We start from the raw sequence: 56,549 nt of genomic DNA, 5'->3' as shown, positions 1-56,549 counted from the left end.
TGCCGTCAGCGCGGCGCCCTGGGGCAGCGCGAGCATTTTGCCGATCAGCTGGATGTACATCGCGATGATGGGGCCGCAACTGGCGGACGCCAGCGAAGTGGCGATCCTCGCCGCGAATTACCTGGCGCGGCATTTGTCCGGTGCCTTCCCGGTGCTGTACACCGGGCGCAACGAGCGGGTGGCGCACGAATGCATCCTCGACCTGCGGCCGCTCAAGGCGTTGACCGGTATTACCGAGGAGGATGTAGCCAAGCGCCTGATGGACTACGGCTTCCATGCCCCGACGATGTCATTCCCGGTGCCGGGGACGCTGATGGTCGAACCGACCGAAAGTGAGTCGAAGGCGGAGCTGGATCGGTTCATCGGGGCGATGCTGAGCATCCGCGCGGAAATCAACGAGGTGCAGAACGGTAACTGGCCGGCGGAAGAAAACCCGTTGAAAGGTGCACCGCATACGCTGGCCGATATCACCGGCGTGTGGGAGCGGCCGTACAGCATCGTGCAAGCGGTCACGCCGGACGCGCACACCAAGGCTCACAAGTACTGGCCGACGGTGAACCGGGTGGACAATGTGTATGGGGACCGAAACCTGTTTTGCGCGTGTGTGCCGGTCGACGACTACCGCTGACCTCCCAGGCAACACATAAACAATGTGGGAGCGGGCTTGCTCGCGAAGGCGTCGTGTCAGCCAGATTTATGCTGAATGACACACCGCTTTCGCGAGCAAGCCCGCTCCCACAGGGGGGGATCAGTGAACATGAGGTTTGTGTTCGCAAGGTATAAAAATGCCGCTCAATTGAGCGGCATTTTTCATTCGCAACGCTTACTCCGAAGCCACGGCATTCTTCGCCAGGATCGCATTCGCCAGTTCCATGTCCGTGGCTTGCAGGCCCGGGTTGTCGGCGCGGACTTTCTGCATGGCCGCCTCCAGGTACGGACCGCGGATGCCGCCGTCACTGGCGACGAAGCTGCTGGCGTCGTCCTGGGCCGCGACGACCAGCTTGTGATCCTTGGACGTCAGATAGCTCGAACCGGTGGTTGCACCGGACGTAAGAATGTTACGCCAAAAAGTATCGGCCATCGCCGAACCGACAGGCAGGGACAACAGCGCGACGGTAGCGACAGCAAGTTTGAAACGCATGACAGGGTGACTCCACTGGGTTGACTACGCGGTTGGATTGCCAACCCCCAATCGAGTTCCGTGGGTGCCTATTCTGCCGTTTCGACCAGCAGTATCGCGCCTTGCTGGCCGACCACCCGCACGCGGCTGCCAATGGCAGCGTCCGGCCCGCGTGCCATCCACACGCCGTCGGCCACCTTGATTTTGCCGCGACCGTCGACAATCGCTTCATGCACCACGAAGGTTTTGCCGATCAGTTCCTGGCCGCGCAGATTCAGGTGCGGCTGGTCGCTCGGGCGCGTCGCCGTGCGCTGACGCCGCCACCAGTACAACGCGGTGGCGATCGACAGCAGGCCGAACAACAAAAACTGCCACTCCCAGGACATGCCCGGCAGGAGGAAGGTCAAGACGCCCACGGCGGCCGCAGCCATGCCGATCCACAACAGGTAGCCTCCAGCGCCGAACACCTCAAGAATCAACAGCACCGTGCCCAGCGCCAACCAGTCCCAGAACGAAAGATGCTGAAAGAATGCCCACATGGCGCGCCTCAGGCTTTCTTGTTATCGAAAGTGGCCTTGACGATTTCGCCAATGCCGCCCACCGCACCGATCATCGAACTGGCCTCAAGCGGCATCAGGATCACTTTGCTGTTGTTGGCCGAAGCCAGCTTGCCCAGTGCATCGATGTACTTCTGCGCGACGAAGTAGTTGACCGCTTGCACGTTGCCGCTGGCGATGGCTTCGGACACCACTTTGGTCGCCTGGGCTTCTGCCTCGGCTTGCCGCTCGCGGGCTTCGGACTCCAGGAAGGCGGCCTGGCGGCTGCCTTCGGCTTCGAGGATCTGTGCCTGCTTCTTGCCTTCGGCGGTCAGGATCGCTGCGGCGCGCAGGCCTTCGGCTTCCAGGATTTGCGCGCGCTTGATCCGCTCGGCTTTCATCTGCCCCGACATCGCCGCCATCAGGTCGGCGGGCGGGCTGATGTCCTTGATCTCGATCCGGGTGATCTTGATGCCCCACGGCGCGGTCGCTTCATCGACGGTGCGCAGGAGTTTTTCGTTGATCCCGTCACGCTGGCTGAGCATGGCATCGAGTTCCATCGAGCCGAGCACCGTACGGATGTTGGTTTGCAACAGGTTACGGATGGCGTGTTCGAGGTTGTTGACCTCGTAGGCAGCCTGGGCCGTGTTGACCACCTGGAAGAAGCACACGGCGTCGATTTGCACAGTGGCGTTGTCGGAAGTGATGACTTCCTGTGGCGGAATATCCAGCACGCTTTCCATCACGTTCATCTTGCGCCCGATGCGGTCCATGATCGGAACGATGACGTTCAGCCCAGGCTTGAGCGTGTTGGTGTAGCGCCCGAAACGCTCGACTGTCCATTCAAAACCCTGGGGCACGACCTTGAAACCCATGAACAGAATGGCGACCACCAGGCCGACAAAAAGCAAAAGCACACTACCGATCTGCATAACGATTCCTTGTTGATGTGTGGATCTGTGGAGTTGCAATCGCTGGAGTGTAGCGGCGCCGATGGCGGATAAGAACAACCGGGCTCAGTTCTGCTCGCTTTGGGGTGTCACTCGCAGGACCTCCTCGATGGTCGTCAGCCCGGCGGCGACCTTTTGCGCCCCTGACAGCCGCAGGCTGCGCATGCCTTCCTTGAATGCCTGGCGGCGCACGGCCAGCAGATCGGTGTCGGGGCTTATCAACGCCTTGATGCCATCGCTGAGCTGCATGATTTCGTAGACCCCGGCGCGACCGTGATAGCCCGTGTCGCGGCATTCCGGGCAACCGACGGCTCGCTGGGCATTGCCCGGCAACGGTGCCTGCCAGGGACGGGTCAGGGTTTGCCAGTCGTCTTCGCCCAGCGCCAGTGGCGCCTTGCAGTGCGGGCACAGGGTTCGCACCAGTCGCTGGGCCATGACGCCAAGCACCGTGGCCTTGATCAGGTAGTGCGGCACGCCGAGCTCCAGCAGGCGGCTGATGGCACTGGGCGCGTCGTTGGTGTGCAGGGTCGACAGCACCAGGTGCCCGGTGAGCGCAGCCTGGATCGCCATTTCCGCGGTTTCGAGGTCACGGATCTCGCCGATCATGATGATGTCCGGGTCTTGCCGCATCAGCGCGCGTACGCCGGCGGCGAAGGTCAGGTCGATATTGTGCTGGACTTGCATCTGGTTGAAGGCCGGCTCGACCATTTCGATCGGGTCTTCGATGGTGCAGAGGTTGACCTCCGGCGTCGCCAGTTTTTTCAGGGTGGTGTAGAGGGTAGTGGTCTTGCCCGAACCCGTCGGCCCGGTGACGAGGATGATGCCGTGGGGCTGGCGAGTCATGTCCTGCCAGCGACGCAGGTCGTCGACGGAAAACCCGAGCTGGTCGAAGTCCTTGAGCAGCACTTCCGGGTCGAAGATCCGCATGACCATTTTTTCGCCGAAGGCGGTGGGCAGTGTCGACAGGCGCAGTTCGACTTCACCGCCTTCCGGGGTCTTGGTCTTCACCCGGCCGTCCTGGGGTTTGCGTTTCTCCGCAACGTTCATGCGCCCCAGGGTTTTCAGGCGACTGACGATGGCCATGGTGACCTGGGGCGGGAATTGATAGACGTTGTGCAGCACCCCGTCGATGCGAAAGCGCACAGTGCCTTGCTCGCGCCGGGGCTCGATGTGGATGTCGCTGGCGCGTTGCTGGAATGCGTACTGGAACAGCCAGTCGACGATGTTGACGATGTGCGCGTCGTTGGCGTCCGGCTCCTGGTCGCTGGCGCCGAGGTTGAGCAGCTGTTCGAAATTGCCGAGGGTGCTGACGTGCGGGTCGGCGCTGTTCGCCCCGGTGACCGATTTGGCCAGACGGAAAAACTCGACGCTCAAGCGCTGGATGTCCACCGGGTTGGCCACCACGCGCTTGATCGGCAATTTGAGCACGTGGGTCAAGTCAGACTCCCAGCCGCTGACATAAGGCTGGGCGCTGGCCACTGTGACCGCATCGCGGTCGATCGCTACCGCGAGAATCTTGTGGCGCTGGGCGAAGGCATAGGACATCAGCGGGGTCACGGCCGCAACGTTGATTTTCAACGGGTCGATGCGCAGGTAAGGCTGGCCGGCCTGGCGGGACAGCCACGAGGTCAGGCTTTCGAGGTCCAGCAGTTTGCCGGGGCGGCTGAGATCCGCCAGCTGTTGGCTGGCGATGAACTCCAGTGGATGCGTCTGGCCATGTGTGGCGTTGCGGCGGCGGGCATTGAGTGCGTGTTCGGCCGAATCCTGGCTGATAAAGCCCTGGGCGACCAGCTCGCGCAGCACATCATTGAGATCCAGCCAGCGGTCCTGAGAGGCGAGTTGTACGGACATGCGGGCTCCTTTGAACGACAGTGCGCAAAGGATAGCCGTGGCCCGGCTGACTGCTGGGCCACTACCTGACGAAGCCGTTTCGGAGTTTTTCAGCCCGCCGCTTGAACCGCTTCGGTCCATGCGGACTCAGCTTCTTGCAGCTCCACCGAGCAGACGCTGATCAAGTTACGAAGTTTTTCCGCAATCACTTGCGCACGGTGCCAGCTCAACCCGTCGATGACGATTTCGATATCCAGCCAGTCGTCCTGGCGCTGCACGTTGACCTGTTCCGGAGTGAGCATTTGCAAGGCGAACAGATTGAGCGCGCGACACAGCAGGTCCGGTTCTGCTTCGGCCAGCATTTGATAGCGAACACGGCAATGGGCGTTGCCGACGTTCCAGACATCGGCGCGGGCGGGAGGGGTGTTCACGGCTTCGAGATACGGCATGGTCAGGCTCCAAAATCATTGGAGAAATGTTTACATCCTGTGCCGGGTATTTCTTCTCTATGATTGGCTGTATTGCAGAAATGAAGAATCAATCAATTCACTTGTTACTCGGTTAAGGGTTTATTTATGCAAAGCGAGCTGGACAGCTACGACCGCAAGATCCTCGCCTTGCTGCAAGAGGACGCTTCGCTTTCCAGCGCGCAAATCGCCGAGCAGGTGGGGCTCTCGCAATCGCCGTGCTGGCGGCGGATTCAGCGGATGAAAGAGGAGGGCATCATTCGCGGCCAGGTGACCTTGCTCGACCGCAAGAAAATCGGCCTGAACACGCAGATCTTCGCGGAGGTGAAACTCAATGCCCACGGGCGTTCGAACTTCACCGAATTCACCGAGGCGATTCGCGGCTTTCCGGAAGTGCTGGAGTGTTACGTACTGATGGGGGCAGTGGACTTCCTGCTGCGGATTGTCACGGCGGACATCGAGGCCTACGAGCGCTTCTTCTTCGAGAAGCTGTCGATGGTGCCGGGGATTCAGGAGGTCAATTCGATCGTGGCGTTGTCGGAGATCAAGTCGACTACCAGTTTGCCGGTATTGCGCTGATGATGCTTGAGGGCCTTTGTGGCGAGGGGGCTTGCCCCCGTTGGACTGCACAGCAGGCCCATTTTTTGGGGTCGCTGCGCAACCCAACGGGGGCAAGCCCCCTCGCCACAAGGTATTACAGACGCAGCAACATTTTCCAGGCACGGTTCTGATACACCGCAATCGCCTGCTGCTTGCGCGCATCCAGGACTTCATCGGTGATCGATTCGTTGGCCAGTTGCGCCAGTTTGTTCAGCTCGCCGTACAGGCGATCCATTTCCGGGATCTCCAGCACGTTGCGCGCATGATGCAGCCAGACCTGGATGCGCTCGATGCGCGGCAGTTGCTCGGCCAGGTCTTCCGGCTGTTGCTGGTAGCGCTGCAGTTGCAACGAAGTGGCTTCTTCGCCCAGCAGGCGCGGCAACCAGCTACCCAGTTGCGCAGCGCCTTGGCGATTGCCACGGGTGTTGCGGTCGGCGGTCCAGGTGCGGGCCAGCAACCAGCGCGAGGTGGTCAGGGAGAACAGACCCCAGCGCGGGTCTTCGAGTTCTTCGAGGAACTGTTCAGGCGCGGCTTTGCGCACGTCTTCATCGTCCAGGCCGGCCTGGACCAGCGGACGCCAGTCTTCCAGCAAGGCATCAAGGGCGATACGCAGGTCGTGGGTCGACTGACGCGGAGCGGCCTGGCCCAGGCTGCTGATCAACGCGCGCATTTCCGCGAGGCATTCGACCCAATCCTGCAACAGGCGCCAGTGACCGTTGAAGCGATACTGCTCGGCCAGGCGTTGGCTGCTGCCCAGCAAATGCCAGCTCAGCGCGGCGAACGCGTCGTCCAGCGGCGTTTCGGCGGTGATCTGCGGCGCCGGCAGGCTCAGCGAATAGCTGTGGGCGTCGTACAGGCGATAACCGCGCTCGGCCTTGCTGATGTCGCACGGCATCAGGGCCAGTTTCTCGGCCAGCTCGGCGGCCAGTTCCAGCAGGGCTGCCGGCTCGCCTTCGCGCAGCTCCAGCTCCAGCTCGCAGATTTCTTCTTTCTGCTTGCCGACTACGACGTGACCCAGGTCCAGCGCGGCTTCGATGACCACTTTGGTCTTGCCACGGCCCCAGGCGATTTCCGCGCGTTCGCGGACGAAGTCGGTGGTGAAGATCGGCTTCAGGGTCTTCTTGTCCAGTTCGGCCAGTTCCTCGGGCCAGCATTCGCCGTCGAGTTTCTTCAGGTCGAGCTTGGCTTTGGGCAGGTTCCAGTCGTACTCGTTACGCACCGACAAGCCGGCGACACTCTGGCCGCGGGTCTTGAGGGTCTGAATCACTTCTTCGCCATCCTTGCGCAGGCGCAGGGCGACTTTGGCCTGCGCCAGGTCGCGCTCGGGCGTGTCGAAGTACTGGTTCATCAACTCACGGCGTTCCCAGCCACTTTTGTTGCGTTTTTTCAGTAGCGGGTGCTCGCGCAGGGCGGCGAGGGTTTCGCGGCTGACGCGGAGTTTGATTTCGGTTTCTTTCTGCATGGCCGGAAAATCCAGGATCGGGAGCGCAGCCGGGGGAATGTGTGGCTGCCAAGGTCGTGCAGTGTACAGGACTCAAGGTTAGTACGCGCCGCGACGGTTTATTCCTATCATCGGTTGGTTCTATGATGGACCTCAATTCGGGTGCCGGGAGTCAGCGATGCCATTGCCGTCGATGAAAGAACAATTCGCTGCGTTGATCGCCGCACCGTCAGTCAGTTGCACCCAGCCCAGTCTCGATCAAACCAACCGCCCGGTGATCGATCTGCTGGCGACGTGGCTCGGTGAGCTGGGTTTTGCCTGCGAGATCCAGCAGGTCAGCCCCGGCAAGTTCAATCTGCTGGCCAGTTTCGGTTCCGGTCCCGGCGGCCTGGTGCTGGCCGGGCACAGCGACACCGTGCCGTTTGACGGTGCGCTCTGGCAGACCGACCCGCTGAAGCTGACTGAAGTCGATGGTCGTTGGGTCGGCCTGGGCAGTTGCGACATGAAGGGCTTTTTCGCCCTGGCCATCGAGGCGGTCAAACCACTGCTCGATCAGCCGTTCAAGCAGCCGTTGCTGATTCTCGCCACCTGCGATGAAGAAAGCTCGATGTCCGGCGCCCGTGCGCTGGCCGAAGCGGGGCGACCGCTGGGGCGGGCGGCGGTGATTGGCGAACCGACCGGGCTCAAGCCGATCCGCATGCACAAAGGCATCATGATGGAGCGTATCGACATCCTCGGCCAGAGCGGTCACTCCTCCGATCCGCGCCTGGGCCACAGCGCCCTGGAAGCCATGCACGATGCCATCGGCGAACTGCGTGGCCTGCGCTTGTTATGGCAGCGCGAATTCCGCAATCCACAGTTTGGCGTGCCGACGCCTACGATGAACTTCGGCTGCATCCACGGTGGCGACAACCCCAACCGCATCTGCGGCCAGTGTTCGCTGGAGTTCGATTTGCGACCGTTGCCCGGTATGGACCCCAAGGTCCTGCGCGCCGAGATCCTGCAAAAGCTCAATCCGATTGCCGAACGGCATCAGGTCAAGATCGATTACGCACCGCTGTTCCCTGAAGTGCCGCCCTTCGAGCAAGCCGAGGACGCCGAATTGGTGCGCCTTGCTGAAAAGCTCACCGGTCATAGCGCCGAAGCAGTGGCGTTCGGCACCGAAGCACCTTATCTTCAGCGCCTTGGCTGTGAAACGCTGGTGCTTGGCCCGGGTGATATCGCCTGCGCCCATCAGCCGGGGGAATACCTGGAAATGTCACGTTTGCAGCCTACGGTGCATCTATTAAGGCAACTGATCGAACATTACTGCCTGACGCCGGCCTGAACGCAACACAATCTGTAGGAGCCGGCTTGCTGGCGATGAACGATGACGCGGTTCATCCAATGGACCGCAGTGCTTGCATCGCCAGCAAGCCGGCTCCTACAGGTTTAATGTATAAATTGCCGGTACCCAAACCCGTATTCATGAGGAGAGCGCGCGTGTCGCCAAGCCTGTTCCGACGATAACCATCAGCCCGCTGTGCGTTTTCAGTTTCGCCCTTTTTTCGGCTGCTATTTATTACAGGCCCAGGTTCATGCCCGAATACGTCAATTGGCTTCGTCACGCTTCGCCCTACATCAACGCCCACCGCGATTGCACCTTTGTCGTCATGCTGCCCGGCGACGGCGTTGAACACCCGAACTTCGGCAATATCGTCCACGACTTGGTGCTGTTGCACAGCCTGGGCGTGCGTCTGGTGCTGGTCCACGGTTCCCGGCCGCAAATCGAAACGCGCCTGGCGGCCCGTGGCCTGACCCCGCATTACCATCACGGCATGCGCATCACCGATGCCGCGACCCTGGAGTGCGTGATCGACGCAGTCGGCCAGTTGCGCATTGCCATTGAGGCTCGCCTGTCGATGGACATGGCTTCGTCGCCGATGCAGGGCTCGCGCCTGCGGGTGGCCAGCGGCAACCTGGTGACGGCACGGCCGATCGGCGTGCTTGAAGGCGTCGACTATCACCACACCGGCGAAGTGCGCCGGGTCGACCGCAAGGGTATCAACCGTCTACTGGACGAGCGCTCCATCGTGCTGCTGTCGCCGTTGGGCTATTCGCCTACGGGGGAGATTTTCAACCTCGCCTGTGAAGACGTCGCCACCCGCGCCGCCATCGACCTGGGCGCGGACAAGTTGCTGCTGTTTGGCGCCGACCTGGGCCTGATCGACGAACACGGGCGCCTGGTGCGAGAGTTGCGTCCGCAGCAAGTGCCGGCGCATCTGCAACGGCTGGGCAGTAACTATCAGGCGGAATTGCTGGATGCCGCAGCCGAAGCATGCCGTGGCGGCGTGGCCCGTAGCCATATCGTCAGTTACGCCGAAGACGGTGCACTACTGACCGAGCTGTTCACCCGCGACGGTGGCGGTACGCTGGTAGCCCAGGAACAGTTCGAAGTGGTGCGCGAAGCGGCCATTGAAGACGTCGGTGGTTTGCTGGACCTGATCAGCCCGCTGGAAGAGCAGGGCATCCTGGTGCGCCGTTCCCGCGAGGTGCTGGAACGCGAAATCGAGCAGTTCAGTGTGGTTGAACGCGAAGGCATGATCATCGCCTGTGCGGCGCTGTATCAGATCGCCGATTCGGATGCGGGCGAGCTGGCGTGCCTGGCGGTGAATCCGGAGTACCGCCATGGTGGTCGCGGCGATGAGTTGCTGGAGCGTATTGAAACCCGCGCCCGGGCGCAGGGCTTGAAAACCTTGTTCGTCCTCACCACCCGCACCGCGCACTGGTTCCGCGAGCGTGGCTTCGAACCGAGCAGCGTCGACCGCCTACCGTCGGCGCGGGCGTCGCTGTACAACTATCAGCGTAATTCGAAGATCTTCGAAAAAGCCCTCTAATGTTGTAGCAGTAGAGCTCCCTGTGGCGAGGGGGCTTGCCCCCGTTGGGCTGCGGAGCAGCCCCAAAACCTGCCCGACCAAGTCGCATGGTTTTGCGGCCGCTTCGCGACCGAACGGGGGCAAGCCCCCTCGCCACAAGGTTTTGCATTCACTCCTGCACAAACTTCGCACTGACATACGGGGAATAATCCGGCAGCACCGTCTCGACCTTCCCTTGCTCCTTCAAGAACTTCGCTGTCTCGCCAATGGCCTTGGCCGTGCCGCCGTCCAGCAGCGCGGTGCTCTGTTGCGCCTTGGCATCCGGGAAGGCGGAACCGGCCAGTAACTCCGGAACATCGGCGGCGTTGGCACCGGTCAATTTGGCGATTTTCTGGACGGGCACCGAGTCAACGGTCCATTGGTCCTTATGCGCGGCATAGTCGGCGAACGAATCCAGGGTCACCCGGGCGAACTTTGCCACGACCTCCGGATGTTTCTCGGCGTAATCCTTGCGCGCCACCCAAACCTCAAAGGTTGGCGCACCCCATTGGCCCACCTGCGCCGCGTCAGTCAGGGTCTTGCCGGTCTTGCGGATTTCCCCCAGGGCGGGCGACCAGACAAACGCGCCATCAATATCACCACGCTTCCAGGCTGCGGCGATTTCCGCTGGCTGCAGGTTCACCACTTTGACTTTCGAGCCGTCCAGGCCCCAGTGCTTCAGCGCACCCAGCAGGCTGTAGTGGGAAGTTGATACGAAAGGCGTGGCGATGGTCTTTCCGATCAAATCTTGCGGTTTCTCGATGCCGCTGCCGTTGCGCACCACCAGCGCTTCGGCGGCATTGATCTGGGCCGAGACGATGAACGCGACAATCGGCAGATTGCGCGAGGCGGCGGCGGCCAGCGGACTGGAGCCGAGATTGCCGATTTGCACATCGCCCGAGGCAATCGCCGTGACCACTTCCGGGCCGCTGTTGAAGCGTCGCCAGTCGATGGGCTGGCCGATGGTCTTTTCATAAAGGCCATCGGCCTGGGGGACTTTGCTGGGATCGATTCCGGTTTGGTAACCGACGGTGAGATTCGCCGCCTGAGCCGAGAAAGAAAATGCCAGGAATACACAAACTGTAACAATTGGTCCGGATAGTGCGCGTTTGGTCGTCATGGGGCCGCCTTTCGGTAAAGGATTTGTTTCCGAATTGCGACTGAAACTAATCGATCTAAAAAAGCAAAAATAAATACCGTTTAGGAATTAGCTTATGAGCCGAACCTTGCATTCCGGGGCGATCGTGCGATGGGTAGCTAAATTCCTAAACGGTATTAGAAAAGAATCGGGTAATTCTTTTCAGGTTCATGACGAAATCATGACCCTGCAGGGACCAAAAAAACGGGGATTAGACTATGGTCGTAGACACACATAGTTACGATTGACTTGTGGGTCACGGTCTGGCGCTAATCGCGCATCTTAGGATTTCGGGCGACGACTCGAGACCAGGAATACAAGAATTAGAATCGAGAGGAGCTACACAATGAACAAGTCCACCTTGGCTTTGGCCGTGGCCGTAGGGGTTTTGGCGCAGCAGGCAGGCGCCGCAGGTTTCCTGGAAGACAGCAAGGCATCCATCAGCTCTCGCACCATGTATTACGACGCTGATATGCGCGAAGGTGCAGGCACTGCTGCTAACCGTCAGCGCGAAACCGCTGAGGGTCTGAAGTTCGACTACCTGTCGGGCTTCACCCAGGGCGTCGTAGGCTTTGGTATCGATGCCCAGGCGCTGGTGGGTATCCACCTCGATGGCGGCAAGGGGCATCACCCGGTCGGTAACGCCAACTCGTTCTTCCCGAGCGATGGCAAAGAAGCGGCTGACGAGTGGAGCCGTCTGGATGGCAACGTCAAAGCGCGTTTCTCGAAGACCGAAGCCCACCTGGGCGGCGCCCTGGCGCCTAACTTGCCGATCCTGATCGCGAACGACAGCCGTGTGCTGCCGCAGACCTTTGACGGTGGCACCATCACCTCCAAAGAAATCGACAATGTGACCTTCAACCTGGGTCAACTGGAGCACGCGTCGGGTCGCGCCTCTTCAAACTCCACTGGCCTGTCCGTGGCGGGCGCTACCCAAGACAGCAACAAGTTCCAGTACGCCGGTGCTGACTGGAAGGTCACCAAAGACCTGACCCTGCAGTACTACTACGCGAACCTGGAAGACTTCTACAAACAGAACTTCCTCGGCCTGGTGCACGTCTACCCGATCGCGGCCAATCAGTCGTTCAAGACTGATATCCGTTATTTCGACAGCAGCTCCGACGGCAAGAACGGCGATGTGGGCTACCGTTTCAACAACAACAACGGTTTCGCCAAGAACCCGGGTGAGGTCGATAACAAGACCTGGAGCGCCATGTTCACCTACACCCTGGGTGGCCACGCGTTCCTGCTCGGGCATCAGCGTGTCAACGATGACGGCGGCTTCGTATTCTTGAACCAGGGCAGCCTTATCGATGATAAGGGTCGTCAGGAAGGGGCCGGCGGCGCGAGCTTCTACTCGTTTACCGATGCGACCGTTGGCAGCTTTATCCGTGCCGGTGAAAACACCACCTTCGGTCAGTACTCCTATGACTTCGCCTCCCTGGGTGTTCCAGGCCTGAAGGCGTCGATCGGTTACTTGAATGGCCAGGACATCAAGGCCACCAACGGTGTGGGTAAAGACCTGAGCGAGCACGAGACTGACGCACGTGTGGATTACGTGATCCAGACGGGCGCACTGAAAGGCTTTGGTACCACGCTGCGTCACGGCACCTACCGTGGCAACACCAGCACCCTGGACCAGGACCAGACTCGTCTGATCTTCAACTACACCTACAGCTTCATGTAATCACCTCACGAAAAAGCCCCGCCTGCTGGCGGGGCTTTTTTTCGAGCCGAGGTTTATATTCCATAAATGCAGATGCTATTTCTTTTTTATTCTTTTTAGTTTTTATCCATCCCGCTTAAAGTGCGTCCGTCCGACACTCATCCCTGAACTCGGATTTGGCAATTTCGTCCCTCGACAAATGATCAGGTTAAGGAATCGGCCTTGCCGCCGATACCTCGGTTCTGCCGTGGGAAGCCATATTCCACAGTGATATTAAAAAAACTTAAGAAATTCTTTTTGGCTTTAAGGCCATGTATCCTGCCGCCCGCCAAACGACCGGCTTAGACGGTTTACCGCGAATTTATGCATTCAGGATCCCGGGCAATCGATTCGGGACCAGGAACATCAGAATTAGAAACTAGAGGAGCGAAACATGAACAAATCCACCTTGGCCATGGCTGTGGCCGTCGGGGTATTGGCCCAGCAGGCAAGCGCCGCGGGTTTTATCGAAGACAGCAAGGCAACACTGGGGCTGCGTAACTTCTACATCAACACCGACAACCGCGACGGTGCCGGTGCCAACAAAAACGAAGAGTGGGGTCAAGGCTTCGATCTGCGTTTCATCTCCGGCTACACCCAGGGCACCGTCGGTTTCGGTATCGATGCGATCGGCCTGTTGGGCGTCAAGCTGGATTCGGGCGGCGGTACCAACGGCGCCACCGCGACCTCTTACGGCGGCACGGTTTTCCCGAGCAAATCCAACGGCGAGGCGGTTGATGATTTCTCCAGCCTGGGCCTGACTGCCAAAGCCAAGGTTTCCCAGACCGAACTGAAGCTGGGCACCTTGCAGCCGAAAAATCCGGTGATCGTGACCAACGATGGTCGTCTGTTGCCGCAAACCTGGCAGGGTGGCCAGATCACTTCCGCCGAGATCAAGGACCTGTCGCTGGTTGGTGGCCAGATCGAAGCCGTCAAAGGCCGTAACTCCAGCAACAATGAGCAGATGTCGATCTCGGGCGCGAACACTCGTGGCACCAAGTTCCGCGACAGCAACAAGTTCATCTATGCCGGTGGCGACTACAAGATCACCAAGGACCTGACTGCCCAGTACTACTACGGCAATCTGGAAGAGTTCTACAAGCAACACTTCCTGGGTCTGGTTCACAACTGGGCCATCGGCCCGGGCGTGTTGAAGTCGGATTTCCGTTATTTCAACAGCTCTGATGATGGTGCCAACGGTCACGACCCGCTGTACTACACCACTGGCAACTACAACGCGCCAAACGGTAAAGGCAAGGTCGACAACAACCTGTACAGCGGCCTGTTCCTGTATTCGGTTGCCGGTCATACCTTCGGTGGCGGTTACCAGGTCAGCAACGGCAGTAGCGACTTTCCTTGGCTGAACCAGGGTGACGGTTCGTCGAACTACACCATCACCGATTCGCAAATCCAGAAGTTCGGCCGTGCTGGCGAGCGTACCTGGCAGGCACGTTACGCGTATGACTTCGCCAAGGTCGGCGTACCTGGCCTGACGGCGGGTCTGGTGTACCTGCATGGCGACAACATCGACACCGTTAACGCCAAGGGTGGCCAAGCGGCCAATGGTGCTTCGGAGTGGGAGCGCGATCTGAGCGTGGCCTACGTCGTTCAGGAAGGTCCGTTGAAGAACCTGGGCCTGGCGTGGAAAAACGCCACCTGGCGCACCGACCTGCCGAACACACGTTCGCAGGACGAAAACCGCCTGATCCTCAGCTACTCGATCCCGCTGTTGTAATAGCGTTCGCGTAACCGAGACAAAAAAAGCCCCGCCCGGTCTTGCACCGGGCGGGGCTTTTACATGTTCAAGACGGGTTCACCCCCGTAATCCCGCCCTGAAGTTCCCTCTTTGCAGCAACTCAAGGCCTTCTCGAACCTCGTGGCCGATGTTCGGCGGGTTGCGCGTGCGCGTCCAGTGAACAGATCTTTAATATTTCCTAATGATCTAAATAAATCGATATTTATTCTTTTTAATAGATAAAAAACACAGGCACAGTTGAACCCATCAAGCACTCACAAGGAGCAGCACCATGGGTCTCAGACTTGGCGATATCGCCCCCGATTTCGAACAGAACTCCAGCGCCGGCATCATCCGTTTCCATCAGTGGCTGGGCGATAGCTGGGGCGTGCTGTTTTCCCATCCGGCGGATTTCACGCCGGTATGCACCACCGAACTGGGTTTCACCGCCAGGCTCAAGGATGAATTTGCAGCGCGCGGCGTCAAGGCTATCGCACTGTCCGTGGACCCTGTCGAGTCGCACCACAGGTGGATCGAGGACATCAACGAAACCCAGGCCACCGTGGTCAACTTTCCGATCCTGGACGACGCCGACCGCAAGGTCTCGGACCTCTATGACCTGATCCACCCCAACGCCAACGACACCTTGACCGTGCGCTCGCTGTTTGTGATCGACCCGAACAAAAAGGTCCGGTTGACGATTACCTACCCGGCGAGCACCGGGCGCAACTTCAATGAAATCCTGCGGGTGATCGACTCGCTGCAACTCACCGACAACTACAAGGTGGCCACGCCGGCCAACTGGCAGGACGGTGATGAGGTGGTGATCGTGCCGTCGCTCAAGGATGAGGATGAAATCAAACAGCGTTTTCCCAAGGGCTATCGGGCGGTCAAGCCTTACTTGCGCCTGACGCCGCAGCCCAATCGGTGAGTCATCAATATTTACGGTGTGGCTGATGCCGCCTTCGCGAGCAAGCCCCCACAGGAGGTACGCGGTCAACTGTGGGAGCGGGCTTGCTCGCGAAGGCGCCAGATCAGGCACCACAGCATTTACAAAGCAGGGGATTTCGGGCCGTTTCGACGGCCTGTTTTTTTGCCTGGAGAATATGGATTTATATATCTCTAAAACGAATAACCAAATGAATAAATATGATTTATGGATATATAAATCAGCTGTTAAGGTCACTCCATTGAAGCGAGATCGCAAACCGCGAATCGCCAACGTCGAGCAAGGAATCGTCTGAATGTTGGTTGTCTCTCTCGGTGGCAGTCCCAGTCAGCGCTCTCGTTCAGGGGTGCTGCTGGATCGCTCCCGGCAATGGTTACAAGAGCAGGGCGTGGAAGTGGTGAGTTATCAGGTACGGGACTTCCCGGCCGAAGACCTGCTGCACGCACGCTTCGACAGCCCCAGGGTGATCGACCTGCTGCAACAGATTGAAAACGCCGATGGCCTGCTGATCGCCACACCGGTTTACAAGGCATCGTTTTCCGGAGCACTGAAGGTCGTGCTGGATCTGCTGCCCGAACGCGCGTTGAGCCACAAGGTGGTTCTGCCGATGGCCACCGGCGGCAGCATCGCCCACATGCTAGTGGTGGATTACGCGCTCAAGCCGGTGCTGTCGGCATTGAAGGCCCAGGAAATGCTGCAAGGGATATTCGCCGTCGACAGCCAGATCGCTTACGGCGAAGGCAGCGCCCAGGCGCAATTGGCGCCGGAGCTGGAGCAACGTTTGTATGAAGCGCTGGAGCAGTTCTCCGGTGCCATGGCGCGACGGCCCAGGCCGCTCGATCCGAACCTGTTGAATGAACGTTTGTTGAGTGCTCGCTGGAGCATTTGAGCCTCACCGAAAAATTGAAGTACTGGCCTTACTCGCCCGTCAACGGGCAAGCAGGTGCAGCCAAAACCCAACTGCAAAAAGGAGAGCGCCATGCGCCCTGTCATTTTGCGTCGTGGTCTGGTCGCTCTGTTTGCTGCGGCTGTCACCTTCGGCGCCATTACTCAAGCTCAGGCCGAGACATTACGAATCGGTTATCAGAAGTACGGCACCCTGGTGCTGCTCAAAGCCAAGGGCACCCTGGAAAAACGCCTCGCCGCCCAAGGCGTGGACGTGCAATGGACGGAATTCCCCGGTGGCCCACAACTGCTTGAAGGCCTGAACGTCGGCTCCATCGACTTCGGCGTTACCGGTGAGACTCCACCTGTGTTCGCTCAAGCGGCCGGCGCAGATTTGCTCTACGTCGCCTACGAACCGCCAGCGCCGCACAGTGAGGCGATCCTGGTGCCGAAGGACTCGGCGATCAAGTCGGTGGCCGAGCTCAAGGGTAAGAAAGTCGTGCTCAACAAGGGTTCCAACGTGCACTACCTGCTGGTGCGCGCACTGGAAGACGCCGGCCTCAAATACACCGACATCCAGACCGTATTCCTGCCGCCAGCTGATGCCCGCGCCGCGTTCGAGCGTGGCAGCGTCGACGCCTGGGTCATCTGGGACCCGTACCAGGCCGCCGCCGAACAACAGCTGCAAGCGCGCACTCTGCGCGATGGCCAGGGCATCGTCGACAACCATCAGTTCTACCTGGCGACCAAGCCTTATGCGCAGAAAAATCCTGAGGTGATCAAGACCCTGGTGGAAGAAGTGCGCGCGGTCGGTGAATGGTCCAAGGCTAACCCGCAAGACGTGACCCAACAGGTTTCGCCGCTGCTCGGCCTGCCGGCAGACATCACCTTGACCTCGGTGAAACGCCAGGGTTACGGCGCGCTGTTCCTTACCCCGGAAGTGGTCGCCGCGCAGCAGAAAATCGCCGACAGCTTCTACCAGCTCAAGCTGATTCCAAAGCAGTTGAGCATCAAGGATGTGATCTGGACGCCGCCGGCCGCCGTTGCCCAAAGCTCAGTAACCAAAGCCCAGTAAATCGATTCCCCAAGGAGACCACTCCAATGAGCCTCAATATCTTCTGGTTCCTGCCTACCCACGGCGACGGCCATTACCTTGGCACCGCCGAAGGCGCCCGCGCCGTCGATCACGGTTATCTGCAACAAGTCGCACAGGCAGCGGATCGCCTGGGATTCGGTGGGGTACTGATCCCTACCGGGCGTTCCTGCGAAGACTCGTGGCTGGTGGCGGCATCACTGATTCCGGTGACCCAGCGCTTGAAGTTCCTTGTCGCCCTGCGCCCCGGGATCATTTCCCCGACGGTGGCGGCGCGTCAGGCCGCGACCCTGGATCGACTGTCCGGCGGGCGTGCGTTGTTCAACCTGGTGACCGGCGGTGATCCGGAAGAATTGGCGGGTGATGGTCTGTTTCTCAGTCACGAAGAGCGCTATCAGGCCTCGGTGGAATTCACCCGCATCTGGCGCCGCGTACTGGAAGGCGAAACCGTAGATTACGACGGCCAGCACATCAGTGTGAAAGGCGCGAAATTGCTCTATCCGCCGGTCCAGCAGCCACGTCCACCGCTGTATTTCGGTGGTTCGTCGGAAGCGGCACAAGACCTCGCGGCAGAGCAGGTGGAAATGGTTCTGACCTGGGGTGAACCACCGGCAGCGGTGGCAGAGAAGATCGAACAGGTTCGGGCCAAAGCCGCCAAGCTCGGTCGTACCGTGCGCTTCGGCATTCGCCTGCATGTGATCGTGCGCGAAACCAACGAAGAGGCCTGGAAAGCCGCGGATCGGCTGATCTCGCATCTGGACAACGACACCATCGCTCGCGCCCAGGCTTCGCTGGCGCGCTTCGATTCGGTCGGTCAGCAACGCATGGCCGCCTTGCATGGTGGCAACCGCGACAACCTGGAAGTCAGCCCGAACCTGTGGGCCGGTGTCGGCTTGGTGCGCGGGGGTGCCGGTACGGCGCTGGTGGGCGATGGTCCGACCGTAGCCGCTCGTGTGAAGGAGTACGCGGAGCTGGGCATCGACACGTTCATTTTCTCCGGTTATCCACACCTGGAAGAGTCGTATCGCGTCGCTGAACTACTGTTCCCGCACCTTGATGTCGAGCGTCCCGAGCTGCCGAAAGGTGCCGGTTACGTCAGCCCGTTCGGCGAGATGGTCGCCAACGACATCCTGCCCAAAGCCGCGTCCCAGAGCTGAGGCGCGGTCATGAAGAAAATCATCCACAGCCTGGCGCCCTGGGCGTTGCCGGTGTTGCTGCTGGCGGTGTGGCAGTTGAGTGTGTCGGCGGGCTGGTTGTCGACACGGATCCTGCCGGCACCTGTCGCCGTGATCGAAGCCGGCGTGAGCCTGGTGCGCAGCCGCGAAATCTGGACGCACCTGGCCATCAGCGGCTGGCGTGCCGCGCTGGGTTTCACCATTGGTGGCGGCATCGGTTTGACCCTGGGCTTTATCACCGGCCTGTCGAAGTGGGGTGAGCGCCTGCTCGACAGTTCAGTGCAGATGATCCGTAACGTGCCGCACCTGGCGCTGATTCCACTGGTGATCCTGTGGTTCGGCATCGACGAGTCGGCGAAGATTTTCCTGGTAGCACTGGGCACCTTGTTCCCGATCTACCTCAACACTTATCACGGTATCCGCAACGTCGATCCGGCGCTGGTGGAGATGTCGCGCAGCTATGGCCTGACTGGTTTCAGCCTGTTCTGGCAGGTGATTTTGCCGGGGGCGCTGCCTTCGATTCTGGTCGGTGTGCGCTTCGCCCTGGGCTTCATGTGGTTGACGCTGATCGTCGCGGAAACCATTTCCGCGAGTTCAGGCATCGGCTATCTGGCCATGAATGCCCGGGAGTTTTTGCAGACTGACGTGGTGGTGCTGGCGATTCTGTTGTACGCGGTGCTCGGCAAACTGGCCGACCTCGCGGCCCGTGGGCTTGAGCGTGTGTGGCTGCGCTGGCACCCGGCGTATCAGGTTGCCAAGGGAGGTGCGGCATGATCGCAGAACAACCTCCACGCCTGCTGCGCGGCATTCCGCTGGCGGTGCGCAAGCTGCAAAAAACCTTTGGCTCGCGGCAGGTGCTGCGCGAGATCGACCTGCACATTCCGGCTGGCCAGTTTGTCGCCGTGGTGGGTCGCAGTGGTTGCGGCAAAAGTACCTTGCTGCGATTGCTCGCCGGCCTCGACCAGCCCACGGGCGGTGAATTGCTCGCCGGTGCCGCGCCACTGAGTGAGGCGCGGGAAGACACGCGGCTGATGTTCCAGGAAGCGCGTTTGCTGCCCTGGAAAAAGATCATCGACAACGTCGGCCTGGGCCTCAAGGGCAACTGGCGGCCGCAAGCGCTTGAAGCGTTGGAAGCGGTGGGCTTGGCCGATCGCGCCAACGAGTGGCCGGCAGCGCTATCCGGTGGACAGAAGCAACGCGTGGCTTTGGCCCGTGCGTTGATTCACCAGCCGCGCCTGCTGTTGCTCGACGAACCCTTGGGTGCGCTGGATGCCCTGACCCGAATTGAAATGCAGCAACTGATCGAACGACTCTGGCAACAGCACGGCTTCACGGTGTTGCTGGTGACCCACGACGTCAGCGAAGCAGTAGCGATTGCCGATCGGGTGATCCTGATCGAAGACGGCGAAGTCGGCCTCGACCTGCACGTGGAACTGCCGCGCCCTCGGGTGCGTGGTTCCCATCGGCTGGCGGCGCTGGAAACCGAAGTGCTCAATCGCGTGTTGGCGCTGCCCGGCCAGCCGCCGGAACCGGAACCTGTTTCACCCTTGCCCACGCAATTGCGTTGGGCTCAATAACTCAAGTCTTATCCCACGACAGGAATCAACATCATGACTATCAAGGCCATCAACGTTCGCAACCAGTTCAAAGGCTCCATCAAGGAAATCGTCCTCGGCGACGTGCTGTCGGAAATCGACGTACAGACCGCGTCCGGCATCGTCACTTCGGTGATCACCACGCGCTCGGTGAAAGAGCTGGAACTGGCGGTCGGCAGTGAAGTGATCGCGTTTGTGAAGTCCACCGAGGTGTCGATCGCCAAGTTGTAAGGCTCATGCGTAAACAACAACCCCGAAGGGTGTGAGCCCTTCGGGGTTTTTTGTGGGTGTGTATCAGCGAGATTCGCGGCGCGGCCTTCGCGAGCAAGCCCGCTCCCACAAGGGAATGCATTCAAAATGTGGGAGCGGGCTTGCTCGCGAAGAGGCCGGAGAGGCCAACAAACATCTCAGGCTGGAAGGCTGCGCTTGGGCAAATACGGTGGCAAATACAACCCCACATAAGCATCAAACACCCGCATCCCTTCCTCGGCCATGCGCGGCGTAATCTGCCCGTGTTGTTGCACTGAGCGTGCGTAGACGCGGTCGCCGAGTTCCATGGCCAGGGCAAACACGTCGACATCACTCGGTAATGTCGGCAGTTCGAAGTGATGGTCGAACAGCTTGTGCATCAAGTCGCCCAGTTCGATGTCGTGCTGGCGGTCGGCCTGGGTGACTTCGGTCAGGCCGTGCTGGGCCAGGATGAGTTGGCGGGCGGCGGCGTCCTCTGCATAGATGTCCAGCATGCGTTGTTCCACCAACCGCGACAGATCGCGCCAGCCGTTCAAGGCATGGTGATCGATGGGGGCTTGCAGGCAGGCGCGGAAGGCGGCGTGGATGTCGGCGGTCAACGCCTCCAGTAACGCCGGCACGCTGGCGAAGAAATGGTAGACCGAGGAGGGCGGAATCTCCGCGCGCTCGGCGACGCTGTAGATCGACAGGCTGGCCACGCCCTCGGCCGCCAGCAATGTGCGGGCCGCATCGAGTATCGAATCGATCCGTGCCTGGCTGCGGGCGCGGGGTTTGCGGGGGCTGGCAACGCGTGTCATGGAAGTCTCCTGCGGGGCAGCGGGCATTGTACGAGGCAGGTGGCACCTTGTCTGTATGGGCTCCGCTGCCCAGCCTGGCGATCAAGACCGCTTAGCCACCAACGTGCACACTCCGCTCGTTCAAGGGTTGAACCGGGCGTGCATTCATTGGATACAGCGCCTGGAACGCCTCCAGTTGCGCTCGCGACAGTTGCACTGCAGTGGTCAGCACATTCCAGCGCACGCCTTCGGTGCAAGGCGGGGTTGTCAGGGAGCCCATATAGAAATAGGCGTTGAGGTTCGCAGGTAGCAGTTGCGCAATGTCTACCGTGTCCAGCTGCGCACTGCCGCCCGCGTGCTTGGGCATGGCTGCCAGGATTGGCTCCAGGGTCGGATTGTGTGCACCCTCCTCAAACAGCAGGGCGACCACGGCCAGTTCGCCTGCAGGGTTGCGGTGAACCAGATGCGCGTCCAGAGGATAGGTACGTCCCTGGATCATTTCTTCACTCGGCGTATGAAAATGCATTTGCACGAACGAGTAGTGACCGGATTCCAGGGTGATGCCTCCGGCGTCGACCGGCGTTACCTGAATGGTATGGCCGTTGTTCGACACTTTGGCTGTGCTTGGCTGATAAGCAACGTTCAGCGTCTGAGCGTCAGTCTTGATCACGTCCCGAATATCGATAGGCGACTGTGTCTTGCCCGATGAGCAGAGGCTGTACTCGCTTTTCAGTTCACCCCAGTTTTGCGGACCGGTGGGGGCAGAATAGCTCCATGCAGCCGTGTCACCGGCTGTTGCCCAGGCAGTCGAGCACATACCGGCGATGACCAGAGTGATGGTTGCGCCCAATAACTGTTTTTTCATTGTCGTACTCACACACGGGTAGGAAAACGGGAAGAATCCCGGCGTCCGGAGTGTGAGGTTGTGGTCAGGGGGGCAGATGTAGTTGGTGTCTGACGAATCTGTAGGAGATTTCTTTGGTTCTGCTAATCAGCATTCCGTAACAAATGGCGAGCAAAAAAAACGCCGCAGGCTGTGAGGCCGGCGGCGTTTGTTCACTACTGCAACCGCTTAAACGGTATGCAGGTACCAGTTGTACTCGAGGTCGGAGATGGAGTGTTCGAACTCCTCCAGCTCGCTCTCTTTACAGGCCACGAAGATATCGATGTATTTCGGATCGATGTACTTGGCCATGACTTCGCTGTCGTCCAGCTCACGCAGTGCATCGCGCAGGTTGTTCGGCAGGCTCTGCTCGTTTTGTTCGTAGCTGTTGCCTTCGACCGGAGCGCCAGGCTCGATCTTGTTGGTCAGCCCGTGGTGCACGCCGGCCAATACCGAAGCCATCAGCAGGTACGGGTTGGCATCGGCGCCGGCCACGCGGTGTTCGATGCGCACGGCATCGGCAGAGCCGGTAGGCACGCGAATCGCTACGGTACGGTTGTCCAGGCCCCAGCACGGCGAGTTCGGCACGTAGAACTGTGCGCCGAAACGACGGTAGGAGTTGACGTTCGGGCAGAGGAACGCCATCTGCGCCGGTAGGGTCTCGAGCACACCGCCGATCGCGTGACGCAGTGCGGCGTTCTGCTCGGGATCCTCACTGGCAAAAATGTTTTTGCCATCTTTATCGAGAATCGAGATATGGACATGCAGACCATTGCCCGCCTGGCCTGGATAAGGCTTGGCCATGAAGGTGGTGTCCATTTCATGGTCGTAGGCGATGTTCTTGATCAGGCGCTTGAGCAGGACCGCATAGTCGCAGGCCTTGATCGGGTCAGCCACGTGGTGCAGGTTCACTTCGAACTGCGCCGGGGCACTTTCCTTGACGATGGCGTCGGCCGGAATGCCTTGCTCTTTGGCACCTTCCAGAATGTCCTGGAGGCAGTCGACGTATTCGTCGAGGTCGTCGATCAGGTAGACCTGAGTCGAGTGCGGACGTTTGCCGGAAACCGGCGAGCGAGGTGGTTGCGGACGACCGTTCACGTTCTCCTGGTCGATCAGGTAGAACTCCAGTTCGAACGCGGCGCAGATAGTCAGGCCCATTTCGTCGAACTTGCGTACCACGTTGGCCAGCACTTCACGCGGGTCGGCGAAGAATGGCTCGCCTTCGAGTTCGTGCATGGTCATCAACAGTTGCGCGGTCGGGCGCTTCTGCCATGGCTCGTTGCATAGGGTATCGGGAATTGGATAGCAGATTCGGTCAGCATCACCGATGTCCAGGCCCAGGCCGGTGCTTTCCACCGTCGAGCCGTTGATATCCAGAGCAAATAGAGAGGCCGGCAGGTTGATGCCTTTCTCGTAAACCTTGTGGAGGCTGGTGCGTTCGATGCGCTTGCCGCGCACCACACCATTCATATCCGCAATCAGAAGGTCAACGTACAGAACCTCAGGATGTTCCTTAAGGAACGCGTTCGCTTCGTTAAGCTGAACGGCACGCGGGGGTACCGACATGATGCAACACCTTTGTTGTTAAAAATATCAATCATTGATCTTTTCTGGTTTCAGTCAACCCGAACGGCATGCCGAAGTCAAGCGAGGCCTTTTTTGCCCTAAAAAAGCGCCCGTGTGGCTTTTTTGAGGCACTTTGGGGCGTTTTTATGCCCTTTGCCTCTATGGCGCCCGCAGGCTTGAGCGGGCCGTGTTGTATTTTTTACGGGGGTGTTGTGTAAAAAAATGAACAAGGCTAAGCTCGAATCAAACCCATAACAGCAATAATACCGGGGTGCTTCATGTCTCGCCTGCCGATAATCGGCATCATCGACTGCTCAAGACAGGTCGGTCGGCATGTTTATCACATCAGTGATGACACGTCCGTCCGCTCCGTGGCCTCAGCGGCGTCGGTGATCCTTCCGTCCCTGACGGTTCGACCGTCCCCGTCCGATATTCTGGACGGTCGCGATGGCACCCCCATTACGGTTACTCCATTCAATATAGAACCGATTCACAATAGCGGCCTGACCTTTGTTCAGGGCACCGCTCGCGATTCTGCACGCCCGGCGTCTGCAGCCGTGTCGGCAAACACGCTAACCTGCTGCTGAAACGCTCTACAACGCGACGCCGACGCGTCAAACAACGCCTGACCTTAAAAGGGTCAGACAACTCAAGCCTAGAGGCATTTATGAGTAACAACCTCGACCAGCTCACCGATTGGTTGAAAAACCACAAGATCACAGAAGTCGAATGCATGATCGCCGACTTGACCGGGATTACCCGGGGCAAGATTTCGCCGACCAACAAATTCATCGCCGAAAAAGGCATGCGCCTGCCAGAAAGCGTGCTGTTGCAGACGGTGACCGGCGATTACGTCGAAGACGACATCTATTACGAACTGCTCGACCCGGCCGACATCGACATGATCTGCCGCCCCGACCAGAGCGCGGTGTACCTGGTGCCGTGGGCCATCGAGCCGACCGCCATCGTCATCCACGATTCCTACGACAAGCAAGGCAACCCGATCGAGTTGTCGCCGCGTAACGTGCTCAAGAAAGTCCTGAAACTCTATTCCGACAAAGGCTGGCAGCCGATCGTGGCGCCGGAAATGGAGTTTTACCTGACCAAACGCAGTGACGACCCTGACTACCCGTTGCAGCCGCCGATCGGCCGCTCCGGTCGCCCGGAAACCGGTCGCCAGTCGTTCTCCATCGAAGCGGCGAACGAATTCGATCCGCTGTTCGAAGACGTCTACGACTGGTGTGAACTGCAGGACCTTGACCTCGATACGCTGATCCACGAGGACGGCACCGCGCAGATGGAAATCAACTTCCGTCACGGCGATGCCCTGTCCCTGGCCGACCAGATCCTGGTGTTCAAGCGCACCATGCGCGAGGCCGCGCTCAAGCACAACGTCGCTGCGACCTTCATGGCCAAGCCGATGACCGGCGAGCCGGGCAGTGCCATGCACTTGCACCAGAGCATCATCGACATCGAGACCGGCAGGAACATCTTCTCCAATGAAGACGGGACCATGAGCCAGTTGTTCCTGCACCACATCGGTGGCCTGCAGAAACTCATTCCCGAGCTGTTGCCGCTGTTCGCTCCGAACGTGAACTCGTTCCGCCGCTTCCTGCCGGACACTTCGGCGCCGGTGAACGTGGAGTGGGGCGAAGAGAACCGCACCGTGGGCCTGCGGGTACCCGATGCGGGGCCGCAGAACCGTCGGGTGGAAAACCGCCTGCCGGGCGCAGACGCCAACCCGTACCTGGCGATTGCCGCGAGCCTGCTCTGCGGTTACATCGGCATGGTCGAAGGCCTGAACCCGAGTGCGCCGGTGGTGGGGCGTGGTTATGAACGCCGCAACCTGCGCCTGCCGCTGACCATCGAGGACGCGCTGGAACGCATGGAAAACAGCGCGACCATCGAGCGTTACCTCGGCAAAAATTTCATCACTGGCTACGTCGCGGTCAAGCGGGCCGAGCATGAAAACTTCAAGCGCGTCATCAGTTCGTGGGAAAGGGAATTCCTGCTCTTTGCCGTCTGATGCGCCGGGCACCGCCGCTGCCTGGCGGTGCTTTCACCTGATTTTTTTAGGAGATTCGTATGACCAGCAACAATCCGCAAACCCGTGAATGGCAAACCTTGAGCAATGATCACCACCTGGCTCCGTTCAGCGACTTCAAACAGCTGAAAGAGAAAGGCCCGCGGATCATCACCAGCGCCAAGGGCGTTTACCTCTGGGACAGCGAAGGCAACAAGATCCTCGACGGTATGGCCGGCCTGTGGTGTGTCGCGATTGGTTATGGTCGCGATGAACTGGCCGATGCCGCCAGCAAACAGATGCGCGAGCTGCCTTACTACAACCTGTTCTTCCAGACCGCGCATCCACCGGTACTGGAGTTGGCCAAGGCCATCGCCGACATCGCACCTGAAGGCATGAACCACGTGTTCTTCACCGGTTCCGGTTCCGAAGGCAACGACACCATGCTGCGCATGGTTCGTCACTACTGGGCGATCAAGGGCCAGCCGAACAAGAAAGTCATCATCAGCCGCAAGAACGGCTATCACGGTTCCACCGTGGCCGGCGCGAGCCTGGGCGGCATGACCTACATGCACGAACAGGGCGACTTGCCGATCCCGGGTATCGTCCACATTGCCCAGCCGTACTGGTTCGCCGAAGGCGGCGACATGACCCCGGAAGAGTTCGGTATCTGGGCGGCCAACCAGCTGGAAGAAAAGATTCTGGAAGTCGGCGTCGACAACGTCGGTGCCTTTATTGCCGAGCCGATCCAGGGTGCTGGCGGCGTGATCATTCCGCCAGACACCTACTGGCCGCGCATCAAGGAAATCCTTGCCAAGTACGACATCCTGTTCGTGGCTGACGAAGTGATTTGCGGTTTCGGTCGTACCGGCGAGTGGTTCGGTGCCGATTTCTACGACCTCAAGCCCGACATGATGACTATCGCCAAGGGCCTGACCTCGGGCTACATCCCGATGGGTGGCCTGATCGTGCGTGACGAAGTGGTGGATGTGCTCAACGAGGGCGGCGACTTCAACCACGGCTTTACCTACTCCGGTCACCCGGTCGCCGCTGCGGTGGCGCTGGAAAACATCCGCATCATGCGCGACGAGAAGATTATCGAACGCGTTCATGCAGAAACGGCACCGTATTTGCAAAAGCGTCTGCGGGAACTGAACGATCACCCGCTGGTGGGTGAAGTTCGTGGGGTGGGTCTGTTGGGGGCCATCGAACTGGTTCAGGACAAGGCCACGCGCAAGCGTTACGAAGGCAAGGGCGTCGGCATGATCTGCCGTCAGTTCTGCTTCGACAACGGCCTGATCATGCGCGCGGTCGGCGACACCATGATCATCGCTCCGCCACTGGTGATCACACCGGCGGAAATCGATGAGCTGGTAACCAAAGCTCGCAAGTGTCTTGACCTGACCCTGAGTGCACTGCAGGGCTAAGTGCTAGGCTCTGAGCGTGAGTTGCTGGGGTTTGTATCAAAACAGCTACTTTCGCTCAGCGCTGTCAGAAAGCGTGGCCGTTCCTTGAAAGACCGATGTGGATCTTGCCAGACTAGCCGCGGTTCCAGTTGCCCGGGTTCGGTCGCTGAACAAGTGGTTCAAAAAAGAAAAATTTGGAGCATTACGCATGAAGGCACTAGGTAAAAAGCTCGCTGGCAAGACTCTCCTTGCCATGTCGCTGATGGGGTTGATGGCGGGCGCGGTTCAGGCCGATGACAAAGTACTGCACGTGTACAACTGGTCCGACTACATTGCACCGGACACCATCAAGAAGTTTGAAGACGAGTCGGGCATCAAGGTTGTCTACGACGTCTTCGACAGCAACGAAACCCTGGAAGCCAAACTGCTGGCAGGCAAGTCCGGTTACGACATCGTTGTACCGTCGAACAACTTCCTGGCCAAGCAGATCAAGGCCGGCGTTTACCAGAAGCTGGACAAGTCCAAGCTGCCTAACTGGAAAAACCTGAACACCGACCTGCTCAAGGCCGTTTCGGTGAGCGACCCGGGTAACGAACACGCCTTCCCGTACATGTGGGGTTCGATCGGTATCGGCTTCAACGCCGAGAAGGTCAAGGCAGCACTGGGTGCCGACGCACCGGTCGATTCCTGGGACCTGATCTTCAAGCCGGAAAACGCCGCCAAGTTGAAATCGTGCGGTATCAGCCTGCTGGACTCGCCAACCGAGATGATTCCGGTGGCGCTGCACTACCTGGGCCTGCCAACCGACAGCCAGAAGAAAGAAGACATCGACAAGGCTGAAGCGCTGATCATGAAGGTCCGGCCTTCGATCGCCTACTTCCACTCGTCCAAGTACATCTCCGACCTCGCCAACGGCAACATCTGCGTGGCCGTGGGTTACTCGGGTGACATCTACCAGGCCAAGTCCCGCGCCGCCGAAGCCGGTGACAAGGTGAAAGTCAGCTACAACATTCCGAAAGAAGGTGCAGGCAGCTTCTACGACATGGTCGCCATCCCTAAAGATGCCGAAAACGTCGAAGGCGCCTACAAGTTCATGACCTTCCTGCAGAAGCCGGAAATCATGGCTGAAATCACCAACGCCGTGCGTTTCCCGAACGGTAACGCGGCTGCCACGCCACTGGTGGACAAAGACATCACCAGCGATCCGGGCGTTTACCCGCCGGCGGACGTGCTGGCCAAGCTGTACGCGATTGCCGATTTGCCGGCCGCGACCCAGCGGATCATGACCCGCAGCTGGACCAAGATCAAATCGGGTAAATAAGTAATTAACCTGTAGGAGCGAGCCTGCTCGCGATGAACCTGAGAGCGCCGCGGGGTGTCAGGCACCCATCGTTATCGTTGACGACCATCGCGAGCAGGCTCGCTCCCACAGGTGTAACTGTATAAAAGTTTTGCTGGAACGGTTTTTCGAGGGTAAGTTGCGCGCCGGTTTTGTTACTGGGCAACCACGGTTGTCATGTAACGCGGGGCAACTTTGGCCCAACTAATTTTAGAGGACCTCCACGTGCCTATTTTTTCTTTGTTGCGCAATGCCATGCTGGTTGGCGCCGGGCTGACGATTGCTGTCAGTGTCCAGGCAGCCGGTACCGTGCATATTTATAACTGGTCGGACTACATCGGCGAGACCACTCTGGCCGACTTCCAGAAAGAGACCGGAATCAAGCCGGTTTATGATGTTTTCGACTCCAACGAAACCCTGGAAGGCAAGCTGCTGGCCGGGCGTACCGGCTACGACGTGGTCGTGCCGTCGAACCACTTCCTTGGCAAACAGATCAAGGCCGGGGCATTCCAGAAGCTCGACAAATCGCAGTTGCCGAACTATTCGAACCTCGACCCGGTGCTGCTCAAGCGCCTGGAGCAGAACGATCCGGGCAACCTGTACGCCGTGCCGTACCTGTGGGGCACCAACGGCATCGGTTACAACGTCGACAAGGTCAAGGCCGTACTGGGCATCGACAAGATCGACTCCTGGGGTGTGTTGTTCGAGCCGGAAAACATCAAGAAGCTGCATAGCTGTGGCGTCGCGTTCCTCGACTCCGCCGATGAAATGATGCCGACCGTGCTCAATTACATGGGCCTGAATGCCAACAGCACCAACCCTGACGATTACAAAAAGGCCACTGACAAGTTACTCGCTGTGCGCCCTTACGTGACTTACTTCCATTCTTCCAAGTACATCGCGGATCTGGCCAACGGCGATATCTGCGTGGCGATCGGTTTCTCCGGCGACATCTTCCAGGCCAAGCACCGTGCTGAAGAAGCCAAGAAGGGCGTGAACATCGCCTACTCGATTCCAAAAGAGGGCGGCGCGCTCTGGTTCGACATGCTGGCGATTCCAAAGGACTCGAAAAACGTCAAAGAGGCCCATGCCTTCATCAACTATTTGCTGAAGCCTGAGGTGATTGCCCAGGTCAGTGATTACGTCGGCTATGCCAACCCTAACCCGGGGTCGGACAAACTGATGGAACAGTCCATTCGCACCGACGAAGCGGTTTATCCACCGCAAGAGGTTCTCGACAAGACCTATGTGTCCATCGAGCTACCGCCGAATGTTCAACGCTTGATGACCCGCAGCTGGACCACGGTCAAGACGGGTAAATAGTTTCAAGGCTCAAATTATCCAGGTTGGCTCACCTTGAGCGAACTGCACTCTTTTTTCTGGGAGTTTCGTAAATGGCAGTTGCCTCCGGCGCCTATAAGAAAGCCCTCGAGGGCGACCAGCAACCTAAACAGGTGCTGGTCAAAATCGACCGGGTCACGAAGAAGTTCGACGAGACGATTGCGGTGGACGATGTGTCCCTGGAAATCAAGAAAGGCGAGATCTTCGCCCTGCTCGGCGGTTCGGGATCGGGCAAGTCCACTTTGCTGCGCATGCTCGCAGGTTTCGAACGGCCTACGGAGGGGCGGATCTTCCTCGATGGCGTAGACATCACCGACATGCCGCCCTACGAGCGGCCGATCAACATGATGTTCCAGTCCTACGCTTTGTTCCCGCACATGACCGTGGCGCAGAACATCGCCTTCGGTCTCAAGCAGGACAAGATCCCGGCCGCTGAAGTCGACGCCCGCGTGGCCGAAATGCTCAAGCTGGTACAGATGAGCCAGTACGCCAAGCGCAAGCCGCATCAATTGTCCGGTGGTCAGCGTCAGCGTGTGGCCCTGGCCCGTTCGCTGGCCAAGCGTCCGAAACTGCTGCTGCTCGACGAACCGATGGGCGCACTGGACAAGAAGCTGCGTTCGCAAATGCAGCTGGAGCTGGTCGAGATCATCGAGCGCGTCGGCGTGACTTGCGTCATGGTGACCCACGACCAGGAAGAGGCCATGACCATGGCCGAGCGCATCGCGATCATGCACCTGGGCTGGATCGCCCAGATCGGTAGCCCGATCGACATCTACGAAACCCCGACCAGCCGCCTGGTCTGCGAATTCATCGGTAACGTGAACATCTTCGAAGGCGAAGTGATCGACGACGCCGAAGGCCACGCAACCATCACCTGCAAAGACCTGGACCGCCAGATCTACGTCGGTCACGGCATCAGCACTTCGGTGCAGGACAAGTCGGTCACCTACGCGATCCGTCCGGAAAAACTGCTGGTCACCGCCGACATGCCGACCTGCCAGTACAACTGGTCCAGCGGCAAGGTGCATGACATCGCCTACCTCGGCGGCCACTCGGTGTTCTACGTCGAACTGCCAAGCGGCAAGCTGGTGCAGTCGTTCGTGGCCAACGCCGAGCGTCGCGGGCAGCGTCCGACCTGGGGTGATCAGGTCTACGTGTACTGGGAAGACGACAGCGGCGTGGTACTTCGCTCATGAACATGCGCAAATTCAAACGCCGTCTCAATCGAATAATTCCCGGTGGCCGTCAGGTGGTCATCGGCATTCCATTCATCTGGCTGTTCCTGTTCTTCATGCTGCCGTTCTTCATCGTTCTGAAGATCAGCTTCGCCGAAGCAGACGTGGCCATTCCGCCGTACACCGAAATCTACAGCTACGCCGAACAGAAGCTGCAGCTGCTGCTTAACCTGGGCAACTACGTGATGCTCGGCGGTGATGAGCTGTACATCGCCGCTTACCTCGGCTCGTTGAAGATGGCGTTGTTCAGCACCATACTCTGCCTGCTGATCGGCTACCCGATGGCCTACGGCATCTCCGTTGCACGCAAGGAAATGCAAACGGTGCTGGTGCTGCTGATCATGATGCCGACCTGGACCGCGATCCTGATCCGCGTTTATGCGTGGATGGGCATCCTCAGCAACAACGGCCTGCTCAACGGTTTCCTGATGAGCATGGGCTGGATCAACGAACCGCTGCAGATCCTCAACACCAACCTGGCGGTCTACATCGGCGTGGTCTATTCCTACCTGCCGTTCATGATCCTGCCGCTGTACGCCAACTTGGTGAAGCATGACCAGAGCCTGCTGGAAGCTGCATCGGACCTGGGTTCGAGCACCTTCAACAGCTTCTGGAAAATCACCGTGCCGCTGTCGAAAAACGGCATCATCGCCGGCTGCATGCTGGTGTTCATCCCGGTGGTGGGCGAGTTCGTGATCCCGGAACTGCTCGGCGGTCCGGAAACCCTGATGATCGGTAAAGTGCTCTGGCAAGAGTTCTTCAACAACCGTGACTGGCCGGTGGCGTCTGCCCTGGCGGTGGTGATGCTGGCGATCCTGATTGTGCCGATCATTCTGTTCAACCGCAGTCAGGCCAAGGAAATGGAGGGTAAAGAATGAAGCGCTTCCGTTTCTCCAGCCTGATGCTGGTACTGGGTCTGTTGTTCATCTACCTGCCGATGCTGATCCTGGTGATCTACTCGTTCAACGCCTCCAAGCTGGTAACGGTGTGGGGTGGCTGGTCGATCAAGTGGTACGTCGGCCTGCTCGACAACTCGCAACTGATGGGCTCGGTGGTGCGCTCGCTGGAAATCGCCTGCTACACGGCGGTGGCGGCGGTGGCATTGGGTACGCTGGCGGCATTCGTGCTGACCCGTATTACCCGCTTCAAGGGCCGTACGCTGTTCGGTGGCCTGGTCACCGCGCCGCTGGTAATGCCTGAGGTGATCACCGGTCTGTCGCTGTTGCTGCTGTTCGTGGCCATGGCGCAGATGATTGGCTGGCCGCAGGAACGCGGTATCGTCACCATCTGGATCGCCCACACCACGTTCTGTGCGGCCTATGTGGCGGTGGTGGTGTCGGCGCGCTTGCGTGAGCTGGACCTGTCCATCGAAGAAGCGGCCATGGACCTCGGCGCGAAACCGTGGAAGGTGTTCTTCCTGATCACCATCCCGATGATCGCGCCGTCGCTGGCAGCGGGCGGCATGATGTCCTTCGCGCTCTCCCTCGATGACCTGGTGCTGGCGAGCTTCGTGTCCGGCCCGGGTTCCACGACCTTGCCGATGGAAGTGTTCTCGGCGGTTCGCCTGGGGGTTAAACCCGAGATCAACGCCGTGGCCAGCCTGATCCTGCTGGCGGTGTCTATCGTGACCTTCCTGGTCTGGTTCTTCAGCCGTCGCGCCGAAGAAAGCCGCAAGCGTGCGATCCAGCAAGCGATCGAAGAAGCGGCAGCCGATTCGTGGAAGCAACCGGACGTGCGTCGCGCCCAGGCACCGGAAGCGGCATAAGCCTGAAATCGGGTTGACCACGATCTTGTGATCAACCCGAATCCACTGTAGGAGCCAGCTTGCTGGCGATGGTGTGTCAGTCACATTGATTTCGACTGACACACCATCGCCAGCAAGCCGGCTCCTACAGGGGGCTTATGCGACCCAAGGGGATTTGCGAATGACCTCGACAAAGTTCATCGGCTTGAACCCCGGCTCCTGATCCATCAGCACATCGGTCTTCACATTGCCGAACGTGGTCTGCGGGCGATGACGCAAGCCATCGGCAAACGCACAGATGATGCACTCCTTGAACCCCTCGCCCCGTGGATGCGCATGCACCACCGCTTCACGCTGCACGGTGGAAAACGCTGCGTAGTCCATGCCCAGTACGTCCATCTCGACCCCTGCCGTGACCAGCGCCACGGTGGGTCGCAAGTGCCGGGGCACGCCCGGTGTGGTGTGCAGGGCAATCGATAGCCAGACCTGTTCGATATCGTCGTCGCTCAGCCCGTAAGGCTTGAGAAACGCCGCTGCCGCATTGGCGCCATCGACTTCGAAGCGCTCGTTGTCGCTGCGATGACCTTGCACCAGGCCGACATCATGGAACATCGCGCCGATGTACAGCAGCTCGGGGTTGTAGGCCAGTTGCTTGCGTTCGCCGCTCAATGCACCGAACAGGAATACCCGGCGCGAGTGGTGGTAAAGCAGGTCGGATTCGATGTCGCGGATGTAGTCGGTGGCGGCCCGCGCCAAGGTGCTGTCGGGGATCTTGATACCGGCGATGGTGGTGCTCATGGGCGTTTCCTCAGGGAGAGCGCCGCGGCGGCGCTGAGGGTTCAAGTCTGTTCCGACCCCCGAAACCGGACAATCGATCCATGGCTGCGATCCCGGCCAATGAGCGTGCATATCGCGCCAACCTCGCTTGTTGGATGCCGATTGGCTAGGGTGCATGCAGACCCTGTAGGAGCGAGCCTGCTCGCGATGAACCTGAGAGCGCCGCGGGGTGTCAGGCCCCCATCGTTATCGTTGACGACCATCGCGAGCAAGCTCGCTCCTACAGGTATGCATTGCAATTCAATGCCATCAGAGGCGTTCCGAACCATGAGTAAAACCGTAGCCATCGTGGTGTTCGCCGGCGTCCAGTCACTGGACGTCACCGGCCCCATGGATGTGTTTGCCGAGGCCAATCGCTTTCTTGCCCCACAGGACCACTATCGTCTGGAGGTGATCGGCGTCGAACGCGGGATGATGGCGTGCTCCAACGGCCTTTCACTCAACGCCCATCGACATTTCAGCGAAGCGCTGGAGGCGTACGACTTGCTACTGGTGGCCGGCGGGCCGCAGTTGCCGTTCATGAGTTTCGGTGTGGCATTCGACACCTGGCTGCGCGATGCCTGCGGGCGGGCGCAGCGCTTTGGCTCGATTTGCAATGGCGCCTTCGTGCTCGCCCGGGCCGGGTTGCTGGAGGGGCGCACGGTCACCACGCATTGGCAGGACGCAGCGGATCTGGCGGCGCTGTGTCCCTCGTCCCGGGTGGAAGCGGATCGACTGTATGTTGAGGACGGCGAGCTGTTCACCTCGGCGGGGGTCACTGCGGGTATCGATCTGTCCTTGTATCTATTGGGCCGGGATCACGGGCCGGAAGTGGCGCTGAATGTCGCCAAGCGGCTGGTGGTGTTCACCCAGCGTTCGGGCGGGCAATCGCAGTTCAGCCCGTTCCTCACGCCGCACGCCGAAGCGACTTCGGCGGTGGCGATGGTCCAGCATTATGTGCTGGCCAACCTGACCGGTGACTTGGCCATTGCCGACCTGGCCAACGCGGCCAACATGAGTGCGCGCAATTTTTCCCGGGTGTTTGCCAAGGAAGCGAAAATCACCCCGGCCGAGTTCGTCGAGCGTGCACGGGTCGATGCAGCGCGGGTGATGCTCGAAAGCACGCGTGCGCCGCTCAAGACCGTGGCCTATCAATGCGGTTTTCGCGATGCCCAGCACATGCGCAGTGTGTTCAATCGCAGGCTGGGGGTGACGCCGCAGCAGTTCAGGTTGAATTTTGCGGCGATGGTTTGAAGCCTTGTGTCGTTCTTTCGGGCCTCTTCGCGAGCAAGCCCGCTCCCACAGGGGAATGCATTTCAACTGTGGGAGCGGGCTTGCTCGCGAAGGGGCCGGCCCAGCCAGCAACAAATCTAGGGTGCAGCCCGCGCCGGCAATAGCTTCAACGTACTGCGGGTATTGGCCGTGACTTCCTCATCATTGAGGTGCGCCTGGAAATACATCCCCTCGATGTAAGCCTCGGCCTGATCATCATAGTGACTGTCGAACAGTACGCCGCTCTGGCCCACCGGGTTGACGGTCAGGCTGTGGGCCGGGTCGGCGAAGTCGATCAGGCGTCGGGTCGAAGGGCCGTAGGTGACAGGCCAGGGAGCCGGGCCGATCTTCGCCGAGAGGTTGTTCGGCACTTCGTGGGTGCCGGGTGCGGCGAAGGGGCCGACATTGAAGACCAGGTCCAGCGGCTTCTGTTGCCCCAACGGATGGCCATGGGTCAGGGTGTGCGCCTTGCCCCACTGCCATTGCGTAAAGTCCGGACCGAGGGTGGTCTTGAGGTGCGCGAGGCTGGCTTGCCAGGCGGCCTTCACTGTATCGGCACGGGTTTCCTTGTCGAGGGTGTTGCGGTTGTCCCACCACGGCGAATCGGCAGTGGCGGCCAGGCGGGGTAGCGCGGCGTCGATCACCCGGGTCGACAGCAGTGTTTCAAAGAAGTCGTTACCCAGTTCGTCGCGCATCGTCGCGTCAGCCAGGTTGAACAGGAACTGGTTGAACAGCGTCGCGCTGGTGGAGTCGAGCGGGTAATCGCCTTTCCACTGGGCCAGTTGCTCCACCATTTCGAGTTCGGCGGGATCGCTCACCACTTCGCGCAACACTGGCAGCAGCGGTGCCAACAGGCGCGGGCCGTAGGCTGTGGTGGTACCCAGTTGCAGCTTCTGGCTGTTTTCCAGGTCCCATTTGACCGCTTTGTCGCTGAGCTGGCGATTGAGCTGCTGGCCACGATCGGCGAGGTTGTAATAGCCGGGAATCTCCATGCCGGTCGGCGACACCGGCTGGAAGTTGGCCGAGACGATGTAGCCCCGCGCCGGGTTTTCTTCCTGGGGGTTGGCACTGAACGGGTAGAAACCATCCTTGTCCGACTCGGCAGTACTGCCGTCGAGGATGAACCACGGGCGTACCCCCGCCGGACGTTTAGGCAATTGCGCCGCCGCCCACCAGCCGATGTCACCCTTGGCATTGGCCCAGACAACGTTCAGGCCCGGGGCCTGGATCTTTGCCGCGGCGCCCCGGGCCTTGGCCAGGGTATCGGCGCGATTGAGCTGGTAGAAGCCTTCCAGGATCGGGTTCTGGCTTTCGAGAAACGCCCACCACATGGCAATCGGTGTTTTCCCAACGCCGCTGCCCAAGGCATCGTTGACGATCGGGCCGTGGGGCGACTGGCGCAGCACCAGCGTTACCGGTGCCTGGCCCTTGACCGCGATCTGTTGCTCGCTGGTCGTCATGTCTACCCACTTGCCGCGATACCAGACCTGATTGGGGTTGTCCGGGTTGACCTTCTCGGCGATCAGATCGAGGTCGTCGTTCTGGAACATGGTGATGCTCCAGCCGAAGTCGCGGTTCACGCCCAGGGAGGCGAACGGCATCAGGGCCTGATAGTGGCCGTAGAGTTCGAATCCCGGCGCCGAGAGGTGCGCTTCGTACCACACCGACGGCGCGGAAAAACGGATATGCGGATCGCCCGCCAGCAACGGCTTGCCGCTTTGTGTCCGGCTGCCCGCGACGGCCCAGGCGTTGCTGCCCTCGAACTGTGGCAGGCCGTTGTCGGCCAAGGCCTGTTCGCTCAGGCGGGCGAGGGCATTGAGGTCTTTCCAATCGGCGCTGGCCAAGGGGGTAGCGGTCCCGTTGAGCACGCCCTTGGGCTGCCAGTCGAGATCGAAGATGTTCAGGTATTCGGCGCCCAGTTGATCGCGCACGAATGTCAGCAAGGGTTCGGTACGAAAGGCCGCGGCAAAACTGTAGGCCATGTAGCCGGCGATGCTGATGGTGTCCTGGGCGGTGAACGGGCGTTTTGGAATGCCCAGCACATCGAACTCCACAGGTTTGGCGTGGCTGTCCTGATACTGGTTGATTCCGTCCAGATAGGCCTGCATGGCGATGAAGGAGGGCGACTGTTTGTCGAGGTTCGCGAAATAGGTTTCGGCGCGTTCGCGAATGCGCAGGCTGCGCATCAGTTTGTCGGTGTCGAGCAGTTTTGGCCCGAGTACTTCAGCCAGTTCGCCACGGGCCAGGCGACGCAGGACTTCCATCTGGAAAAGGCGGTCCTGGGCATGCACATAGCCGAGGGCGCGGTACAGGTCGGTTTCGTTGTCGGCGCGGATGTGCGGGACACCGCGCTCGTCGTAGCGCACGCTGACGGAGCCTTGCAAGTGTTGCAGTTCCACCATGCCCTGGCGTGACGGCTGCTTGCTGTAGAGGTATCCGCCGGCACCGGCGGCCAGCACGACGATCAACAGAGCGAGAGCGGTCAGGCTGCGTTTCATAAGAGTCCGTTCCATGTTGTTAGAATTATTGGGAGGAAAGTTTATGGTTTTGATCTTGTCGATAGTAGTGCTTTGAGAATTAATCGTGCAATATTTTTAATTAGGAATTTTCCTTCGGGCTTCTAGGAGTTTTACTACAGGATGTGATGTTGCAATATTTTACAGCGGATCTTAGTCTTTAAGTTGGGGTGTATTGGTAGTCACATATTTTTCGTTGATAACGATAAATACAATCTGATGGTCAAAGAAAGGGCGGCATGTTGCCCTCTAATTTGTCAGTGCTATCTGCCAAAAATCGCCAATGAACAATAAGGTACGCACTCAAGACGTTATTTGAATATGGATAAACTGACATGGATAAGTCATATGAATGATGCTGAAAAATATTTAGGGTTTCATAGGAAGTTAGGACCAGGCTCTTTTGAGATTGGCCCAGTATATATCAGCGAAAAGGAACCATCGCGGCAGGATATCGGTGGTTATTTCAAAGGGGCCTGGGGGCCGTATGAAGGCCCCCATAGAGGTACCGGTGCTGGCTCTGGGAAGCTCCGTCCGATTACTCCTTTCATATGGGATGATCTGATGTTGGAGCAGAAAGTAAATAAGGAATACATAGATAGTGAATACGTAGAAATTTTTAATAGGCTTGCAGAGACAACTAAAAGAGAAATAGAGCATGAAAAGCAAGCAGCCAAAATGGGGCGCGCTCTCTCGTTAGCGGAAACGGCCAAAATAGATCAGGAAGTAACTATTAAGGCAATCCAATCAAAAGCAACAGAATACCGAGCCCATAACGAAGTCGCACACTCGCTTTACGGTCATAATCCATTTTTTTTGATGAAGGAGTTGTCCTTCAAGAAGCTCCATGAAAGCCTGGACTTGAATCAGCCAAGTTTCGTGGGTGCCTATGATGCAATAGACAAGGCGCATCGTGCTGCGTTAGAGCTTAAACGTCTTTCGTTGGGGATGCATGTTCTGGCCAATCAGCTCCCAGAACTGTCTATGAAAAAAGACCAGGCAAATGCCGGGGTTTCGAATGATAGAGACGGTCAGAGGCGTCTTGCGGCAGAAAGACTTTCAGTTGTCAATTTGGAAACAAACATTCGCTTTCAACTGTTGCCTGTATTTCTCGCTGAAAGAATTGTTGCAGTAGCAGGTTCGATAGGAGGGCGTAGCCTATCTCAATCGCTCATTCATTATAAAGCGGCGACAGATCAGATATTTAATTCGGAGTGGGCTGCTGTCCGCCCTTACGTAAAGGCAAACCCAAATATAAATGCACCATTAAGCAAGCCTGAGCACGAGGCTCTTAATAATCTGGTGGACTTTCAGGCCAATACGAATATTGGAAAGCGCTGGCAAGATTACCATGTAGCGCTTCTTCACTCAGAAAACCTTCGATATTTATGGGAAACAACAGTTGCCTTTTCTGGGTTGATTGCTCGCGCCCAAGAAGCGGAGAGTTTGGAAGAGCAGTTACGTATTGCAGCGGAGCAGGAAGCTCGTTATCTACAAGAACAAGCTCGTATTGCGGCAGAGGCTGAAGCAATGCGTGTAGCTGCTGAACAAACTCGTATTGCGGCAGAGGCTGAAGCAATGCGTGTAGCTGCTGAACAAGCTCGTATTGCGGCAGAGGCTGAAGCAATGCGTGTAGCTGCTGAACAAGCTCGTATTGCGGCAGAAGCTGAAGCCAAGCGTATTGCTGATGAGCAGGCACGTGCAGCAACAGAGGCTATTCGAAGCGCCAACACGTTCCGTGCCTCAGGTGCTGCGTCAGCGGCAGGACCGTTGTTTATGACCTCGGCGGGAACCGTTGCTGTTATTGAGGCAGCTTCGGTAACTCTGCAAGCGGGTATCCGTGCGGCAATTTCAAATTTGGGAGGTGTTGTCGCAGGTGTTGGGGCCGGGGTTGTTGTAGGTGTTTCAGCACTGTTCTACTCATCGAAGTTGGGTAATGGCGAATTACCTAAACGTTATGCTTTCAGTACACCTCTCTCGGACCTTGCACCTGACATTGGGCAAAATTTAAACGCCGTCGCTGCTGCTGGCGGAACTGTTGATTTACCTTATCGGGTTAGCTCGAAGACTGCTGCGGATGGGAAGTCAGAGCTTTTTGTCGTCAAGACGGATGGTCTGACTGTTCCTTCGAAAGTCAGCGTAGTTGCTGCTACTTATAACGCTAAACAGAGCGTCTATACCGTCACCACAGAGGATGTACCACCACGAACCTTTACATGGACCCCTGTCGTCAATCCAGGGAATAGTTCGACGATTTCACCTGCTGAACAGCCAGTGCCACCGGTCTACACTGGGGCAACGGTGACTCCGGTTGAGGGACGGCTCGATACATTCCCTTCGGTTTCCGAAGCCAGTTTTGATGATTTTATTACGGTTTTTCCGGTGGATTCTGGCCTGCCACCGGTCTATACGATGTTTCGGGACCGGCGAGAAGATCCGGGTGTTGCGACAGGTTTTGGTCAGCCTGTATCGGGGATCTGGCTTGGGGCTGCGTCGCTGGGTGAGGGTGCACCTGTTCCGTCGCAGATTGCCGATCAACTGAGAGGCAGGGAGTTTAAAAATTTCAGGGCGTTTCGAGAGACTTTTTGGAAAGCAGTCTCTAATGATCCTGAGTTAGCTAAACATTTTGATGTTGGTGTTTTGGCTACAATGAAGAAGGGTCGAGCACCTATTGCAAAAGAGAGTGAGCAGGTGGGTAGGCGAGTGAGGTTTGAACTGCATCATAAGAAGTATATCTCCGAAGGTGGTGGTGTATACGATATTGACAATATTAATGCAGTTACTCCGAAAAATCATATTGAAACTCATAAGGGGTCAAAAAATGAGTAAGTTAATAAGTGAGATGTCAGAGGGCGAGTTTTTGAGGTTTGTTACGAAAGTATATAATGATGAATATGATACGGAAGAGGAACACACTGACGCGATTTTAGAGTTTAAGGCCCTGACCGAACACCCATCTGGGTCCGATTTGTTGTTTTATCCAGAGGCCGGGAAGAGTGGGCCGGTGGCAGTAGTGGCAGAGGTGAAAGCATGGCGGGCAGCGAACGGAAAGCCAGGATTTAAAACGGTTTAAGCTCTTGATTCAAAAAAAATGGTCTTGCCGTTAACTGACGGCAAGACCATTTCTTTTATCGGCTGACTAGCGATTGGCTCTCTCATTGCCAATCCACGGGCAGTAACACCCCACCGCCAGCGTATGCGTGGCACTCACCGCACGCCCCTCATCCAGCGCTTGCAGGATCGGTTCGATAAAGCTGTTGCTGGAGTTGCAGGTCAAGCCTTCGCTGTAGGGGCCGAAGTACGCCAGTTTGCCGCTGCGATCCCAGATCGCCACGGCCGGGCTGGCGGGGATCTGTTCGGAGCCGGGCAGGATGTCGATGGACTTGAGGCTGCTCAAGGTGCCCGGCAACTGGCCGTGACTGCCGGGTTTTTGCACGGCATAGAATTCCACGCCATGGGGGACGTAGCGCTCGACCAGTTCGGTCAGGTGTTGTTGATTGCCGACATTGCACGGGCAGGCCGGGTCCCAGAAATGCACCAGGCGGATGGCGCCAGGGCCGGCGAGAGCTTCGGGAAGGCGCAGCGGATCGCCGGAAAACATCGCCGTGTGCTCGCTGAACGCCCGCAGGTAACGCCCCTGGAACCAGTCGTACGCCGCCCACAAGACGCCGGCACACACCACGGCGAGCAGGCTGGCAAACAATGTGGCGCGAAAGGGCGGGCGCATCGGTTCGATCCTCGAAGGTCGGCTAGCTTGCCATGCTTGCCGCGACAGAAGAATATCGCAGGCCTATAAAGTCTGTTTCACGTTCTGGAATCGTCCATGCCGGCTACTTTCGACCCTGATCTTCTACGTGCAAGTCTGCTGCCATTGGCGGCCGGGCAGCCGTTGTCGGCGCAGGCGCAGGCCTACCAGCGATTCTACGGGCTGGATTTCGCGCCGCGTCAGGTGCGCAGTGGCCTTGGGCGATTCGAGGTCGATGGATATGAACTGGTCAGCCAGTTCTGGTGGCCCGAGCGAGCCAAGGCGACGCTATTTGTCATCCACGGTTTCTACGACCACACCGGGCTCTACCGGCATGTGATCGAGTGGGCGCTGGACCAGGGCTTCGCGGTGATTGCCTGCGACTTGCCGGGGCATGGGCTGTCCAGTGGCGAGCGGGCCAGCATCAAGGATTTCGCCGAGTACCAGGACACCTTGCAAGGCTTGTTCAGTGAGGCGCAATCCCTTGACCTGCCGCAACCGTGGCACCTGTGTGGGCAGAGTACCGGTGGGGCAATCGTGATCGATCATGTGTTGAATGCGGGGGCGAGCAGCCCGGCCCAGGGGCAGGTGATTCTGTTGTCGCCGCTGGTGCGGCCGCGGGCGTGGGGTTGGTCGCAGCTGAGTTACTACGTGCTCAAGCCTTTCGTCAAAGCCATCGCCCGGCGCTTCAGCGAGAACTCCAACGACCCGGCATTTTTGCCGTTCCTGCAAGCCGATCCGTTGCAGCCGCTGCGTCTGCCGACCGCCTGGGTGGGGGCGTTGGCGCGCTGGATCAAACGCATCGAGGCAGCGCCCATGAGTAGCCGTCGGCCGCTGATCGTGCAGGGGCAGGCCGACATGACGGTGGATTGGGAGCACAACCTGGAGGTGTTGCGGAGCAAGTTTGATCGGCCGCAAGTGTTGATGCTGCCCGAGGCGCGGCATCATCTGGCGAATGAGACGTTGGTGATGCGAACGGAGTATTTCGGGTTTTTGACCAAGCGGATCAAGGGGCGGAATCTCTAGCGCCTGTTCCGGCCCTTTCGCGGGCAAGCTCGCTCCCACAATGGGCCGGCGTACTCAGATCCACTGTGGGAGCGGGCTTGCTCGCGAAGGCGATCTATCTGACAGCGAAGTTCACTGGGTCAGGTTTGAATTGCTCTGCCCTACCGCCAACCCCGCCCGAATCGCCGCCAGCGCCGCTTGATAATAAGCCTGGCCTTGCGTCGATTCGGCAAAGGTCGCGAACTCCTCCAGCTCTTCATCCGACAGCTCGCGATAGACATACAGCAGCGTGTTGTTCAGGTCGCTGCCGATCTGGTCCATCAGGCGCTGGCGCTGGCCGTTGAGCATGCCCTGGGCCTGACCGGCACCCAGCAACCCCGGGATCATCGAACTCAAACTGTCGGCGGCAACGCCGGCAATCGCCAGGCTGACTTCCGCGCCAGCCTCGCGTGCGGGCAGCGCTTGTGCCAAATGGCCGATGATCAGCAGGCGGCTGTCGCTGGCCTGCATCTTCGGCAGACCCTTGGCGTTTTTCGCCAGTTGGTCGCGGCGGGTCGCCAGCAGCTCGGCGGCGACAATTTTCTTGCCCAGGGGCGACTGGAAAAACGTCAGCGCGGGTTTGGGATCGGCGAGATTTTTGCGCAATTGCGCTTCGGCGCGCTGGTCCACGGCCTGGGCGGCAAAACGCTGATTGCTGTTGCTGACCAGTGCCTGAAACACCGCCGGAGGCAGGCTGCCCTGGTAGCGTTGTTGAGCAGCCGAGAGGGCGTCGCTGAAATGCGCGCGTTGTTCCGGCCAGCCGGCGACCTTGTACAACTGGTCGTGGCCGTCTGCCCAGGCGGGCAAAACGCAGAACATCAGCAGTGATAAAAGCAAACGGCGCATAGGGACTCCACTCAGCAGGCGACTATTCTCCGTGGGGTATCGGTACTTGTCGAGAATTCGTATCAACCCGCTGCGCGGCTCTGTCGGATTTCCGGGCACAGGAATACTATGCGCGCCATGCAAATATCCTCTGATCACCCGCTGCTGTTACGAATCGTCGACGACCTGGCCGAACACGGCTGGTCGCAGCAGAATATTTTCCTGCCGCTGGATCTGACCCGGGCGCTGGCGGCCGAGTGTCGCAAACGTGCTGCCGAGGGTGAACTGGCTCCGGCCGCCGTGGGCCGTGGGCCGTCATCGGAGATCCGCGAAGGGATTCGTGGCGACCATATCCAGTGGATCGACCCCGGCCAGGCCGAGGCGTGCGACAGCTACCTGAATCTGATGGACAGCCTGCGCGAGGCAATCAATCGCGGTCTGTTTCTCGGCCTCGAGGATTTCGAAAGCCATTTTGCGATGTACCCGCCAGGGGCGTTCTACCTGAGGCATGTCGACCGCTTTCGCGATGACGACCGACGCATGGTTTCGGCGGTGGTTTATCTCAATGACGGCTGGCTTCCCGAACACGGTGGTCAGTTGCGCATGTACCTCGATAACGATCGTGTCCACGACGTGCAGCCTACCGGCGGCTGCCTGGTGGTGTTTCTCTCCGGCGAAGTCCCCCACGAAGTTTTGCCCGCGACCCGCGATCGCCTGTCGCTGACCGGCTGGTTTCGTCGGCGCGGCAACGAGCCGTTCTGATCATGCGGAAAATTCTCGTCAGCCGTTGCCTGTTGGGCCACCGGGTTCGTTACGACGGCGGGGCCAGCGGGCCGTTCGATCAGCTTCAGCAGTGGCTTGATGAGGGCCGGATCGTGCCGTTGTGCCCGGAGGTCGCCGGTGGATTGCCGACGCCTCGGGCGGCAGCGGAGATTCCAGGTGGGCAGGGCGCGCAAGTCCTCGATGGCCAGGCGTTGGTGATCACTACCGAAGGCGAGGACGTCAGTGCGCAGTTTCTGTCGGGGGCGTATCAGGCACTGGAACTGGTGCAAAAACATGGCATCCGCATCGCCATCCTCAAGGCCAATAGCCCGTCGTGCGGCAATCTGCTGACCTATGACGGGACGTTCAGCGGCGTGAAGGTCCGCGGCGAGGGCGTGACGGCGGCGCTGCTCAAGCGCCATGGGGTGCAGGTGTTCAGTGAGTTGGAGTTGGCGCAAGCGGCGCAGGCATTGGCTGCGCTGGTCTAGCCACCAACCTGTAACCCATGTGGGAGCGGGCTTGCTCGCGAAGGGGCCCTGTCAGTTGCAACATATGTTGACTGACACAACGCTTTCGCGAGCAAGCCCGCTCCCACAGGTTTTGCTTTCACTTCAGGTCCGCTTCCTTCCCCAACCACTTCTGCTCCAGCGCGTGCAATCTCCCGTCATCCTTGATCCGCTGCAGGGCGTTTTCCAGGCTGGCATGGAACGCCGGATTACCTTTCTGAAACGGAATCGCCAGGCTCACGGCCGGGTTGGTTTTGGGCTTCTCTTCTGTCAGCGACTGCACCAGCAGAATGGAGCGTGGCTCTTCTTTCTGCGCGATCAATTGCGCATGGGTTTGAACGTAAGGTTCGCTGAAGTCGAAACGATCCCTGAGATCCGGGGTCACTGCTATGTGGTTGATGGCGATGTCGTATTTGCCGCTTTCGACGCCGGTCAGCAGGTCGCTGCCGTCGGTGACGACAAAGTCGGCCCGGACATCGAGCTCACTTGCCAGCAGTTGGCCCAGTTCGACTTCGAAGCCGGTGAGCTTGTCGTCATCCTTGAAGTTGAACGGGGGGGTATTGGCTTCAACGGCAATGCGCAATTCACCCCGGTCGTTGATGTCATCAATCAGTTCGGCGTGAGCCAACGGGCTCAAAAGGGGTAGCAGGCAGATCAGGCCAGGCAGAAAGCGCATGGTCACTCCTTTGAATTTATTATCGCGACCCTCTGATTCAGGCTCGCTTTGCTATGGTTGTCGAGTGCCTTCGACAACAATTGGCCATGAAGTTGTCATGGTCACGCGGATTTTACGGAAAAACTGGAGAAGAGAATGAAAACCTTTATGTCACGTGCTGCTTTGGCTGGCCTGTTGATGGGTGTTTCAGTGCTGGCCAGTGCAGCAACGCCGGCTCCGAAAGGCGCCGAAGTGTCCATTGTTTCTCCCGAGGACGGTGCGACGATTCCACAGACTGTCGTCGTCAAGTTCGCGGTCGAGAACATTGCCCTGGCTCCGGCGGGCGATCCCACCAAGAACACCGGTCATCACCACGTGCTGATTGACGTCGATGAACTGCCAGCCGCCGGTGCGCCGATCCCCAAGGATGCCAACCACCTGCATTTCGGCGGTGCGCAGACCCAGGCTGAAATAACGCTCACGCCGGGCAAGCACACCTTGCAGCTCGAACTGGGCGATAGCAACCACATGCCGTTCGATCCGCCGATCGTTTCCAAGAAGATCACCGTCAACGTCAAGTAACGTTGTGGCGTGAATGAAAAAGGGAGCCCGTAGGCTCCCTTTTTAGTCGCTCAGGTCGTGATCAGAACAACACACGGCTACGGATGGTGCCGTTGACGTGTTGCAGCTTCTCTTGCGCCAGGTCCGAGTACTCGGCGTCGACGTCGATTACCACGTAGCCGACCTTCTCGTTGGTCTGCAGGAACTGACCGGAGATGTTGATGCCGTTTTCGGCGAAGACCTTGTTGATCTCGCTGAGCACGCCCGGAATGTTTTCGTGGATGTGCAGCAGGCGGTGCTTGCCAGGGTGAGCCGGCAGGGCCACTTCCGGGAAGTTCACGGACGATACCGAAGTACCGTTGTCGCTGTACTTGACCAGTTTTTCCGCGACTTCCAGACCGATGTTGGCCTGGGCTTCAGCGGTAGAACCACCGATGTGCGGGGTCAGGATCACGTTGTCCAGGCCACGCAGCGGGCTTTCGAACTCTTCGTCGTTGGAGCGTGGCTCCACCGGGAATACGTCGATGGCCGCGCCGATCAGGTGCTTGTCCTTGATGGCTGCAGCCAGGTGGTCCAGTTCGACCACGGTGCCGCGGGCGGCGTTGATCAGGATGCCGCCTTTCTTGATAGCGCGGATCTCCTTCTCGCCCATCATCCACTGGGTGGCGGCGGTTTCCGGAACGTGCAGCGAAACGATGTCGGACATCGCCAGCAGCTCGTGCAGGTTGCCTACCTGGGTGGCGTTGCCCAATGGCAGCTTGGTGATGGTGTCGTAGAAGTACACCTGCATCCCTAAGCCTTCCGCCAGGACCGACAGTTGAGTACCGATCGAGCCGTAACCGACGATGCCCAGCTTCTTGCCACGGATCTCGAAGGAGTTGGCCGCGCTCTTGATCCAGCCGCCACGGTGGCAGGAAGCGTTCTTCTCAGGGATGCCACGCAGCAGCAGGATCGCTTCGGCCAGCACCAGTTCCGCTACGGAGCGGGTGTTGGAGTACGGCGCGTTGAACACGGCGATACCGCGCTCGCGAGCAGCACTCAGGTCGACCTGGTTGGTGCCGATGCAGAAACAGCCGACCGCGACCAGCTTCTTCGCGTGATCGAAGATCTCTTCGGTCAGTTGAGTGCGGGAGCGAATGCCGATGAAGTGAGCATCAGCGATCTTTTCCTTGAGCTGGGCTTCCGGCAGAGAACCTGTCAGGTACTCGATGCTGGTGTAGCCCGCCGCCTTGAGGACGTCGACAGCCGATTGGTGGACGCCTTCGAGAAGAAGGAACTTGATCTTGCTCTTATCGAGAGAAGTCTTGCTCATCTGCGTAAACCTGTATCCCGGAGAAAAATGGCAGGAAAGGGAGCAGCCCGGAGCTGACCCGCACGGCAAGAAAGCCGTCACCGCAGAACAGCCCTTGGGCACTATCCTGCGGGGTCGGTATGCTAGCATATGCACCCCGCTAAACACTCATTCCTGCGACGTGAAGCGTTCTCAGGATGACCATGAATTGTTCGAGAGTTCTGTCGATGACCAATCCTGCCCTGATTGATGAGCTGAAGACCCTGGTTGAGCCTGGCAAGGTGCTGACCGATGCCGACTCCCTGAATGCTTACGGAAAGGATTGGACCAAGCATTTCGCCCCGGCCCCGACCGCCATCGTGTTCCCCAAGACCACCGAGCAGGTCCAGGCCATTGTCCTGTGGGCCAATAAACACAAGGTGGCGCTGGTGCCGTCCGGCGGTCGCACCGGTTTGTCCGCCGCTGCCGTGGCCGCCAATGGCGAAGTGGTCGTGTCGTTCGACTACATGAACCAGATCCTCGACGTGAACCTCACCGACCGTACTGCCGTTTGTCAGCCGGGCGTGGTCACCAAGCAATTGCAGAACGTCGCTGAAGAAAAAGGCTTGTACTACCCGGTGGACTTCGCATCCTCCGGTTCGAGCCAGATTGGCGGCAATATCGGCACCAATGCCGGCGGGATCAAAGTCATTCGCTACGGCATGACCCGTAACTGGGTGGCCGGCATGAAAGTCGTCACCGGCAAGGGCGACGTGCTGGAGCTGAACCGCGACCTGATCAAGAACGCCACCGGCTACGACATGCGCCAGCTGTTCATCGGCGCCGAAGGCACCCTCGGTTTCGTGGTCGAAGCGACCATGCGCCTGGACCGCGCGCCGAAAAACCTCACCGCAATGGTACTCGGCACCGCTGATTTCGACTCGATCATGCCGGTACTGCACGCCTTCCAGAGCAAGCTTGATCTGACCGCCTTCGAATTCTTCTCCGACAAGGCCCTGGCCAAAGTCATGGCTCGTGGCGATGTGCCGGCGCCATTCGAATCCGACTGCCCGTTCTACGCACTGCTGGAATTCGAAGCGACGACCGAAGAGGTGGCCAATCACGCCCTGGAAACCTTCGAGCACTGCGTCGAGCAGGGCTGGGTGCTGGACGGCGTGATGAGCCAGAGCGAAACCCAGCTGCAGAACCTGTGGAAACTGCGCGAATACATCTCCGAAACCATCTCCCACTGGACGCCGTACAAGAACGACATTTCGGTCACTGTGTCGAAAGTCCCGGCGTTCCTGAAGGAAATCGATGCGATCGTCGGCGAACACTACCCGGATTTCGAAATCGTCTGGTTCGGCCACATCGGCGACGGCAACCTGCACTTGAACATCCTCAAGCCGGATAACCTGAGCAAGGACGAGTTCTTCGCCAAGTGCGCCACCGTCAACAAGTGGGTGTTCGAAACCGTCGAGAAGTACAACGGCTCGATCTCCGCCGAACACGGCGTGGGCATGACCAAGCGTGATTACTTGACCTACAGCCGTTCCCCGGTCGAGATCGAGTACATGAAGGCGGTCAAGGCGGTGTTCGACCCGAACGGGATCATGAACCCGGGCAAGATTTTCGCTGTTTGATTTTCGAACTTTAAGAGCCAACGAAGCAGGAGTCGGTAATGAGCTATCAGCACCAGTATGTCGACGGTACGCGCATTCACTTCCCGCTGGGGAAAGTGGTGTGCATCGGCCGCAACTACGCCGAACACGCCAAGGAACTGGATAATCCGGTGCCGACCGAGCCGCTGCTGTTCATCAAGCCGGGCAGTTGCGTAGTGCCGCTGGAAGGTGGTTTCAGCATTCCGACCGAGCGCGGTTCGGTGCATTACGAAGCGGAAATCGCGGTGTTGATCGGCAAACCGTTGTCGACCAAGCCGAGCGTTGAAGAAGTGCTCGACGCCATTTCCGGTTTTGCCCCAGCCCTGGACCTGACCCTGCGCGACAAACAGGCCGAGCTGAAATCCAAGGGCCTGCCGTGGGAAATCGCCAAGTCCTTCGACGGTGCGGCGGTGATTGCTCCGTTCGTGTCCGGCAGCACCTTTGCCGACCTGACCGACATCGGCATCCGCCTGACCATCAACGGCGAAGTTCGCCAGGACGGCAACAGCAGCGCGATGCTCAACCCGATCGTGCCGATGATCCAGCACATGGCCGGCTGCTTCTCGCTGCAGGCCGGTGATGTGATCCTCACCGGTACGCCAGTGGGCGTTGGTCCGCTGAATGTCGGTGACGAGATCGTCCTGGAACTGCCGGGCGCCAGCAGCTTCACCAGCAGCGTTCGCTAGTCCAGACATCGCTAAACCCTGTGGGAGCGGGCTTGCTCGCGAAGAGGGTGTGACAGTCGACATAAGTGTTGCCTGACACACCGCTTTCGCGAGCAAGCCCGCTCCCACAAACGCCGATCCTGTCATTTCCCGTTTTTTTCACATCCGGTCTGGATAATTTCAGGCTTTCGGCCTCTGAGCCGGCCCAAAATTGTGCTATTACCCCTAGCCTGAATTTCTGGAACGCATTCCCCAATGGCCACTGCTCCGCTTTCCACGCTTGACCCTGCCCGCCGCTCACGCTTCGCCCTGCGTTGGTACATCTGGCTACTGCTGGTGGCCGCTGTCGCCTACGGCGTTGCATTTGCCATGCACTGGGATGCGCGGGCCGTGCTCTGGGTGAAAGAGCAATTCAAAAGCCCGGCCGAGCGCCAGGCGAGCATCTGGCTTCCGGACTATCGGGCGGTGATCGATGCCAAGCCGTTGCCGGGCATGGAGAAGGACGAAGCGTCGGACGTGGCCTATGACCCTCAGACCAAAACCCTGTTTTCGGTCATGGGCAAGAACCCGTTCCTGGTCGAATTGAGCTTGCAGGGCGATGTGCTGCGCAAAATGCCGCTGGTGGGTTGGAGCAACCCTGAAGGCGTCACCGTGCTAGGCGACGGCCGACTGGCCATTGTCGATGAGCGCGAGCATCTGATCGTTATCGTCAAGGTCGATGCCGATACCCGCGAACTGAACATCGTCGATTTCCCGAAATACGACCTCGGCCCTTCCAAAGACCAGAACAAGGCCTTCGAAGGTGTCACCTGGGATCCGAACAATCAGCAACTGGTGCTGGGCGAAGAGCGCCCGCCGGCATTGTTTACCTGGAGCGGTGACGGCAAGGTCCTTACCGGCGACAAGCTGAAACTGGCCAGTCATGCGCTGGACATGCGCAACCTGTCTGCCCTGGCCATCGACCCGCGCACCGGCCACATGCTGGTGTTGTCCGCCGACTCGCACCTGTTGCTGGAGCTGGACAAGAAGGGCGAGCAAGTCAGTTTCATCGCCCTGCTGCGCGGCTTCAACGGCCTGAAAAACACCATTCCCCGCGCCGAGGGCGTGACCATGGACGAAGCGGGGACGCTGTACATGGTGAGTGAGCCGAACCTGTTCTATCGCTTCGAAAAACAGCGCTGACGTTTACGGCTTGTAGGACTTCTTGCGCTCGGTTGTAGGAACGGGCCAGTGGCCATTAAGCTTCAGTTCAGACAGGCGTGATATTTCATCCGCCTGTTTTGACCCTGAGCCTGCCCGAATGCGTCGATTTGCCCGCCCCAAATCCCTGATCCTGATCCTGTCGGTGCTCTCGCTGATCGTATTGATTGCGCTCGGCCAATACCTGCGCCTGTTCGAACGTGCCTGGTTCAATCTGCATACGCTGTGGCAGACGGCGAGTTCCCAGTCCATGGCGCTGGACCAGTATCGGGTCGTGACCGAAGCTCAGGTGATCGATGGCCTGCCTGACAACGTTTCAGCATTGACCTACGACCCGGTGCGCAAAAGCCTGTTCACCGTCACCAATAAACGAAGCGAGTTGATCGAGTTGTCCCTCGACGGCAAGATTTTGCGTCGTGTGGCGCTGGTCGGCTTCGGTGATCCGGAAGCGGTTGAATTCATTAATGCCGACACTTACGTGATTGCTGAAGAGAGCCATCAGCGGCTGATCAAGGTTCGTCTGGAACCTGACACTACCTTCCTCGATGCGGCAGACGCCGAGCAAATGACCCTGGGCGTGCACATGGATAAGGGCGGCAACAAGGGTTTCGAGGGCCTGGCCTACGATTCAGTGGGCAAGCGCCTGTTCGTCGCCAAGGAGCGCAACCCGATGCTGATCTACGAGGTGCACGGTTTTCCGCGCTTCAATCCCGAAGAGTCCTACTCGGTGCACGTGATCAACGACCCCAAACGGGATGCGGGGATGTTCGTGCGGGATCTGTCGAGCCTGCAATACGACGAGCGCAGCGGGCATTTGCTGGCGCTGTCGGATGAGTCGCGATTGATTCTGGAGCTGGATGTGGACGGGCGTCCGCTGAGCACGATGTCATTGCACAAGGGGCGCCAGGGCCTGCAAAAAACCGTGCCGCAAGCGGAGGGGATCGCCGTGGATGATGACGGTACGCTGTACCTCGTCAGTGAGCCGAACCTGTTCTACGTGTTCAAGAAGCCGGCACAGCCCTGAGCAACACCACTAACCCAATGTGGGAGCGGGCTTGCCCGCGAAGGAAACCTGTCAGTTGACATCTCTATCGACTGATACGGCCCCTTCGCGAGCAAGCCCGCTCCCACAGGTTATTCGTCCACTCACAAAAAGGTGGGCAGTCGGGTTCACTCGGCCCGCAGTGTCTTCACGCCTTCGTTGGTACCCAGCAGCAACAGATCCGCCGGACGCGCCGCGAACAAACCATTGGTGACCACGCCGACGATCGCGTTGATCTGCGTCTCCAGTTCCACTGGATTGGTGATCTGCAGGTTGAACACGTCGAGGATGATATTGCCGTTGTCGGTCAGCACGCCCTCGCGGTAAACCGGGTCGCCGCCGAGCTTCACCAGCTCGCGGGCCACGTGGCTGCGGGCCATCGGGATCACTTCCACCGGCAGCGGGAAAGCACCGAGCACCGGCACCAGTTTGCTGGCGTCGGCGATGCAGATGAACGTCTTGGCCACGGCCGCGACAATCTTCTCGCGGGTCAGGGCCGCGCCGCCGCCCTTGATCAGGTTCAGGTGCTTGTCGCTTTCATCGGCGCCGTCGACATAGAACTCCAGGTCGCTGACGGTGTTCAGTTCATACACCGGAATCCCGTGGCCCTTGAGGCGCGCGGCGGTGGCTTCGGAACTGGCGACGGCGCCATCGAATGCGCCCTTGTGCTTGGCCAGCGCGTCGATGAAGCAGTTGGCGGTGGAGCCGGTGCCGACCCCGACGATGCTCTTGTCGTCGAGTTTCGGAAGGATGAAGTCGACGGCGGCCTGAGCCACTGCCTGTTTGAGTTGATCCTGGTTCATGCGGGCTCCGGGGTGCCGAGGAGGGGAACAAAGGCCGGCATTATAGGCTTCGAGGCCGGGAAGGTCATTGCCCGATTGGCGGGTGCGACGGTATGTCAGGCTGAACAGGTTTTTTGTAGCGAGGGAGGACTGTGGCGAGGGGGCTTGCCCCCGTTGGAGTGCGAAGCGCTCCCCTGCATACTTTCAGACACTCCCAATCAACAGACTTTACGGCTGCTTCGCAACCGAACGGGGGCAAGCCCCCTCGCCACAGGATGTATGTCAGGCCTAAAACCACCGGTTTAGTGTGGTCGTGTGGCTGAAAGCCGGGTTAGACTCCATGGTCCTGCCCAACCCGCTCAGTGATGCTTTCCGATGCTTGAACAGTACGTCAAAAAGATCCTCACCTCGCGCGTTTATGACGTTGCCGTAGAAACCCCGTTGCAGTCTGCCCGCCAGCTCTCCGAGCGGCTGGGCAACAGCATTTGGCTCAAGCGCGAAGACTTGCAGCCGGTGTTCTCGTTCAAGATTCGCGGCGCCTACAACAAGCTGACCCAGTTGAGCGACGAAGAACGCGCTCGCGGCGTGGTCACCGCGTCGGCGGGCAACCATGCCCAAGGCCTGGCCCTGGCGGCCAAGGTACTGGGTGTGAAAGCGACCATCGTCATGCCCAAGACCACCCCCGAGATCAAGGTCGAAGGCGTGCGCTCCCGCGGCGGTAAAGTGGTGCTGCATGGCGATTCGTTCCCGGAAGCGCTGGCGTACTCGCTGAAACTGGTCGACGAAAAAGGCTACGTCTACATTCACCCCTACGACGATCCCCACACCATTGCCGGGCAGGGCACCGTGGCGATGGAGATTCTGCGCCAGCACCCGCAGCCATTGGACGCGATTTTCGTCCCTGTGGGCGGCGGCGGCCTGATCGCCGGTATTGCGGCGTACGTTAAGTACCTGCGTCCGGACATCAAGATCATCGGTGTAGAACCGGATGATTCCAACTGCCTGCAAGCGGCCATGGCCGCAGGCGAGCGCGTGGTCTTGCCGACCGTGGGCATCTTCGCCGACGGCGTCGCGGTCGCGCAGATCGGTCAGCACACCTTCGACATCTGCAAAGACCATGTCGATGAAGTGATCACCGTCAGCACCGACGAAATCTGCGCTGCCATCAAGGATATTTACGACGATACCCGCTCGATCACCGAACCTGCCGGTGCCTTGGGCGTGGCCGGGATCAAGAAGTATGTCGAGCAGCGCGGCGTCAGCGGCCAGACTTTCGTCGCCATCGACTCCGGGGCCAACGTCAACTTCGATCGCCTGCGTCACGTCGCCGAGCGCGCGGAGCTGGGCGAGGGCCGCGAAGCCATCATCGCCGTGACCATTCCCGAGAAGCCGGGCAGCTTCAAGGCGTTCTGCGAAGCCATCGGCAAGCGCCAGATCACCGAATTCAACTACCGCTACAACACCGGCAGCGAAGCGCACATCTTTGTCGGCGTGCAGACGCACCCGGAAAACGACCCGCGCAGCGCACTGATTGCCAGCCTGAGCGAGCAAGGGTTCCCGGTGCTGGACCTGACCGACAACGAACTGGCCAAGCTGCACATTCGTCACATGGTCGGCGGTCGCGCGGCGCATGTGGTCGATGAAGTGATCCTGCGTTTCGAGTTCCCGGAACGTCCGGGCGCGCTGTTCAACTTCCTCAACAAGCTCGGCGGGCGCTGGAACATCTCGATGTTCCACTACCGCAACCATGGCGCCGCCGATGGCCGTGTCGTCGCGGGCCTGCAAGTGCCTCACGATGAGCGCCACCTGGTGCCGGCGGCGCTGGAAGAAATCGGCTACCCGTACTGGGACGAAAGCGATAACCCGGCCTATCAGCTGTTTCTTGGCTGAGGGGCTACGCTGATGGGCAGGTAATAAGGAAATCTGACAATGGAAACGTTAACTGCCCTGAAAGCGGCGCACATGGTGGCAACGGTTGTACTGCTGGCTTGTGCGCTGGGGCTGGGAGTCTGGGTTTTGCTTGCGCGGCGCAGGGGGGACGCGACGGCGGGAAGCCTTACCTTGCAACGGCCGGGTGTATTTGTCTGGCTGTTGATGGGGCTGGCGCTACTGAGTATGCCGTTCACCGGCTGGTGGATGGTGCACCTGGTGGGCTGGCCGCTGGGGCAGACCTGGTTGCTGGCTTCCAGCGTGCTGTACACCGTGGCGGCGCTGGCATGGTTCTGGTTGCTGGTGCGGCTGAACAAGCTGCGCAAGACGCCGGGTGGGGTGGGGAAATTCACCTTTGCCTTGGCGTTGTTCAGTTTTGCCTGCTTTATCGCCATTGCCGGGTTGATGGGCGCCAAACCTGTGTAGGAGCGAGCTTGCTCGCGATGGACGTTAACGAAAACGCGGGGCACCTGACTTCCCGCAGTGCCCTTGAGTTTTTCGCGAGCAAGCTCGCTCCTACAGTTGTGTAATCAGTCGCGCAGACTGATTACCGGCCAACCCCGCTTCTCGGCCTCGGCCCGCAGGTTCGGGTCCGGATCAACCGCCACCGGGTTGGTCACCTGCTCCAGCAGCGGCAAATCATTCATCGAGTCGCTATAGAAGTAGCTGTCTTCCAGCGTAAACCCGGTTTCCTCCAACCAGCGATTCAGGCGCGTCACCTTGCCTTCGCGAAAGCACGGCACATCGGTGCTGCGCCCGGTGTAGCGGCCGTCGAGCATTTCGCATTCGGTGGCGATCAGGGTTTCGACGCCCAGGCGCTCGGCAATCGGCCCGGTGACGAATCGGTTGGTGGCAGTGATGATCACCAGTTTGTCGCCGGCGGCGCGGTGCTTGGCCAGCAACTCGATGGCCTTGGGCAGCATGATCGGTTCGATGCAGTCGCGCATGTAATCGCTGTGCCACTGATCCAGCGTGGCCATTTCGGTGCGGCCGAGGACTTCCAGGCAGAAGTTCAGGTAAGCAGCGTTATCCAGCTTGCCGGCCAGGTAATCCTGGTAGAACGCATCGTTGCGAGCCTTGTAGGCGACGGCGTCGAGGAAGCCGCGCTCGCACAGGTAATCGCCCCAGGCGTGATCGCTGTCACCGCCCAGAAGGGTGTTGTCCAAATCGAATAAAGCCAGGCGCATTGCAGTTACCCGCTGAAAAGTCAGTAAAAAGGCGACAAGAATACGGTCTTTTCACAAGAGTGCACATAAGGTAGGAAGCTTCGTTGCCGCCTTCACAACCTTTGTGGAACAATGCGACGACATGCGTTTGCGAGGTTGTAGCCGTGATCGACCCCGATGGTTTTCGCCCCAATGTCGGGATCATTCTGACGAATGACGCCGGCCAGGTGCTATGGGCTCGCCGAATCAATCAAGATGCCTGGCAGTTTCCGCAGGGGGGAATCAACCCCGAAGAGACGCCGGAAGACGCCTTGTACCGCGAGCTGAACGAGGAAGTGGGCCTGGAGCGCGAAGATGTTGAAATTCTCGCCTGCACCCGGGGCTGGTTGCGCTATCGTTTGCCGCAACGTCTGGTACGTACCCACAGCCAACCGCTGTGCATCGGCCAGAAACAGAAATGGTTTCTCCTGCGCCTGATCTCCAACGAGCAGCGGGTGCGGATGGATTTGACCGGTAAACCGGAATTCGATGGCTGGCGCTGGGTCAGCTATTGGTATCCGTTGGGCCAGGTGGTGACATTCAAGCGCGAGGTGTATCGACGCGCTCTCAAAGAGCTTGCCCCGCGCCTTTTAGCGCGCGACTGACGACGGAGTTCGACCCCGAGCCATGCTCAATACGCTGCGCAAGATCGTCCAGGAAGTTAACTCCGCCAAGGATCTCAAGGCGGCGTTGGGGATTATTGTGTTGCGCGTCAAAGAGGCCATGGGCAGCCAGGTCTGCTCGGTCTACCTGCTTGATCCGGAGACCAACCGTTTCGTGCTGATGGCCACCGAGGGCTTGAACAAGCGCTCGATCGGCAAGGTCAGCATGGCACCCAACGAAGGTCTGGTTGGCCTGGTCGGTACGCGCGAAGAACCCCTGAACCTCGAAAACGCTGCGGACCACCCGCGCTACCGCTACTTCGCCGAGACCGGTGAAGAACGCTTCGCCTCGTTCCTCGGGGCGCCGATCATTCACCACCGCCGCGTTGTCGGCGTGTTGGTCATCCAGCAAAAAGAACGTCGCCAGTTCGATGAAGGTGAAGAAGCCTTCCTCGTGACCATGAGCGCGCAGCTCGCCGGTGTTATCGCCCACGCCGAAGCCACCGGTTCGATCCGTGGCCTCGGTCGCCAGGGCAAAGGCATCCAGGAAGCCAAGTTCGTCGGCGTGCCGGGTTCGCCGGGTGCGGCAGTCGGTACGGCGGTGGTCATGCTGCCCCCGGCCGATCTGGACGTGGTGCCGGACAAGGCCATTGCTGACATCGACGCCGAGCTCAAGCTGTTCAAGACCGCCATCGAAGGCGTACGCGCCGACATGCGCGCGTTGTCTGCCAAGCTCGCCACGCAGTTGCGCCCGGAAGAACGGGCCCTGTTCGACGTCTACCTGATGATGCTCGACGATGCCGCGCTGGGCAGCGA

At 59.3% G+C, this 56,549-nt stretch carries 53 protein-coding genes (2 of these 53 only partly in view); 35 read left to right on the top strand and 18 right to left on the bottom strand.

What is annotated here, in order from left to right; translation table 11 throughout:
* Positions 1–628, top strand: partial view of an aminomethyl-transferring glycine dehydrogenase gene (gcvP, locus tag QMK54_RS29940; RefSeq protein ID WP_320401777.1) — the final stretch only. 2,246 nt of this gene lie to the left of the window's left edge; the window shows 628 of its 2,874 coding nt (coding positions 2,247–2,874); the start codon falls outside the window, past its left edge; the stop codon is at positions 626–628.
* A 195-nt stretch (positions 629–823) separates the two neighbouring features.
* Here gcvP and QMK54_RS29935 read toward each other — a convergent pair whose 3' ends face one another.
* The 5 genes from QMK54_RS29935 to QMK54_RS29915 form a co-directional block, all read right to left on the bottom strand.
* Positions 824–1,141 (bottom strand): DUF2388 domain-containing protein, encoded by a 318-nt coding sequence (locus QMK54_RS29935; RefSeq protein ID WP_110661629.1) that lies wholly within the window; start codon positions 1,139–1,141, stop codon positions 824–826.
* 68 nt (positions 1,142–1,209) lie between these two features.
* Positions 1,210–1,659 carry an NfeD family protein gene (locus tag QMK54_RS29930; RefSeq protein ID WP_110661627.1) on the bottom strand — a complete coding sequence of 150 codons (450 nt, stop codon included), beginning with the start codon at positions 1,657–1,659 and terminating at the stop codon, positions 1,210–1,212.
* A gap of 8 nt (positions 1,660–1,667) precedes the next feature.
* Positions 1,668–2,588 (bottom strand): SPFH domain-containing protein, encoded by a 921-nt coding sequence (locus tag QMK54_RS29925; RefSeq protein WP_110661625.1) that lies wholly within the window; start codon positions 2,586–2,588, stop codon positions 1,668–1,670.
* A gap of 84 nt (positions 2,589–2,672) precedes the next feature.
* A complete protein-coding gene (locus QMK54_RS29920; protein ID WP_320401776.1) occupies positions 2,673–4,457 on the bottom strand; it encodes a GspE/PulE family protein in 1,785 nt (594 codons plus the stop codon).
* 89 nt (positions 4,458–4,546) lie between these two features.
* Positions 4,547–4,885, bottom strand: a complete 339-nt coding sequence (locus tag QMK54_RS29915; RefSeq protein ID WP_223589458.1) for a hypothetical protein — start codon at positions 4,883–4,885, stop codon at positions 4,547–4,549.
* A gap of 126 nt (positions 4,886–5,011) precedes the next feature.
* Between QMK54_RS29915 and QMK54_RS29910 the strand changes: the two genes are divergently transcribed.
* The gene (locus tag QMK54_RS29910; RefSeq protein WP_110661619.1) at positions 5,012–5,482 is read left to right on the top strand and encodes an Lrp/AsnC family transcriptional regulator; all 471 of its coding nucleotides are present in this window, start codon (positions 5,012–5,014) and stop codon (positions 5,480–5,482) included.
* Between the two features lie 115 nt (positions 5,483–5,597).
* On the opposite strand, the gene QMK54_RS29905 is transcribed toward QMK54_RS29910, so the two are convergent.
* Complete coding sequence (locus QMK54_RS29905) at positions 5,598–6,965, bottom strand: inorganic triphosphatase (RefSeq protein ID WP_150716306.1); 1,368 nt, start codon at positions 6,963–6,965, stop codon at positions 5,598–5,600.
* Between the two features lie 157 nt (positions 6,966–7,122).
* On the opposite strand from QMK54_RS29905, the gene argE reads away from it, so the two are divergent.
* Positions 7,123–8,271 carry an acetylornithine deacetylase gene (gene argE, locus QMK54_RS29900; RefSeq protein WP_110662586.1) on the top strand — a complete coding sequence of 383 codons (1,149 nt, stop codon included), beginning with the start codon at positions 7,123–7,125 and terminating at the stop codon, positions 8,269–8,271.
* A 250-nt stretch (positions 8,272–8,521) separates the two neighbouring features.
* A complete protein-coding gene (gene argA / locus QMK54_RS29895) occupies positions 8,522–9,820 on the top strand; it encodes an amino-acid N-acetyltransferase (RefSeq protein ID WP_007987654.1) in 1,299 nt (432 codons plus the stop codon).
* A 148-nt stretch (positions 9,821–9,968) separates the two neighbouring features.
* Here argA and tauA read toward each other — a convergent pair whose 3' ends face one another.
* Positions 9,969–10,958, bottom strand: a complete 990-nt coding sequence (gene tauA, locus QMK54_RS29890) for a taurine ABC transporter substrate-binding protein (RefSeq protein WP_110661993.1) — start codon at positions 10,956–10,958, stop codon at positions 9,969–9,971.
* Between the two features lie 364 nt (positions 10,959–11,322).
* Between tauA and QMK54_RS29885 the strand changes: the two genes are divergently transcribed.
* From QMK54_RS29885 to QMK54_RS29845, 9 genes are all read left to right on the top strand, one after another.
* Complete coding sequence (locus tag QMK54_RS29885) at positions 11,323–12,663, top strand: OprD family outer membrane porin (protein ID WP_110661992.1); 1,341 nt, start codon at positions 11,323–11,325, stop codon at positions 12,661–12,663.
* 412 nt (positions 12,664–13,075) lie between these two features.
* On the top strand, positions 13,076–14,416 hold the full coding sequence (locus QMK54_RS29880; RefSeq protein WP_223589460.1) for an OprD family porin: 1,341 nt from the start codon (positions 13,076–13,078) through the stop codon (positions 14,414–14,416).
* Between the two features lie 292 nt (positions 14,417–14,708).
* Entirely contained in the window at positions 14,709–15,347 is a 639-nt protein-coding gene (locus tag QMK54_RS29875; protein WP_110662330.1) for a peroxiredoxin, read from the top strand.
* A 313-nt stretch (positions 15,348–15,660) separates the two neighbouring features.
* Positions 15,661–16,254, top strand: a complete 594-nt coding sequence (ssuE, locus tag QMK54_RS29870) for an NADPH-dependent FMN reductase (protein WP_110662331.1) — start codon at positions 15,661–15,663, stop codon at positions 16,252–16,254.
* A gap of 90 nt (positions 16,255–16,344) precedes the next feature.
* Complete coding sequence (locus tag QMK54_RS29865) at positions 16,345–17,325, top strand: sulfonate ABC transporter substrate-binding protein (RefSeq protein WP_320401775.1); 981 nt, start codon at positions 16,345–16,347, stop codon at positions 17,323–17,325.
* A 26-nt stretch (positions 17,326–17,351) separates the two neighbouring features.
* Entirely contained in the window at positions 17,352–18,500 is a 1,149-nt protein-coding gene (ssuD, locus tag QMK54_RS29860) for an FMNH2-dependent alkanesulfonate monooxygenase (protein ID WP_110660018.1), read from the top strand.
* Between the two features lie 9 nt (positions 18,501–18,509).
* Positions 18,510–19,292, top strand: coding sequence for an aliphatic sulfonate ABC transporter permease SsuC (gene ssuC / locus QMK54_RS29855; RefSeq protein WP_320401774.1), 783 nt, complete (start codon positions 18,510–18,512; stop codon positions 19,290–19,292).
* Positions 19,289–20,095, top strand: a complete 807-nt coding sequence (ssuB, locus tag QMK54_RS29850; protein WP_110660020.1) for an aliphatic sulfonates ABC transporter ATP-binding protein — start codon at positions 19,289–19,291, stop codon at positions 20,093–20,095. Before ssuC ends, ssuB begins: the two co-directional genes overlap by 4 nt.
* Positions 20,096–20,128: 33 nt before the next feature.
* On the top strand, positions 20,129–20,344 hold the full coding sequence (locus QMK54_RS29845; protein WP_007967989.1) for a TOBE domain-containing protein: 216 nt from the start codon (positions 20,129–20,131) through the stop codon (positions 20,342–20,344).
* 176 nt (positions 20,345–20,520) lie between these two features.
* Here QMK54_RS29845 and QMK54_RS29840 read toward each other — a convergent pair whose 3' ends face one another.
* The 3 genes from QMK54_RS29840 to QMK54_RS29830 all read right to left on the bottom strand — a co-directional run bounded on the left by QMK54_RS29840 (position 20,521) and on the right by QMK54_RS29830 (position 23,587).
* Complete coding sequence (locus tag QMK54_RS29840; RefSeq protein ID WP_320401773.1) at positions 20,521–21,159, bottom strand: TetR/AcrR family transcriptional regulator; 639 nt, start codon at positions 21,157–21,159, stop codon at positions 20,521–20,523.
* Between the two features lie 91 nt (positions 21,160–21,250).
* Positions 21,251–22,003, bottom strand: coding sequence for a carbonic anhydrase (locus tag QMK54_RS29835; RefSeq protein WP_223589468.1), 753 nt, complete (start codon positions 22,001–22,003; stop codon positions 21,251–21,253).
* A 207-nt stretch (positions 22,004–22,210) separates the two neighbouring features.
* Positions 22,211–23,587: a glutamine synthetase family protein gene (locus QMK54_RS29830; RefSeq protein ID WP_053163627.1), complete on the bottom strand. Its 1,377-nt coding sequence runs from the start codon at positions 23,585–23,587 to the stop codon at positions 22,211–22,213.
* Positions 23,588–24,254: 667 nt separating this feature from the next.
* On the opposite strand from QMK54_RS29830, the gene QMK54_RS29825 reads away from it, so the two are divergent.
* The 7 genes from QMK54_RS29825 (at position 24,255) to QMK54_RS29795 (ending at position 32,696) form a co-directional block, all read left to right on the top strand.
* On the top strand, positions 24,255–25,613 hold the full coding sequence (locus QMK54_RS29825; RefSeq protein ID WP_110660024.1) for a glutamine synthetase family protein: 1,359 nt from the start codon (positions 24,255–24,257) through the stop codon (positions 25,611–25,613).
* Between the two features lie 59 nt (positions 25,614–25,672).
* Positions 25,673–27,037, top strand: coding sequence for an aspartate aminotransferase family protein (locus tag QMK54_RS29820; protein WP_320401772.1), 1,365 nt, complete (start codon positions 25,673–25,675; stop codon positions 27,035–27,037).
* Positions 27,038–27,224: 187 nt separating this feature from the next.
* The gene (locus tag QMK54_RS29815; RefSeq protein ID WP_103395837.1) at positions 27,225–28,337 is read left to right on the top strand and encodes a polyamine ABC transporter substrate-binding protein; all 1,113 of its coding nucleotides are present in this window, start codon (positions 27,225–27,227) and stop codon (positions 28,335–28,337) included.
* A gap of 243 nt (positions 28,338–28,580) precedes the next feature.
* A complete protein-coding gene (locus tag QMK54_RS29810; RefSeq protein WP_110662160.1) occupies positions 28,581–29,678 on the top strand; it encodes a polyamine ABC transporter substrate-binding protein in 1,098 nt (365 codons plus the stop codon).
* 71 nt (positions 29,679–29,749) lie between these two features.
* A complete protein-coding gene (locus QMK54_RS29805) occupies positions 29,750–30,892 on the top strand; it encodes an ABC transporter ATP-binding protein (protein ID WP_110662159.1) in 1,143 nt (380 codons plus the stop codon).
* 35 nt (positions 30,893–30,927) lie between these two features.
* Positions 30,928–31,809 carry an ABC transporter permease subunit gene (locus tag QMK54_RS29800; protein ID WP_240635715.1) on the top strand — a complete coding sequence of 294 codons (882 nt, stop codon included), beginning with the start codon at positions 30,928–30,930 and terminating at the stop codon, positions 31,807–31,809.
* A complete protein-coding gene (locus tag QMK54_RS29795; RefSeq protein ID WP_007993121.1) occupies positions 31,806–32,696 on the top strand; it encodes an ABC transporter permease subunit in 891 nt (296 codons plus the stop codon). The genes QMK54_RS29800 and QMK54_RS29795 overlap by 4 nt, the downstream gene beginning before the upstream one ends.
* A 135-nt stretch (positions 32,697–32,831) precedes the next feature.
* On the opposite strand, the gene QMK54_RS29790 is transcribed toward QMK54_RS29795, so the two are convergent.
* Positions 32,832–33,473, bottom strand: coding sequence for an HD domain-containing protein (locus QMK54_RS29790; RefSeq protein WP_110663313.1), 642 nt, complete (start codon positions 33,471–33,473; stop codon positions 32,832–32,834).
* A gap of 306 nt (positions 33,474–33,779) precedes the next feature.
* Between QMK54_RS29790 and QMK54_RS29785 the strand changes: the two genes are divergently transcribed.
* Positions 33,780–34,745 (top strand): GlxA family transcriptional regulator, encoded by a 966-nt coding sequence (locus tag QMK54_RS29785; protein WP_223589475.1) that lies wholly within the window; start codon positions 33,780–33,782, stop codon positions 34,743–34,745.
* A 116-nt stretch (positions 34,746–34,861) separates the two neighbouring features.
* On the opposite strand, the gene QMK54_RS29780 is transcribed toward QMK54_RS29785, so the two are convergent.
* On the bottom strand, positions 34,862–37,261 hold the full coding sequence (locus QMK54_RS29780) for a penicillin acylase family protein (RefSeq protein ID WP_320401771.1): 2,400 nt from the start codon (positions 37,259–37,261) through the stop codon (positions 34,862–34,864).
* 366 nt (positions 37,262–37,627) lie between these two features.
* Between QMK54_RS29780 and QMK54_RS29775 the strand changes: the two genes are divergently transcribed.
* Positions 37,628–40,108 (top strand): S-type pyocin domain-containing protein, encoded by a 2,481-nt coding sequence (locus QMK54_RS29775; protein WP_320401770.1) that lies wholly within the window; start codon positions 37,628–37,630, stop codon positions 40,106–40,108.
* Entirely contained in the window at positions 40,101–40,352 is a 252-nt protein-coding gene (locus tag QMK54_RS29770) for a bacteriocin immunity protein (RefSeq protein ID WP_320401769.1), read from the top strand. Before QMK54_RS29775 ends, QMK54_RS29770 begins: the two co-directional genes overlap by 8 nt.
* Before the next feature lie 66 nt (positions 40,353–40,418).
* Here QMK54_RS29770 and QMK54_RS29765 read toward each other — a convergent pair whose 3' ends face one another.
* Positions 40,419–41,006, bottom strand: coding sequence for a DUF6436 domain-containing protein (locus tag QMK54_RS29765; protein WP_320401768.1), 588 nt, complete (start codon positions 41,004–41,006; stop codon positions 40,419–40,421).
* A 96-nt stretch (positions 41,007–41,102) separates the two neighbouring features.
* On the opposite strand from QMK54_RS29765, the gene QMK54_RS29760 reads away from it, so the two are divergent.
* Positions 41,103–42,050: an alpha/beta hydrolase gene (locus tag QMK54_RS29760; RefSeq protein ID WP_110659333.1), complete on the top strand. Its 948-nt coding sequence runs from the start codon at positions 41,103–41,105 to the stop codon at positions 42,048–42,050.
* 111 nt (positions 42,051–42,161) lie between these two features.
* Here the strand turns inward: QMK54_RS29760 and QMK54_RS29755 are convergent, their stop codons facing one another.
* Positions 42,162–42,914, bottom strand: a complete 753-nt coding sequence (locus QMK54_RS29755) for a DUF2059 domain-containing protein (protein WP_110659334.1) — start codon at positions 42,912–42,914, stop codon at positions 42,162–42,164.
* A gap of 108 nt (positions 42,915–43,022) precedes the next feature.
* Here QMK54_RS29755 and QMK54_RS29750 point away from each other — a divergent pair, with 108 nt between their 5' ends.
* Together QMK54_RS29750 and QMK54_RS29745 are read left to right on the top strand one after the other, a co-directional pair.
* Positions 43,023–43,655, top strand: a complete 633-nt coding sequence (locus QMK54_RS29750; RefSeq protein ID WP_110659335.1) for a 2OG-Fe(II) oxygenase — start codon at positions 43,023–43,025, stop codon at positions 43,653–43,655.
* Positions 43,656–43,657: 2 nt separating this feature from the next.
* On the top strand, positions 43,658–44,143 hold the full coding sequence (locus QMK54_RS29745) for a DUF523 domain-containing protein (RefSeq protein ID WP_110659336.1): 486 nt from the start codon (positions 43,658–43,660) through the stop codon (positions 44,141–44,143).
* A 118-nt stretch (positions 44,144–44,261) separates the two neighbouring features.
* Here the strand turns inward: QMK54_RS29745 and QMK54_RS29740 are convergent, their stop codons facing one another.
* Complete coding sequence (locus QMK54_RS29740) at positions 44,262–44,837, bottom strand: transporter substrate-binding domain-containing protein (RefSeq protein WP_110659337.1); 576 nt, start codon at positions 44,835–44,837, stop codon at positions 44,262–44,264.
* Positions 44,838–44,972: 135 nt separating this feature from the next.
* On the opposite strand from QMK54_RS29740, the gene QMK54_RS29735 reads away from it, so the two are divergent.
* A complete protein-coding gene (locus tag QMK54_RS29735; RefSeq protein ID WP_110659338.1) occupies positions 44,973–45,398 on the top strand; it encodes a DUF4399 domain-containing protein in 426 nt (141 codons plus the stop codon).
* A 61-nt stretch (positions 45,399–45,459) separates the two neighbouring features.
* Here the strand turns inward: QMK54_RS29735 and serA are convergent, their stop codons facing one another.
* Positions 45,460–46,689: a phosphoglycerate dehydrogenase gene (gene serA / locus QMK54_RS29730; protein WP_110659339.1), complete on the bottom strand. Its 1,230-nt coding sequence runs from the start codon at positions 46,687–46,689 to the stop codon at positions 45,460–45,462.
* A 206-nt stretch (positions 46,690–46,895) separates the two neighbouring features.
* Here serA and QMK54_RS29725 point away from each other — a divergent pair, with 206 nt between their 5' ends.
* From QMK54_RS29725 to QMK54_RS29710, 4 genes are all read left to right on the top strand, one after another.
* On the top strand, positions 46,896–48,290 hold the full coding sequence (locus QMK54_RS29725; RefSeq protein WP_320401767.1) for an FAD-binding oxidoreductase: 1,395 nt from the start codon (positions 46,896–46,898) through the stop codon (positions 48,288–48,290).
* A gap of 38 nt (positions 48,291–48,328) precedes the next feature.
* Positions 48,329–48,994: a fumarylacetoacetate hydrolase family protein gene (locus QMK54_RS29720; protein ID WP_020797317.1), complete on the top strand. Its 666-nt coding sequence runs from the start codon at positions 48,329–48,331 to the stop codon at positions 48,992–48,994.
* Positions 48,995–49,228: 234 nt separating this feature from the next.
* Entirely contained in the window at positions 49,229–50,155 is a 927-nt protein-coding gene (locus QMK54_RS29715) for an SdiA-regulated domain-containing protein (RefSeq protein ID WP_320401766.1), read from the top strand.
* Positions 50,156–50,273: 118 nt separating this feature from the next.
* Complete coding sequence (locus tag QMK54_RS29710; RefSeq protein WP_320401765.1) at positions 50,274–51,197, top strand: SdiA-regulated domain-containing protein; 924 nt, start codon at positions 50,274–50,276, stop codon at positions 51,195–51,197.
* A 146-nt stretch (positions 51,198–51,343) separates the two neighbouring features.
* Here the strand turns inward: QMK54_RS29710 and rpiA are convergent, their stop codons facing one another.
* Positions 51,344–52,018 (bottom strand): ribose-5-phosphate isomerase RpiA, encoded by a 675-nt coding sequence (gene rpiA / locus QMK54_RS29705; protein ID WP_110659342.1) that lies wholly within the window; start codon positions 52,016–52,018, stop codon positions 51,344–51,346.
* A gap of 354 nt (positions 52,019–52,372) precedes the next feature.
* Here rpiA and ilvA point away from each other — a divergent pair, with 354 nt between their 5' ends.
* Positions 52,373–53,887 (top strand): threonine ammonia-lyase, biosynthetic, encoded by a 1,515-nt coding sequence (gene ilvA, locus QMK54_RS29700; protein ID WP_007976404.1) that lies wholly within the window; start codon positions 52,373–52,375, stop codon positions 53,885–53,887.
* 39 nt (positions 53,888–53,926) lie between these two features.
* Positions 53,927–54,352 (top strand): DUF2269 domain-containing protein, encoded by a 426-nt coding sequence (locus QMK54_RS29695; RefSeq protein ID WP_320401764.1) that lies wholly within the window; start codon positions 53,927–53,929, stop codon positions 54,350–54,352.
* A gap of 104 nt (positions 54,353–54,456) precedes the next feature.
* Here the strand turns inward: QMK54_RS29695 and QMK54_RS29685 are convergent, their stop codons facing one another.
* On the bottom strand, positions 54,457–55,113 hold the full coding sequence (locus QMK54_RS29685; RefSeq protein ID WP_223589484.1) for an HAD family hydrolase: 657 nt from the start codon (positions 55,111–55,113) through the stop codon (positions 54,457–54,459).
* A gap of 143 nt (positions 55,114–55,256) precedes the next feature.
* Between QMK54_RS29685 and QMK54_RS29680 the strand changes: the two genes are divergently transcribed.
* Entirely contained in the window at positions 55,257–55,736 is a 480-nt protein-coding gene (locus QMK54_RS29680; RefSeq protein ID WP_003229203.1) for an RNA pyrophosphohydrolase, read from the top strand.
* Between the two features lie 22 nt (positions 55,737–55,758).
* On the top strand, positions 55,759–56,549 hold the 5' end (the start) of the coding sequence (gene ptsP / locus QMK54_RS29675; protein WP_110661640.1) for a phosphoenolpyruvate--protein phosphotransferase. The gene runs 1,489 nt beyond the window's last position; 791 of the gene's 2,280 nt are visible here — the first part of the coding sequence; its start codon is at positions 55,759–55,761; its stop codon lies off the right edge, out of view.

The sequence above is a fragment of the Pseudomonas sp. P5_109 genome, assembly GCF_034009455.1.
Classification (GTDB): Bacteria; Pseudomonadota; Gammaproteobacteria; order Pseudomonadales; family Pseudomonadaceae; genus Aquipseudomonas.
The sequence above is the reverse complement of the archived record's forward strand: the minus strand, read 5'-3'. Positions and strand labels throughout refer to the sequence as shown.

What these genes read in the sequence shown, in the direction of transcription:
- QMK54_RS29935 (WP_110661629.1), bottom strand. Translation starts at nt 1,141, where the DNA reads ATGCGTTTCAAACTTGCTGTCGCTACCGTCGCGCTGTTGTCCCTGCCT.
- QMK54_RS29930 (WP_110661627.1), bottom strand. Translation starts at nt 1,659, where the DNA reads ATGTGGGCATTCTTTCAGCATCTTTCGTTCTGGGACTGGTTGGCGCTG.
- QMK54_RS29925 (WP_110661625.1), bottom strand. Translation starts at nt 2,588, where the DNA reads ATGCAGATCGGTAGTGTGCTTTTGCTTTTTGTCGGCCTGGTGGTCGCC.
- QMK54_RS29920 (WP_320401776.1), bottom strand. Translation starts at nt 4,457, where the DNA reads ATGTCCGTACAACTCGCCTCTCAGGACCGCTGGCTGGATCTCAATGAT.
- QMK54_RS29915 (WP_223589458.1), bottom strand. Translation starts at nt 4,885, where the DNA reads ATGCCGTATCTCGAAGCCGTGAACACCCCTCCCGCCCGCGCCGATGTC.
- QMK54_RS29910 (WP_110661619.1), top strand. Translation starts at nt 5,012, where the DNA reads ATGCAAAGCGAGCTGGACAGCTACGACCGCAAGATCCTCGCCTTGCTG.
- QMK54_RS29905 (WP_150716306.1), bottom strand. Translation starts at nt 6,965, where the DNA reads ATGCAGAAAGAAACCGAAATCAAACTCCGCGTCAGCCGCGAAACCCTC.
- argE (WP_110662586.1), top strand. Translation starts at nt 7,123, where the DNA reads ATGCCATTGCCGTCGATGAAAGAACAATTCGCTGCGTTGATCGCCGCA.
- argA (WP_007987654.1), top strand. Translation starts at nt 8,522, where the DNA reads ATGCCCGAATACGTCAATTGGCTTCGTCACGCTTCGCCCTACATCAAC.
- tauA (WP_110661993.1), bottom strand. Translation starts at nt 10,958, where the DNA reads ATGACGACCAAACGCGCACTATCCGGACCAATTGTTACAGTTTGTGTA.
- QMK54_RS29885 (WP_110661992.1), top strand. Translation starts at nt 11,323, where the DNA reads ATGAACAAGTCCACCTTGGCTTTGGCCGTGGCCGTAGGGGTTTTGGCG.
- QMK54_RS29880 (WP_223589460.1), top strand. Translation starts at nt 13,076, where the DNA reads ATGAACAAATCCACCTTGGCCATGGCTGTGGCCGTCGGGGTATTGGCC.
- QMK54_RS29875 (WP_110662330.1), top strand. Translation starts at nt 14,709, where the DNA reads ATGGGTCTCAGACTTGGCGATATCGCCCCCGATTTCGAACAGAACTCC.
- ssuE (WP_110662331.1), top strand. Translation starts at nt 15,661, where the DNA reads ATGTTGGTTGTCTCTCTCGGTGGCAGTCCCAGTCAGCGCTCTCGTTCA.
- QMK54_RS29865 (WP_320401775.1), top strand. Translation starts at nt 16,345, where the DNA reads ATGCGCCCTGTCATTTTGCGTCGTGGTCTGGTCGCTCTGTTTGCTGCG.
- ssuD (WP_110660018.1), top strand. Translation starts at nt 17,352, where the DNA reads ATGAGCCTCAATATCTTCTGGTTCCTGCCTACCCACGGCGACGGCCAT.
- ssuC (WP_320401774.1), top strand. Translation starts at nt 18,510, where the DNA reads ATGAAGAAAATCATCCACAGCCTGGCGCCCTGGGCGTTGCCGGTGTTG.
- ssuB (WP_110660020.1), top strand. Translation starts at nt 19,289, where the DNA reads ATGATCGCAGAACAACCTCCACGCCTGCTGCGCGGCATTCCGCTGGCG.
- QMK54_RS29845 (WP_007967989.1), top strand. Translation starts at nt 20,129, where the DNA reads ATGACTATCAAGGCCATCAACGTTCGCAACCAGTTCAAAGGCTCCATC.
- QMK54_RS29840 (WP_320401773.1), bottom strand. Translation starts at nt 21,159, where the DNA reads ATGACACGCGTTGCCAGCCCCCGCAAACCCCGCGCCCGCAGCCAGGCA.
- QMK54_RS29835 (WP_223589468.1), bottom strand. Translation starts at nt 22,003, where the DNA reads ATGAAAAAACAGTTATTGGGCGCAACCATCACTCTGGTCATCGCCGGT.
- QMK54_RS29830 (WP_053163627.1), bottom strand. Translation starts at nt 23,587, where the DNA reads ATGTCGGTACCCCCGCGTGCCGTTCAGCTTAACGAAGCGAACGCGTTC.
- QMK54_RS29825 (WP_110660024.1), top strand. Translation starts at nt 24,255, where the DNA reads ATGAGTAACAACCTCGACCAGCTCACCGATTGGTTGAAAAACCACAAG.
- QMK54_RS29820 (WP_320401772.1), top strand. Translation starts at nt 25,673, where the DNA reads ATGACCAGCAACAATCCGCAAACCCGTGAATGGCAAACCTTGAGCAAT.
- QMK54_RS29815 (WP_103395837.1), top strand. Translation starts at nt 27,225, where the DNA reads ATGAAGGCACTAGGTAAAAAGCTCGCTGGCAAGACTCTCCTTGCCATG.
- QMK54_RS29805 (WP_110662159.1), top strand. Translation starts at nt 29,750, where the DNA reads ATGGCAGTTGCCTCCGGCGCCTATAAGAAAGCCCTCGAGGGCGACCAG.
- QMK54_RS29795 (WP_007993121.1), top strand. Translation starts at nt 31,806, where the DNA reads ATGAAGCGCTTCCGTTTCTCCAGCCTGATGCTGGTACTGGGTCTGTTG.
- QMK54_RS29790 (WP_110663313.1), bottom strand. Translation starts at nt 33,473, where the DNA reads ATGAGCACCACCATCGCCGGTATCAAGATCCCCGACAGCACCTTGGCG.
- QMK54_RS29785 (WP_223589475.1), top strand. Translation starts at nt 33,780, where the DNA reads ATGAGTAAAACCGTAGCCATCGTGGTGTTCGCCGGCGTCCAGTCACTG.
- QMK54_RS29780 (WP_320401771.1), bottom strand. Translation starts at nt 37,261, where the DNA reads ATGAAACGCAGCCTGACCGCTCTCGCTCTGTTGATCGTCGTGCTGGCC.
- QMK54_RS29775 (WP_320401770.1), top strand. Translation starts at nt 37,628, where the DNA reads ATGAATGATGCTGAAAAATATTTAGGGTTTCATAGGAAGTTAGGACCA.
- QMK54_RS29770 (WP_320401769.1), top strand. Translation starts at nt 40,101, where the DNA reads ATGAGTAAGTTAATAAGTGAGATGTCAGAGGGCGAGTTTTTGAGGTTT.
- QMK54_RS29765 (WP_320401768.1), bottom strand. Translation starts at nt 41,006, where the DNA reads ATGCGCCCGCCCTTTCGCGCCACATTGTTTGCCAGCCTGCTCGCCGTG.
- QMK54_RS29760 (WP_110659333.1), top strand. Translation starts at nt 41,103, where the DNA reads ATGCCGGCTACTTTCGACCCTGATCTTCTACGTGCAAGTCTGCTGCCA.
- QMK54_RS29755 (WP_110659334.1), bottom strand. Translation starts at nt 42,914, where the DNA reads ATGCGCCGTTTGCTTTTATCACTGCTGATGTTCTGCGTTTTGCCCGCC.
- QMK54_RS29750 (WP_110659335.1), top strand. Translation starts at nt 43,023, where the DNA reads ATGCGCGCCATGCAAATATCCTCTGATCACCCGCTGCTGTTACGAATC.
- QMK54_RS29745 (WP_110659336.1), top strand. Translation starts at nt 43,658, where the DNA reads ATGCGGAAAATTCTCGTCAGCCGTTGCCTGTTGGGCCACCGGGTTCGT.
- QMK54_RS29740 (WP_110659337.1), bottom strand. Translation starts at nt 44,837, where the DNA reads ATGCGCTTTCTGCCTGGCCTGATCTGCCTGCTACCCCTTTTGAGCCCG.
- QMK54_RS29735 (WP_110659338.1), top strand. Translation starts at nt 44,973, where the DNA reads ATGAAAACCTTTATGTCACGTGCTGCTTTGGCTGGCCTGTTGATGGGT.
- serA (WP_110659339.1), bottom strand. Translation starts at nt 46,689, where the DNA reads ATGAGCAAGACTTCTCTCGATAAGAGCAAGATCAAGTTCCTTCTTCTC.
- QMK54_RS29725 (WP_320401767.1), top strand. Translation starts at nt 46,896, where the DNA reads ATGACCAATCCTGCCCTGATTGATGAGCTGAAGACCCTGGTTGAGCCT.
- QMK54_RS29720 (WP_020797317.1), top strand. Translation starts at nt 48,329, where the DNA reads ATGAGCTATCAGCACCAGTATGTCGACGGTACGCGCATTCACTTCCCG.
- QMK54_RS29715 (WP_320401766.1), top strand. Translation starts at nt 49,229, where the DNA reads ATGGCCACTGCTCCGCTTTCCACGCTTGACCCTGCCCGCCGCTCACGC.
- QMK54_RS29710 (WP_320401765.1), top strand. Translation starts at nt 50,274, where the DNA reads ATGCGTCGATTTGCCCGCCCCAAATCCCTGATCCTGATCCTGTCGGTG.
- rpiA (WP_110659342.1), bottom strand. Translation starts at nt 52,018, where the DNA reads ATGAACCAGGATCAACTCAAACAGGCAGTGGCTCAGGCCGCCGTCGAC.
- ilvA (WP_007976404.1), top strand. Translation starts at nt 52,373, where the DNA reads ATGCTTGAACAGTACGTCAAAAAGATCCTCACCTCGCGCGTTTATGAC.
- QMK54_RS29695 (WP_320401764.1), top strand. Translation starts at nt 53,927, where the DNA reads ATGGAAACGTTAACTGCCCTGAAAGCGGCGCACATGGTGGCAACGGTT.
- QMK54_RS29685 (WP_223589484.1), bottom strand. Translation starts at nt 55,113, where the DNA reads ATGCGCCTGGCTTTATTCGATTTGGACAACACCCTTCTGGGCGGTGAC.